The organism is Capnocytophaga haemolytica, assembly GCF_001553545.1.
Classification (GTDB): Bacteria; Bacteroidota; Bacteroidia; order Flavobacteriales; family Flavobacteriaceae; genus Capnocytophaga; species Capnocytophaga haemolytica.
This window is the reverse complement of record NZ_CP014227.1, coordinates 2,081,947-2,139,617: the sequence shown is the minus strand read 5'-3', so window position 1 is coordinate 2,139,617 and position 57,671 is coordinate 2,081,947. Positions and strand designations below refer to the sequence as shown.

The window sequence follows — 57,671 nt, the reverse complement described above, 5'->3', positions numbered from 1 at the left end:
GGGCGTCTATCGTCTATAAGAAAGAGGACTTTGATGCACTGCTCAACCGTGGTTTGGAGGCATCGCCTATCCACGAGGTGCTTATAGACAAAGCATTGCTCGGCTGGAAGGAGTATGAATTGGAGCTATTGCGCGATAAGAACGACAATGTAGCGATCATCTGTACCATAGAGAATATGGACCCGATGGGTATTCACACAGGCGACTCTATCACCGTTGCCCCTGCGATGACGCTCTCTGATCGTACTTTCCAGCGTATGCGAGATATGGCTATCAAGATGATGCGCAGCATTGGCGACTTTGCGGGAGGCTGTAATGTGCAGTTTGCTGTATCGCCTGATGAGAAGGAGGATATCATCGCTATTGAGATCAATCCACGTGTATCGCGCTCCTCAGCGTTGGCGTCAAAGGCTACGGGCTACCCGATTGCTAAGATTGCCACTAAGCTCGCTATCGGCTATCACCTTGATGAACTGAGGAACCAAATCACAGGCTCTACCTCAGCGTTCTTTGAGCCTACGCTCGACTATGTGATTGTGAAGATACCACGCTGGAACTTCGATAAGTTTGAAGGCTCAGACCGCACTATTGGCTTGCAGATGAAGTCGGTAGGAGAGGTGATGGGCATCGGACGTTCGTTCCAAGAGGCGTTACAGAAGGCTACTCAATCGCTGGAAATAAAACGCAATGGCTTAGGGGCTGATGGCAAAGGCTATAAGAACTACGACCAGATTATTGAGAAGCTCGCTAATCCGAGTTGGGATAGGGTCTTTGTAATCTACGATGCCGTGCAGATAGGCATACCGCTGAGCCGTATCCACGAGATCACCAAGATAGATATGTGGTTCTTAAAGCAATATGAAGAACTATACGCCTTAGAAAAAGAAATCTCTACCTACAAGATAGATAGCCTACCCAAAGAGCTGCTTTTAGAGGCAAAACAAAAGGGCTTTGCCGACAGGCAAATAGCCTATATGCTGGGCTGTTGGGAAAGCGAGGTACACAAGAAGCGCGGGGAGCTGAACATACAGCGTGTTTATAAGCTCGTGGATACGTGTGCAGCGGAGTTTAAGGCACAGACGCCTTATTATTACTCCACCTTTGAGGCACCTATCCGCACGGCAGACGGCAAGGAGTACACTGCCAACGATAGCGTAGTGAGCGACCGTAAGAAGATAGTAGTGCTCGGCTCAGGACCCAACCGCATTGGGCAGGGTATTGAGTTTGATTACTGCTGTGTGCACGGGGTGCTGGCGGCAGCAGAATGTGGCTATGAGACCATAATGATCAACTGTAACCCAGAGACGGTATCCACAGACTTTGACACCGCTGATAAACTCTACTTTGAGCCTGTGTTCTGGGAGTATATTTACGACATCATACGTCACGAGAAGCCTGAGGGAGTCATCGTGCAGTTGGGAGGGCAAACAGCCCTAAAGCTCGCGGAGAAACTCCACAAATATGACATTAAGATTATAGGCACCAGCTTTGCGTCTCTTGACTTGGCAGAGGACAGAGGCAGCTTCTCAACCCTGCTTAAGGAGAACAACATCCCTTACCCAGAGTTTGGAGTAGCAGAGACCGCTGAAGAGGCATTGAAGTTGGCTGATGAATTAGACTTTCCGCTCTTGGTGCGCCCTTCGTATGTGTTGGGTGGACAGGGGATGAAGATCGTCATCAACAAAGAAGAGTTGGAGGCACACGTGGTAGACTTGCTGCGCAAGATTCCTAATAACAAGCTGCTCTTAGACCACTACTTGGACGGGGCTATAGAGGCAGAGGCCGATGCGATTTGCGATGGAGAGAACGTTTACATCATCGGGATAATGGAGCATATCGAGCCTTGCGGTATTCACTCGGGGGATAGCAATGCTACGCTGCCGCCATTTAACTTAGGTGAGTTTGTATTGCAGCAAATCAAAGACCATACCCACAAGATAGCCCTTGCGCTGGGCACAGTAGGGCTTATCAACATACAGTTTGCCGTGAAAGATGACAAGGTTTACATCATTGAGGCCAACCCAAGAGCATCAAGGACTGTACCATTTATAGCCAAGGCTTATGGTGAGCCGTATGTGAACTACGCCACCAAGGTGATGCTCGGGGAGAAGAAACTCACCGACTTTGAGTTCCACCCACACTTAGAGGGCTTTGCCATCAAGTGTCCTGTGTTCTCCTTCAACAAGTTCACGAACGTAAACAAGGCGCTGGGACCCGAGATGAAGTCCACAGGAGAGCAAATACTCTTCATCAAGGACTTGCGGGACGATGCTTTCTACGATTTATACACAAGGCGAAAGATGTACCTCAGCAAATAATAGGAGATCAATATACAGCAAATGAAAGCTACCTTATATAAAAAGGGTAGCTTTTTTTGTTTGTTTTATTTGCGAGATTTAAAAGAATGTCGCATCTTTGCAGCACGATTATGAAACGATTATTACACACAATTTTCTCTGTAAAAGTATCAATGTTACTGCTGATGGTGCTGGCAGTAGCGATGGCGGTAGCGACGTTCGTGGAGAGCAGCTACGGAACCCTCGTTGCGCGGGCAGTAGTATACGAAGCGTGGTGGTTTGAAGCCATAATGCTTTGGGCTGCAATCTGTTTTGTAATGCAGATACCGCGTTATCACCTGTTGTCGCGGGGGAAACTACCCATAGGGCTGTTCCACTTGGCATTTGTAATGATGATTGTAGGGGCGGGCATCACACGCTATATCAGTAAAGAGGGGATTGTACATATTCGCGAGGGTGAGAAGGTACAGCATTACCTCACCAACGAGCGGTTTATTCAATTGAAGACGGATAAAACGCTTTTCTACCAAAAGGCACAGCCTATCCCTTACCGATTTAAACCTGAGGAGCTGAATGTAACGCAGGGCGATACAACGTTCCGCTGTGTGCTTACGCAGTACATCTCTAATGCGAGGCTTACCTATGCCGATGGATCGCAGACCTTTGTAAAACTTACACTTTTTGCAGGAAGTAAGAAGGAAGAAACACATTTGTATGCCAATGCTTCCGTAAAAGTAGGCAAAGTAACCCTCCACTTTGCACAGGAGGCACCCGACAAACCTACTGCAACAACTCAGGCAGCGGTATACATACAAAAGCGAGCAGGTAAATGGCAATTGTACACCACTGTGCCACTGCGCTATATCAACGGAAAGGATGAAAAGATGGGCGTTATCGATCCTTGGGAGTGGATCACCTTGCCACAGGAGGGGCTTTACCAGTTTGGTGACGACTCCTTTCGCATTGGAGGGCTCTACGAAGGGAAAAAGATCGTCTACACTTCGATGGAAGGCGACCGTAAGAACCAAACTGATGCCGACCGCGTGAAATTAGAGGTGCGCATCGGTGAGCAGACCCACAGTGAGGGCTATTTTAATCCCAGGACCAACGATCCACAGTGGCAATCTTTTATTTATAAGGGGCGCACTTACGCTTTCACCTATGCACCTCGCCAAATACGTCTGCCATTCGCTCTGGAGCTCACCCGTTTTGAGCTAAAACGTTACCCAGGGAGTGAAAGTGCTGAGAGCTACAAAAGCAGGGTGAAGGTGATCGATGGGCAAATCACCTTCCCCTATGAAATCTATATGAATCACATTTTGGACTACAAGGGTTACCGATTTTATCAGTCGTCGTACGACCCAGATGAGCGCGGCACCCTCTTAGCACTCAATAAAGACCGCTGGGGAACGTGGGTAACTTACGCAGGTTACGCCTTGCTCTTCATAGCGATGGGGTGGACACTGCTTAGCTACGGGAGCAGGTTCCAATTTTTAAGTAGACGGTTAAAGAAGATGAAAGGCGATGAATAGAACGACGAAATATAATGGTAGTAGAGAAAATACCCGCTCTTTTGAAGTATGCGCTCCCTCTTTGAAGGGGGGATGGGGGGTTGTTTGCAGATTGGTAATATTCTTTCTATTAACACATTTTACTTTTGCTCAATCTGTATCGCAGATAGCACCCTATGTTGTGCCACAGGAACAAGCAGCACAGTACGGCAGACTTATCGTACAAGGTTCGGATGGGCGGATGAAGCCTTTGAGCACACTATCCTACGAAATTGTTAGAAAACTCACTGGGAAAACAAGCGCTGTGGTTGCTGGGCAGCGACTCTCGCCCGAACAATTCCTCCTTGCATTGCAATTGAGTCCAGAGGTATTGAGCAGAGAGCCGCTGATCCAAGTCAGCCCCAGCAAGCAAGCCCTCATAGCCCACGAGCTACACCGCAGGGAGCTCCCGCCACAGCTTTCGTTTGACGAGTTGCTCGACGGGAACGGAGTGTATCGCTTGAAGAATGCTGTGGAAGAAGCGAATCAACTTAAGCCTTCCGAGCGGTCGGAATTTCAAAAAGAATTGCTGAAAGTGGATGAGCGTTTTAACATCTTGTACGCTATTTTCACAAAGAGTTTCCTTAGAATTTTTCCCAATAAAAAAGCAGAGAACCACCGTTGGTATTCCACCAAAGAGTTTACCGAGTTCGATGGGGAAGAGGCTGACTTTGTGAAGGATATTCACAACTTTTATTTAGAGGGACTCCTGAAAGGAAACCGTACGCATAGCTATGCGGAAGCCGAGCAAGCCCTCGGATACATCGATACCTTTCAGCGAGAGGCTGGGGCGAGCGTTTACCCCTCAAAGGCGGCTATCAAGGCAGAGTTGTTCTACACAAAAGTACGCCTAAGCAACTATCTCTTTGGGCTGAATATGCTTTTGGGGTCGATTTTACTCGTTTTTGCCATCGCAGCACTTTTTTTCAAACGGCGGTTGATCACTACCGTACTTATAATAGGTGAAAGGCTCTCGTGGGGACTCCTGTTGGTATTCACGTGCGACCTTTTGCTTCGCTGGTACATCGCCAAACACCCGCCGTGGAGCGATGGCTTTGAGATGTTACTCTTCGTCTCGTGGGGCGTATTGCTCTTCGGGCTGTTGTTTGCGCGAAAATCCACCTTTACCTTGCCTTTGGGGCTGCTGTTCTCGGGCATTTTACTCTTGGTGAGCTTTCTCGACTGGCTGAACCCCGAAATCACAACGCTGAAACCCGTCCTGCACTCGTATTGGCTCAAAATTCACGTGGCAGTCATCGTGAGCAGCTACGCACCGCTGGCACTTTCGTGCACAGTAGCGTTATTATCACTATTGTTGCTGATTTTCAAACCCTCAGCACCTACCGAGCGATGGTGGAGAAGTATGCGCGAGATGATTGTCGTGGAAGAAATGAGCATTACCATTGGGCTTTTTCTATTGGTAATGGGCACCTTCTTAGGAGGCGTGTGGGCGAATGAAAGTTGGGGGCGCTATTGGGCGTGGGACCCCAAAGAAACGTGGGCGCTCATCTCTATCCTCGTGTATGCAACGGTAGCGCACCTGAGGTTAGTGCCTTTCTTTAGGAATGCTTACCTCTATCATACGGCTGTACTGTGGGCTTTCTCAGTGATTGTAATGACCTCTTACGGAGTGAATTACTATTTAGTGGGGTTACACTCATACGCTACGGGCGACCCTGTTCCGATACCTTCGTGGGTGTATGCGACGGTAGCGTTCCTCGTGATTGTAAGCGTGTTTGCTTATTTCAAATATCGAGGACTACCCCAAGAAGCACAAAAACGACTTTTTTAGGCAAAAATACGACTAAAATACACAAAAGTACCGCGAAAATATACGAGAGTAACGCGAAGGAACACGAGAGTAACGTGAAAAAATGCAAGAGTAACGCGGAGCAACACAAATGTAACGTGTAGGAACGCGAGTGTAACATGTAGGAACGCGAGTGTAACGTGTAGGAACACAAATGTAACGTGTAGGAAGACGAGTGTAACACAAAAAAAGGCAAAAGTAACACCAAAATGAGTAAAAAACGCGAAAAAAGTACAAAAAATGCTCAAAAATGAAAATGGGGTACCGAAATACGATGCGATGCTCCACTAAAAGGGAAGGTGATGGCTTTTTTTGTGGAGGAGGTTTTTGAGAGGAAAATAAAAAAGTTGATAAAAAGTTTGGCTGTATGATAAAAAAGCTGTACTTTTACCGCCTGAAAAGAAAACTTAACGATCTATAAAAATGACATTTATGCAAAAACTACTATTTTGTGTTCTTGTCGGATTGCTTGCAACACGGCTCTCAGCACAGGATTTTAAGTTCAACATAGATCTCAACTTAAAAGGGATACGCCCCTATATATCGGCACCTCAAGTGAGTAAAAACATAATGCCCGAACCACTTTTTGGTAGGCAGTTTCGCTTGGGGAGTAGGTTTGAGTCGCGTGGGTTTTCCCTTCGATTGCCTCAATAGCGAATTGTAAAGTGGAGCGATGTAGGGTTGCGCTCTTTTGAACAGCCGACCGTTATCGGAGGATATGAAAAATGGGGAAAGATGCGCCTGAACGAAGGTTGGAGTGCTAAAGTGGGGCGTGCGGTGCTATCGTACAACCAGCAGCTACTTTTAGGAAATGCCGAGGGGGTAAAGTTCACAGGTGGGCAACCTTCGGGAATGCCTCAGTATGCGGCGCCACCCGAAGATAATATACTAAACTACAAAACGATGCAGTTCATCGGGCTGAACAAAACGTGGGCGAGTGATAATTGGAGTGGGAACAACGTGTTGAGTTTCTTGTTTACCAATAGCGGCTATCAGTACACGGCTGGCGGAGCGGCGTCGAATATGCAGACGACAGGGATCCACGGCTGGTTCCCAATGGGTGACCTGACAATGGAAGCGAGCGCTTATTATCAGTTCGGGGCTTATTATACGATGCAAGTGCAAGCCTATCAACTACACCTGAAAGCCGAATATTTGATCAATGACGATGCGCTGGTAGGGGCGGGAGTGGAAATGATCGGCGGTTCAAAGGCAGAGGACTATGCGCAATACACCACGAGGAGCTTCATCGCACAATACGGTACCAATCAACGTTTCAATGGCTTTATGGAGTCTTTTTATGTAGGGTCGCTTTACGCTTACACAGGTTTGAACGATTATTTTGGCAAGCTACACCTGCAACTGACCAACGATTCCGGCCTTTTGCTGATGCCGCACGTTTTCACCAAGAATGTGGCTTACACTACGGGCGATCCGCGCTACTTAGGCACTGAGATTGATTGCATTTACAACTGCAATCTCTCGGAGGATGTCACCCTGACTTGGGATACTCACATCTGCTACCTTCAAAGGCGTATACGACGAGCCTTACAGGGGTGCAGAACTGAGCTTATGCAGGGCTGTACTTGCGCCCGAGTTTATTTGTTCGTAAGAAAAACACTGAGAAAATAACAACAGAATTAAAGTAATCAATTAAAAAGGAACGAGTATGAAAAAATTAGTTTTGAGTGCATTGTTTGTTGCGGCAGCAACGACTTTGTCAGCACAAGATTTTAGCATTGATGCTAATTTGAAGTCGCGTGCGGAGTATCGCCACGGTCAGGGGGCAGTGTTTCCTTCGGGGGCAGAGCCTGCATTCTTTGTGGGGCAACGCGTACGTTTGGGCGGCACCTTTGAAAAGGATTGGCTAACGCTGCGTCTTTCAGGGCAACAAATCTTCACGTGGGGGAGTGCAGGGCAACCTGTGGGCGAACAGCCTACACAGTTCGGTGTTTACGAAGCGTGGGCTGGCTTGCGATTGGGTGATAGCTGGGGCTTGAAGTTAGGGCGTCAGGTGTTCTCGTACGATGATGAGCGCGTATTGGGCGAGCTCGATTGGTCGCACTACGGGCGTTTCCACGATGGGGCACTTGTGAGGTACAACAGCAACGGCTGGGATGCAGACTTGGCACTGGCTTTTAATCAACAAGGGCAGCCTACCGTAGGAAATGATTATCTAATTGTTAAAGGAACGAGCTATAAGGCGATGCAGTTCTTGCATTTGAACAAGAAGTGGGACGGTAATACGGTGAGCTTCTTGTTTATGAACACAGGGTTCCAGAATGTAGCAAGCCCGACAGGTGCTGATGGGGTATCGCAGATGCAAACCACAGGGCTGTACGGCAAATTCCCTATAAATGCACTGACTTTGGAAGCGAGTGCTTATTACCAATTTGGAAAGTACAACAAAACGGATGTATCGGCTTATCAGTGGCGTTTAGAAGCTACCTATCAGCTACCAAAGGTGTTAGTGGGCTTAGGCGCTGAAATGCTCAGCGGCAAAAAGGATGGCGATAAGATCAAGAAGTTCAAGCCACTTTTTGGTACGAACCACAAGTTTAATGGCTTTATGGATTTGTATTATGTAGGTAGCACCGAAGGAGATACTGGTCTCAATGATTATTATGCAAAGGCAAATGTGAAGTTTAATGAGAAATCGAGTTTATTGTTTATGCCACACGTTTTCACACGTAATGTCACCCCAAGTGGGGCGAAGAGTTACTTAGGCACCGAGTTGGACTTTGTGTACAGCAATAAGTTGATGCAAGATGTAGTATTGAACGTGGGTTATTCACATCATTTTGCTTCAGATGAGTTGGGTATAGGCAAAAGTGGCGTACAGAACTGGGCTTATGCAGAGTTGTTAATTCGTCCGACTTTATTTAGCCATAAAGCACCTAAGCAGGTAGAGGAGGTGATGATTGAGCAAGTAGAAATGCCTACTGAGGCTCCTGCACAAGCGCAATAGTTTTTTAAGAAAATATAAAAAAGAGAGCTAACTTTAAAAGTTGGCTCTTTTTTATTATAAGGAGAGTGATTATTTTTTTCTTGTGGAATAGGTGCTTGAAAGCATTGCTATACCTGACAAAATGGCAGTTTTGAGAAGGAAAAAAGTCTCTTACTTTAAGGCTAAAAATATATGTTTTAAAAATATTTTTACCTAAAAATGTTTGTAGTATTAATTTTTTTTGTAATTTTACCGCCGAAAACTGGAATTGTGGAAACTGACAAAATGTACGGTAGGGCATAAATGGAATGGTTTTTGCGGAGGCTCATACAGTTTTCAAAAAGAAGGAGATTTATTATGAATGACAACTTTTCACCAAGAGTTAAACGAATATTTACATATAGCAAAGACGAGGCAATCCGCTTAGGACAATCGACTGTAGGCACAGAGCATTTTATTTTGGCAATGCTACAGGAAGGCGAGGGGAGAGCCATAGAAATACTCCAGAATTTAGGAGTTGATATAGAAAAACTTCGTCAGCAAATACACACGCTAACTTCAGTGCGAGGGCTCAGCCCCGCAAACTATAATTCAATACATTTTACCATACAAGCTGAGCGTGCGATGCAGACTACTTACTTGGAGGCTAAACGTACACAGAATGATGTTATCAACACAGCACATTTATTGCTGAGCATCCTGCGTAATGAGAATGACCCAACTACTAAGATATTTAATAAAATAGGGGTTAATTATGATTTGGTACGCAATAACTTACAGTCTTCACAGCACGAGGGAGGCTATTTAGTGAATTCAGTAGAGGAGTTTGATAGTTATGAGCGCGATTATCGTTTGCCTCAGAACGACAGAATTAATAGGGTTAATAACGATAAAGATGCCCAAGAGAATGATGCTAATGGACAACGTCAGCGTAAGCTAACGGTGCTTGACAACTTTGGTCGTGACTTGACTACATTGGCTGAACAGGGTAAATTAGATCCAGTAGTGGGGCGTGAAAAGGAGATTGAGCGTGTGTCGCAAATCCTGAGTAGACGTAAGAAAAATAACCCACTGCTCATCGGTGAGCCAGGAGTAGGGAAGAGTGCTATTGCAGAGGGGTTGGCATTGAGAATTTACGAGAAAAAAGTGTCGCGAGTGTTGTTTAACAAACGTGTGGTTACTTTGGATTTAGCTTCATTAGTAGCAGGCACTAAGTATCGCGGGCAGTTTGAGGAGCGGATGAAGGCTATAATGAATGAGTTGGAAAAGAATAACGATATCATTCTTTTTATTGATGAGATTCATACCTTAGTAGGGGCAGGAGGAGCTTCAGGAACTTTGGATGCATCGAATATGTTTAAACCTGCTTTGGCACGTGGAGAAGTACAGTGTATTGGAGCTACAACCTTAGATGAATATCGGCAATCAATTGAAAAAGATGGAGCTTTGGAGCGTCGTTTTCAGAAAGTAATTGTAGAGCCCACTAGTGTAGAGGAGACTATTCAGATACTTCGCAATGTAAAAAGACAATATGAGGAACATCATAATGTAACTTATACTGAGGGGGCAATAGAAGCGTGTGTGAAGCTCACAAATCGCTATATTACTGATCGATATTTACCAGATAAAGCATTAGATGCATTGGATGAGGCAGGAGCACGAATACATATCAATCATTTGAAGATTCCCAAACATATCACTGATATGGAGGAACGTTTGTCGCAAGCGGTAAAGGCTAAAAGTAATGCAGTACAGCACCAACAGTTTGAAGAAGCAGCTCGTTTGCGTGATAATGAACGCGGTCTTGAGCAAGCCTTAGCTGAGATGAATCAGAAATGGCAAGAGGAATCCAAATTACATCGTGATGTGGTCACAGAAGAGCATATTGCAGACGTTGTATCAATGATGAGTGGGGTGCCTGTGAATCGTATTGCACAGACAGAGATGAATAAACTTGGCACATTGGCTCAGACGATGAAAGCTAAGATTATTGGGCAGGATGAGGCTGTTGATAAAGTAGTTAAGGCTATTAAACGCAATCGTACAGGCTTGAAAGATCCTAATAAACCAATAGGTTCATTCATCTTTTTAGGGCAAACGGGAGTAGGAAAAACACAGCTTGCGAAGGTTTTGGCACGAGAATTGTTTGACTCAGAAGAGACGATGGTACGTATTGATATGAGTGAGTATATGGAGAAATTCTCTGTATCGCGCTTGATAGGTGCGCCTCCTGGCTATGTAGGCTATGAAGAGGGGGGGCAGCTCACAGAGAAGATACGACGTAAGCCTTATTCAGTGGTCTTATTGGATGAAATTGAGAAGGCACATCCAGATGTATTTAATATGCTGTTGCAAGTGCTTGATGACGGCTTCCTAACTGATAGTTTGGGGCGTAAGATTGATTTTAGGAATACAATTATCATAATGACTTCAAATATTGGTGCCCGACAAGTGAAAGACTTTGGACAGGGGGTAGGATTCGGGACTTCTGCGAGAGCATCACAATCAGAGGCTAACGAGAAATCAATCATAGAGAATGCTTTGAAGAAAGTGTTTGCTCCTGAGTTTCTGAATCGTGTAGATGATGTGGTAATGTTTAATCCACTTAGCAAGGAAGATATCTTTAGAATCATTGATATTGAGTTAGGTAAGTTATACTCACGTATTCAGGATTTAGGCTATGCAATTAAGCTTAGCGATAAGGCTAAGGAGTTCATTGCTGAAAAGGGATATGATAAGCAATATGGAGCCCGTCCACTTAAGCGGGCTATCCAAAAGTATGTGGAAGATTTGCTTGCTGAAGAGATTGTAACCAGCCAAATCAAACAAGGCGATTACGTACATTTTGATATGGATGAGGCAAATGAACATTTAATGATAAAAGAAAGGACATTTATTTAATATAAGAGCTCAGATTGAATAACTGAGCATTAAGAAATTAGTATGCACATAGTAAAATTTTTAAGATTAGTTACGTTAGTTTTTAGCTTAGTATCATTTGTAGCAATGGGTGCTGAGCGAGGTAATGTTAGTAGTTCAAAGGCTGATGAGGTAATAACAGCCTTAAAGGGAAAACCTAAGAAGAAGTTTGCTCCCCCAAAGAAAAAAAGGTCAGCAAGAACAGTGGCAGCAACTCATAAGAAAAGAGCAAAACTTTCCCCAAAGAGAGCTGTAGCCTCACGAGGAAGTGCTAAGAAAGCATCTGCGCGCAGAGTAGCTGTCGTCTCTAAGAAGGCTAAAGTACATAAGAATATAGCTGATGGTGATAACACAGTGGTGAAGAAACGATATGCTTCAGCGCGCAACACTAAGGAATACGCTGCAAGAATGCAAGAAGACACCGAAGATGACGATACTTTCATTGAGGAACCAGAAGGTCTTGATATGACAGATATAGCAGTGCCAATGTCAAGAAGAAAGGCAGGTACACAACAGCAAAAGGTGTTGTTGGATACAGCCTTCTCTTACTTAGGTACGCCCTATAGACACGCGGGTGTAACACGTAATGGTATGGACTGCTCAGGTTTTGTAAGCACAGCCTTCAAGTCGATTGACATATCGCTGTCACGTTCATCACAAGAGATGGCTACGCAGGGCAGAAAGATTGATTTAGAGGATATTCAGGTAGGCGACTTGTTATTCTTTAAAACAGAGAGAGGTAGAAGTATCTCTCACGTGGGTTTAGTGGTAGATATTGATGGCGACATTAAGTTTATACACTCGTCTTCACGTAGAGGAGTTGTAATTTCTTCACTAAGTGAGGAATACTACCAAAAAACATTCAGATTAGCAAAACGAGTTATGTGAGATTTGTAAATACTGTCATATTAGTTATCCTGATTGGGGTTGCCAGTGGAATTGCTCTCTCTGAGGTAATTCCCATATCTTGGCAAGTTAGTTTATTGGTTTTTATTACCTTTATTGTAACATTGATACTCCATCAGTTATTAGCTCTTAAGCAGTATAAATTCTCTAAGGGATTTGAGTTACATACTTTTGTAGCTTCTTTCTTTTGTGGTATATTATTAGTAAACTTACACAATCCCACTTCTGAAAGATCACATTATACGTACCAACTTTTAGAGAATAAACCTTATATATTGCAGGCTGAGATTATAGAACGTATCTCAAAGCAAGACTATGGCATAACTTATAAAGCCCGACTTCATTCTGCCGATGGCAAAGCGATGTCGGGCAATTTACTTTGCTTCTTTCCGAGTAAAATTGTTAAAAACTGTAGCTTGGATAGTCTCCCACTACAACGAGATACTCAGATTACTTTTATAGGTACGTGTCAGACGATTGCTCCTCCTCAGTATCAGTTTCAATTTAACTACAAGCGCTATATGGAGCACAAATATGTGCATTGGCGGGCGAAAGTGCTTTCTTATTCTGATAAAAATACGGTGGTAACGGTGAGTTCCGTTAGAGGTTTTGCAGATAAGATTCGCAGTAAGTTGAAAACAGTGTTAGAGGATTCTTTTCCTCGAGATACTTCGGCGATTTTGAAAACGCTTTTACTTGGTGATCGTTCTGATTTAGACCAAGAGACTTATCAGAATTACATTAATGCTGGGGCAGTGCATATCTTGGCTATCTCGGGACTACACGTGGGGATCATTACTTGGATATTGCTTTTATTTTTGCGAAAGTTACCTAATATGGGGGGTTACCGATATGTCCGTTACGCCATTTTACTACTTGGATTAGGCTCTTTTGCTTTTATAGCAGGTTTATCGCCCTCAGTTTTAAGAGCCACCATAATGTTTCTCTTCATTGGATGGGCACAATTGCTCAATCGGAGGGTGGGGCGCTTCGATGCGTTGATGATCTCAATGCTTCTGCTATTACTTTGCAACCCTTACAACCTCTACGACGTTGGATTTCAGCTCAGTTACGGCGCTGTATTTTCTATTTTGACGTTTTACCCTTGGCTGAAGCAATTATGGGAACCTAAAAACAAGTTCCTAAACGCAGTATGGTCATTGTTATTGGTAAGTTTCTCCGCCCAGATCATAGTCTTACCGCTGAGCCTCTATTATTTCCACCAGTTCCCTGTGTTGTTCTTTTTGTCAAACCTAATTGTAGTCCCGCTCTTGTATCCAGTGCTTGTAGGAGGTATTTTTGCTCTATTGTTAGGTGTTTTAGGTGTTTTACCTTCTATTTTGGTGTCTTCTTTGAATGAATTAGTACATTTGATGGGTCATTTCACAAGGATAATAGCAAATCAGGAGGAATTTATTGTTAGAAATATTCATTTCAACACAACTTTATTTCTTTTCTCCTTACTAATCGTATTCTCGTTACTTCTTTTCAGGCATTTTGCACATTACAAGACCTTCCTTGTGATGATGATAACCGTTTTTCTCTTCCAAGGAATGCTCTTTTATGATAAATACACCTTAGAAAACTCTGAAGAAATGCTCATCTTAGGCAGAGGTCGACAGAAATCAGTTGTAATTAGGCAAGGAGCTCACATTGAAGTCTTTCAGCAGGACACTTTGTCCCCTGTTGCGGTCAGGAGCTACATCAGGAGTCAAGGATTACAAGATGTCCACCGCCAGCCGATGACCTCCCTACTACATTTCCACAAAAAGAACTACCTACTCCTCGATGTATTAGGTATTTACCCCCAATCAAGGCAGGCAGAGATCGATAGCGTTATCTTCTTACAACGCCCTAAAATCAACTTCCAAAGAATGGAACAGCAATTATTTCTTCAGCAGGGAGAGCACCACATATAAGATGATAATCAGTGGGATAGCAATCATCTTCAGAGCAATTAGCAGCAGTGCGCTCAATCCTAAGAACACGTACTTCACTTTGTTGTTCGCAAATGAGTAGTCCTTGAACTTCAGCGCGAACAATCGGATCTCAGCATTTAAGGCGTAAGTGCTCAGCAGGGTAATGCCGAGTAAAAACCACGTGTTTGTCAGCGCCAGCGCCAAAAAAGGTATCGGTTGATACTCCAATATCAACGGCAGCGAGAGAATGAAGAGCGTATTTGCAGGGGTTGGCAGCCCGATGAAGCCAGAAGTCTGCCGAGAATCGATGTTGAACTTCGCCAGACGATAAGCCGAGCCCAGCGTTATCAAGAAGCCCAAGTAAATGACGATAACGTTCAGCGGCGATGGCATAATCCACACGGCATTACTCATAGAGAGCATCTTACACATCACAATCCCAGGCACTACGCCCGAAGTTACCATATCCGCCAGCGAGTCCAGCTGCAAGCCAATCTCCGATTTCACGTGCAATAACCTCGCGAAGAAGCCATCGAAGAAATCAAAGAAGATACCTAAGGCAACGAAGAGCCCAGTTGCGCCAAACTGCCCCGTAACTGCCATCCCCACAGCCACACAACCGCAAAAAAGATTGCACAACGTGATCAGATTCGGAATGTGCTTTTTCATTTGCTATTGAATTAAGATCTTGTCAATTATTTACACTTAGGATCCAGATAATCTGGCGTCTGCGTGCGCTCATTATCCGCATTGCAGTTCGGGTAAGTGATGATCCCGAACTCATCGCGCTGAATTTCGTTAATAGATGCCTTCCCGTCGTGGTCGTGGTCGGCTCTTTTGGTTTTTCCTAAGCGAATGGTAAATATAAGAGGTGAATACGCAGGTATTTTTGCCTGTCCAGAGCTAAAATAACCCAATCCTGAAGGGATAATAAAGACCCCCACACCGCCATCAGTCGGCATATTGAGCGTTCCATCGCTATTCTGAGTCATTTTGCTTGAAGAATCCTTCAATTTGGCGATTCCCTCACTAAAACCCTTGATAGTTCCGCCAGGTCTTCGCGTTACGACGTTGCCAATCAGGTCAATCCAGTTTGAAGTTGACTGTCCTTCGGTTTGATCGAAGATATTGAGGTTCAGCAATTGCCCCTTGTAGTTCACATACACCGAATCGGCAACCGTAGTTGTCGTCCCCGTACCCTCCTGCAGGATCATATAGTACATTTTATGCCTTACGCGCTGGTTGTTTGCGTCAATTACGTCCAGCTCCAGCGTCTTCAGCCTCACATCCTTAGCAATTGACTGCGAAGTATTGCTCGTTGTGGAGAAAACCACCGTTTCCGAGATCGTAGCTGTGTTGGTAAAGGTCAGCGAATGCGTATTTAAGAATGTTTCTATCGCCGCATTGTTTTCATTACGCACTTCTGTAACATCACGCGGGGGAGTTACGTTGCTCTCGTCCTTTTTACAGGAATAAAACACTGAGAATGCACTGATTACACCGATAATGAATATAAACTTTTTAGTCATAGAAATCTTTTGCTTTATTTTGAGGGCGCAAGTTACGAATAATATTTATATTTGCACCTATTTTCTCAATAAAAATTATAAAAAATTATGCGAATAGATAAATTCTTGTGGTGTATCCGCCTTTATAAAACCCGCAATATCGCCACTGAGGCTTGTAAAAAAGGACACGTGAAGGTCGGGGGCGAAATTGTAAAACCCTCCCGCGAAGTCTACGCAGGTGATAACCTTATTGTGCGTAAGAACCAGATTAACTACCAGCTGAAGGTCCTCGATGTGCCTCCGTCGCGCATTGGTGCTAAGCTCGTGAGCCTTTATGTGGAGGATCACACGCCTTCTGAGGCTTTTGAGCAAGCCGAATTGCAAAAACTTTCACAAGATTACTACCGCCAGAAGGGTGAAGGGCGTCCAACTAAGAAGGATCGACGTGCAATTGACAATCTTTTGAAGGGTTTTCAGGACGAGGAGGTCTAAAAAACGCCATAATGAACGAAAAATCCCATTCCTTTGAGCAAGAAACTGGGATTTTCTATGAATAAATTAGCATTTTTCACTATCGGAGCTTCGGAAACCTCTCAGGATTGGCTTCGTGCATTATGCCGTACACTTTTTCAAAGATAGAATCCGCATTTGGCTTCGAGAAGTAGTCACCGTCGGGCGCATACGCAGGGCGGTGCTCCTCAGCAGATAAAGTTTGAGGCGCGCTGTCGAGATATTTGTACGCTCCTTGCTCTTCCACTATCTTTTGCAGGATATACGCCGAAGTGGCTCCTGGCATATCCTCATCAATCACCAGCAGGCGATTGGTTTTTTGTACGCTCTTTACAATATCGTGGCGAAGGTCGAACGGAGCAAGTGATTGTACATCGATAACTTCGCAATCGATACCCACTTCTGCCAATTCTTCGGCTACTTCTTGCACGATCCTAAGGGTAGAACCGTAAGATACCAGCGTAATATCCTTCCCCTCGCGGAGCGTCTCAACAACTCCGATCGGAGTTTTGAATTCCCCGAGGTTGGCAGGCATTTTTTCCTTCAAACGATAGCCGTTGAGGCATTCTACCACCACAGCTGGCTGCTCACCTTCCATCAATGTGTTGTAAAAACCAGCAGCTTGCACCATATTTCGCGGTGTGAGGATGTAAACCCCACGCATTGCGTTGAGCAATACCCCCATTGGCGAGCCAGCGTGCCAAATACCTTGCAGCCTATGCCCGCGCGTGCGGACAATCATTGGAGCTATCTGCCTACCAAAGGTTCTGTAATGCAGCGTAGCCACATCGTCGCTCATCATTTGCAAGCCGTAGAGGAAATAATCCAAATATTGGATCTCAGCTATCGGCCTGAGCCCGCGCATTGCCATACCCATCGCCTGACCTATGATGGTTGCCTCGCGGATCCCCGTATCGCCTACCTTTATTTCCCCGTATTTCGCTTGAAGACCCTCTAAACCTTGATTAACATCGCCAATATAACCCGTATCTTCGCCAAAAATGAGCATTTTTGGGTACTTCTTCAATAAAGCATCGAAATTATCTCTTAGAATTATCCTCGCATCCACTAATTCTGAAGAAGAATTATATATAGGAGCGACTTCCTTGGCGTCAAGACAGTTTTTCTTGCCCTCAGTATAGACAAAGCGATCGTATTTTGGTTTATTTTCTGCAATATAAGCCTCTACCCACTCTCGTAGCGGTGCTGTTACTGCATTTTCCTCTGAAAGCAGATGGCGGAGCGCTTTTCGGGCAGCACCCAAGAAGCTGCGGCGTTGCAGTGTGGTAAGTTCCTTTACTGATTTTGCAATTTGGCCTACGAGCTCCTTGTTTTGCTCATTTTTTATCGCAGGCAGCAGCTCATTGAAGAGGTTTACCAACTCTTTTTGCTCCTTTTTCAGCGGAGTGAGGTAAGCCTCCCACGCTTTTTTCTTGCCTTCCATCACGCGCTTCTTGGCTTTGTTCTCAATTTCGGTAAGTTCAGCCTCAGTGGCGTATTTGTTGGCGAGGATCCACTCGCGCATCTTCTTATTACAGTCAAATTCGCGTTCCCATTCCAACCTTTCTTTGCTCTTATAGCGTTCGTGCGAGCCAGATGTGGAGTGCCCTTGCGGCTGGGTGAGTTCTTGCACGTGTACCAGTACAGGCACGTGCTCCGTACGAGCAATTTTAGCAGCTTTTTGGTAGATTTCGTACAAAGCGGCGTAATCCCAACCCTTAGCTACGAAGATTTCATACCCTTTCTTGTTTTTGGTACGCTGAAATCCTGATAATATCTCCGAAATGCTCTCTTTTGTGGTCTGATATTTGGCAGGCACCGAGATGCCATAGGCATCATCCCATACGGACATTATCATCGGCACTTGCAGCACGCCAGCTGCGTTGATAGTTTCGAAGAAATGCCCCTCACTTGCGCTGGCATTGCCGATAGTTCCCCAAGCTACCTCGTTACCCTTATTAGAAAAGCCCTTACTTTCCAGTCCTGGCATCTCGCGGTACACTTTTGAGGCCTGTGCTAAGCCCAATAGACGTGGCATTTGCCCTGCTGTGCACGAAATATCACTACTACTGTTCTTCTGTTTCAATAAATCAACCCAGTTTCCCTTCTCATCAAGGCTGTGGGTGGCAAAATGTCCCCCCATCTGTCGCCCTGCGCTCGTCGGCTCGGCATTGATATCTGTATGTGCGTATATTCCAGCGAAAAAGTGCTCAACTGTATAAGCACCTATCGCCATCATAAAAGTTTGATCGCGGTAATAACCGCTGCGGAAGTCCCCGTCCTTAAAAGCACGTGCCATCGCTACTTGGGGCACCTCTTTTCCATCGCCGAAGATGCCGAAGCTCGCCTTTCCAGTGAGTACTTCCTTACGTCCCATCAAGCTACATTCCCTACTGAGGACTGCCGTAGCATAGTCCTCTAAAATCTCCTTTTTATTCATCTGTGATAGAATTACAATTTGTAAATTTATATTAATTTTTTGGTTATTTTTATTTCTACTTCACCTTTTTATTTTATTCTCCAAAGCGCCGACAAAATTACACTTTTTTTCTTAAACAAACAACCTTCTCCTAAGAATTTTTCTTATTAGAAGAAGGCTGACGTCGCGCCATCGTATCCGAGAAGTACTTGCGGCTGTTGTTCACTACCCCCAATGCCTTTGTAAAGAACTCATTGCCTTTTACTTCTGCCATCGCAAGGGTGTAGGTAGCGAATTTTTTGTACAAATCGCCCAATTCCGCACGCAGCTCCTTAATATTATAGCTCTCTTTTTGGAAGCCCTGTACCGAACGCTGGCTGAAAAGTTCCTTAAACTCCTTGTTTGCCTGCTCAAGCTCATCAACAAAGTGGTCAATTTTTAAGCTCGCCAAGTGAGGTGCCAAATCGCTACCCTTTAATTTCGAAACCAGAATGTCAATATCCTTAGTTTCCTGCTCATAAGCCTCGCCTTTAAGCCCTTTGTACTCTTCAAGAACGATACTTATGGCGTGATAAGCCTTCTGCAAGTCGTCTTTCTTCGTTTTTTTGTACGGTAAGATGCTATAATGCAGCGCTTGCACCGCATCATCGCGCAATAAATCCAATTTTGAGAGTGCTTTCGACTCTTCTTTGGTCTTTATCTGCTCCAAAGCCTTGTCGTAAACAGGAATTTTCGATTTTAAAGTTGCAAGCATTGCTTTTAGGCTTTCATCTTCCTCCAGATTGAGCCCCGACTTGTCAAAATCATCTACCAATCGAGTGAAAAACTGACTAAACTCAGAATTGTAAAGCCTTCTGTAATCCAATGATACCAATTTGTTCTTTTTCATAGTAAAAAGATGTTTTTTAGGTTCTTAAATCTGTTTATTAGTTTTGAAATCTCCCATATACTATATAATAGGTGTAGTTTCGATTTCATTTTAATCCGATGCAAAGATACGGATTTTTATAGTAAAAACAAATTTTTACGTAAAAAAATGAAAAATATTTTTTGACTTTCTTTTTGCGAGGATATAACGTACTGAAAGATAGTTTTATCCCGATATGTGATGTTTGAAGATAAAAACGCTCAAGAAGGAAAAAATGCAAAAAGTCGGATTTTTTAGTCTCGGTAGAAGGTCAGAATATTTTATTCTCACCTCTGGCGTGTCGCAAGTCAGAATATTTTATTCCGAGCCTCAAGTGCGCCGCAGCCCAGAATATTTTATTCTGGTGAGAATGTAATTAAAATACGCTCAGAATATTTTATTCTGGTGAGAATTTCATCAAAATACGCTCAGAATATTTTATTCTGGTGAGAATTTCATCAGAATACGATCAGAATATTTTATTCTGACTTAAATCTTACATAAAACACTTCAGATGAGTTTCAATCTTGTTTGTTTCTGTCGAGTTTTTCATAAAATAGGGTTCATTTTCCCGATTTCCTGACCTATTTTCCTAAAAACCTACTAAAAATTCCCTTCCATCGGTATTGGCGCACCCATTTTCCTTCTTCTTCTGTCAATAAATAAGGTTGCTTTTCGCGTTTTGCCTTCCAATATCCTTTGAGGTAATTGCCAAACTGACGAATGCTCTTCTTTTTTAATGCCAACTTCGCCGAGGCAAGCAAGCTCAGTACCCATCCGTAGCGCAGACGATAGAAAACGCTCCCTTGCAGATACTTAGCGCGCTGTCCGTAGCCTGCACCAGTCGGGCGGAGGTGCTTTACGCAGAGGCTGGCATCCGTTTTTACGCGCCATCCGTGGTATCTTGACAGCAGCTCATCGGCAGTATCCCAGCCCATTGCCAATTTCAGCCCCCCGATATCCTCAAAACACTTTTTCCGATACGATTTTACCGCCCCGCGCAGATGATCAGCGTTGGTGAGGTTCTCAATCACCCACTGCCCATCGCGTTCTACGTAGCAAAAGCCTCCACACATCCCCAGCGCAGGGTCGGTGCGGTAATGTGCATCCAAAACGGCGAGATAGTTCTCAGGGAATATCAAATCCGCATCAAATTTGCAGATAATCTCCGTTGATTCACTCAAAAAAGGAAGTCCAACGTTGAAAGTACGTACCACTTTTCCCCCAGGGAGATGCTCACCCTTCTCTTTTTTCTCAATAAGTTGTAAATTTGGATGCGATTTGGCGATTTCAGCTACAATTTCAGCAGTTTTGTCACTCGATCCGTCGTCCACCACGATGATTTGATGTGGTTTTAGGGTCTGATTGAGGAGCGACTCGAGCGTTTTGCCAATGCTTTCTTCCTCATTGTAAGCTGGTATGATGATGGAGAAATTCATAAGTTAAAATTGTTTGCTGCTGATTTCTAACACTACATCTGACTTTCTTTTTTGCTGTCGTCGCTTTCAATCATCCCGTCCTTCAAGCGGATAATGCGCTTGGCGTAGTGGGCGATATCTTCCTCGTGCGTTACGAGGATCACGGTGTTGCCAGCGTTGTAGATGGAGTCAAAAAGATTCATAATCTCGTACGAAGTCTTCGAATCGAGGTTGCCCGTAGGCTCATCGGCGAGGATAATCGACGGATGGTTCACCAACGCACGTGCCACAGCCACCCTTTGCCTTTGTCCGCCCGAGAGTTCGTTTGGTTTGTGCAGCATACGGTCCTCCAAGCCCACCATCTGCAGCACCTCGCGGGCGCGCTCGCGGCGTTTTTCCTTGTTTACCCCCGCATACACCATCGGCAGGGCAACGTTGTCCAGCGCTGTGGTGCGCGGCATCAGGTTGAAGGTTTGGAAGACGAAACCTATCTCGCGGTTGCGGATGTCTGCCAATTCTGAATCCGACATTTTGCTCACATCCTTGCCGTTGAGGATATATTGCCCCGAAGTTGGCGTGTCGAGGCAGCCGAGGATGTTCATCAGGGTTGATTTTCCCGATCCTGAGGGTCCCATCAGGGCGACGTACTCTCCTTTTTCGATGCTCAGGTTGATACCCTTCAAAACGTGGAGTATTTCATTGCCCAACTTGAAGTCGCGCTTGATATCTTTGATTTCTAATAGACTCATATTTCTGTCATTTTTAATATTTTATGTGTAAAATAGGGTGAGTGAGAGCGCTTAGGAGGCATTGCGGGCTCTTTCTTTTAAGAACCTGAGTAGCTGCTCGAAAGTCTTGCCCCGATGGCTGATTCTGTTCTTCTCATCAGCTGAAATTTGGGCAAAAGTTTGGGTGTATCCCTCGGGGAGGAAGGCAGGGTCGTAGCCAAAACCGTTCCCTCCGATGGGCGCCTCGGTGATGCTGCCACGGGCTATCCCTTCGAAGGTGTGGAGGGCGCCGTCCAAGCTAAGGGCTATCACCGTTCGGAACTGTGCCTTGCGATTTTGCACGCCTTTCATATTGCTCAGCAGCAGGGCGAGGTTGTCGGTGTCGCTTTTTTGCTGCCCCGCATAGCGAGCGGAGAAAACCCCAGGCGCACCGTTGAGGGCATCGACCTCTAAGCCTGTGTCGTCAGCAAAAACGTCGTATCCGTATCTCTCAGCGACGTATTTTGCCTTCAGGATGGCGTTCCCTTCGATGGTTGGCGCCGTCTCGGGGATGTCCTCCTCACAACCGATGTCGGTAAGGCTTAAAAGTTGTATATTTTTAGGCAGTAAGGCTTGTATTTCCTTTAATTTATGTTGATTATGGGTTGCAAATACGAGTTTCATATCATATTGAATTAAAAATATGCTGGGAGTGACTTAAAAAAAAGAGGTTACAAGTATTTATAACCTCTCTTTCTCTATGAAATGATAAAAAATTAAACTTTTTCTTCCTCTGCTGCTGTGTTTTCCTCAGCTTGTTGTGATTTTTGTAAGTTTTTGAGTTCGCGCAGCTTGTTTTCCCACGTCAATAGGTTCTCTTTTTGGTTGTTGATGTTTTTCAGAACCTCTTTTATCAGTGGATTCTTCTCGTCGATCTTTCCAAAGAACGATAAGTTGTTCTCCAGCTGCAAAACTTCTGATTTGATTTCCTCAATGCGGCGTTTTACGTATATTACTTCGTTGTTGAGGGAATTCTCGTTATCATCGTTGATCAGGCGCTCGAGTTTGTTGTTGTATTTCATTATCTCGATCTCCTGCTTGTCGAAATCAAGTTTTTTGAAGAGCCCGTCGATAATTTTATGGAATTTGATGTCAATTGACTTCTTTGAATGTGGCGTTCTCCCCAGTTCGTCCCATCTTCGGGCGTACTCTTGCAAGTCGGCGATATTTTTATCCTTATCTGAGCCTAACTGGTAGGCTTTTAGCTCATCTAAGAGTTCTTTTTTCCTATCTAGTGATGAGAACTCCCTATCTTTGTTGGCTTTTACCGCTTCTCCATAGTGATTGAAGTAATTATCGCACGCTTTTTTGAACTCTTTCCAGATTTTCTCACTATTTTTAATAGGTACTGCCCCGATTTCCTTCCATTCCCTCTGGATTTTCTTCATCAATTCGGTGGTTACTTCCCAGTCGGTGCTATCTTGGTTTGCTTTTGCGATCTCCACGAGGGCTAACTTCTTAACTAAGTTCTCTTGTTGCTCCTTCTTGCTTGCTTTATAAAAATGATTTTTCTTTTTATCGAAGATGCGGAAAGCAGCTTTAAAGTTTGTCCACACGGTGTCGGCTTCCTTCTCAGGAACACGTCCTGCATTGAAGTAACTTTCGCGCAGGGTTTGCATTTCTTTGGAAAGTTGCTTCCAACCGTTGTGAGTGGTAGGCTCTTTGGCAGCAAGAGCATTCATTTTTTCAATAATGGACTTTTTCTTGGCTAAGTTTTCCTCGAAAATTTTGTCTAAGTTCTTTAAATACTCTTGTTGTTTATCTCTAATTTGCTTGCTGAGTTGCGTAAATCGCTCCCAGATACTCTCACGATGCTCTTTGTCAACAGGTCCGAGCTCTTCCTTCCACGTACGGTGGAGTTGTTGCAACTCTCGGGCAGCTTTCAGTCCATCAACCTCATCACTGAGCAGCTCTTCAGCCCTTGCAATGAGCTTTTCTTTCTCCTCTAAGTTGCGTTTGAAGTCAATATCACGCAAATCTTTGCTCAGGTGGATATAGTCGTAAAATCTCTCAACGTGATGATGGTAGTTGTTCCACAGATCTTCGTAATCTGCTTTGGAAACAGGTCCTGCATTGCGCCAGCGCTCCTGTAACTCCTTAAATTGTTTGAAGGTAGTGCCTATATTCTCTTCAACATTGATGAGGTTTTTCAGTTCCTCAATTATTTCACGGCGTTGTGTGAGGTTTTCTTTATGTTGCTTCTCCATTTCTTTGTGAAGCTCACTAAATCTCTCGCGATATTCTTTTAAAAGGGCATAAAATTCCTTATGGATAGGGCTTTCGTACTTAAAATCATAGTCTTCACCACCATCAGCCAGATATTCTTCTCGTTTTTCTTCTACGAGCATTTCATATTTGGCATCAAATTCCTTCCTGATAGCATTCACCTCGCCTCTTATGGCTTGAATCCTATCTGTTTCAAGTAATTTTTTAAGTGCTTTGGTTAAATCCTCTAAACTCATTGCCTCGTATGACAATGTATTATCCTCTTCTTGCACTTCTACTGATAAGTCATTTTTCTCGTCTAGCATATCTTTCTGAGATTTAAATATTACGGTAATCCAAAGGTTCTCCAACTAAATGGAGGCACTAAATTACAGCAATTATTTATAACTGCCAAACTTTTTTAAGATAATTTTTAAAGAAAAATTACAATACCTTGGAAATCAACTGTAAAAGGCAGAAACTTTTTTATGAAAGCTCTATTTCCTTAAGCATTTTTATGGTGAAATCTACCTCTTCCTGAGTGTTGAAAGTTGACAAGGAAAAGCGCAAAGAAGGGTATTTTAGCTGTTCCTCAGGTAGAATGGTTTTTAGTACGTGTGAAGTTTGTACGCTACCACTCTGGCACGCACTTCCTTTTGAGCAGGCTACTCCTTTCATATCCAGAAGAAATAATAAAGTGTCATTCTTATCTTTTAGAGAAGGAAATCCCACATTGATAATACAGTACGAACTTCGCTGCATATCTGTACAACGCCCGTTAAAGATTGCCTCGGGGAAATGCACCTTGATTTGGGCTATAAAATACACTTTCAGATCCTGCAAATAAGCTGTGCGTTCATTGAGTTTCTCATAAGCTTGATTAAAAGCCACTTCCATTCCTGCAATATCGTGAACTGACTCAGTGCCAGCTCTTAATCCTTTCTCTTGTTCTCCTCCGTAGAGCGAACTGTGTAGTGCATTTCCTCTTCTAATGTAAGCAAATCCTACCCCTTTCGGTCCGTGGAATTTATGGGCTGAGGCTGTGATGAAGTCCACTTGTATCTCTTCTAAATCCAACGGATAGTGCCCAATGGTCTGTACAGTATCAGAGTGAAAATAAGCACCGTATTGCTTGCATATACGCCCGACACGCTTGATAGATAGGATGTTGCCCACTTCATTATTTACATGCATCAGGCTTACTAATACTTTCTCCTCAGGATATTCTAATAGCAAGTTTCGCAAGTCTTGAAGATCAACCGCACCTGTCTCAGATAGCTTTACATAGCGTATCTCTATTGTGTACTCCTTAGCCAATGCTTCCACTGTATGAAGCACAGCGTGATGCTCAATAGGGGAGGTGATGATCACTCGTACGCCCAAATCGCGCACACATCCCCTGAGTATCAGATTATCAGCTTCTGTTCCTCCAGAGGTGAAAATGATTTCCGAAGGGTGTACATTCAGCCTCTTAGCGATATTCTTACGGCAAAGTTCTATCACTGACTTGGCGCTGCGCCCGAAAGCGTGTGTTGACGACGGATTGCCAAACTGCTTACTGAGCACTTCCGACATCCGAGTTATCACCTCTGGTAGTACAGGGGTCGTGGCTGCATTGTCAAAATATACTTGCCTTAAACTCATTCTTTGATGAACCTACTGAGCCCCAGTTCTTTTTCAGGCTCTTTGGCTTGTCCTTTTTTATTTCTGTTGTTGCGATTTCGCCCGCCTCTGTTATTCTTGCGGTTCTGGTTATTATTGGTATTTACCTTTTTGCGTTTAATTAACGATAGCCCCAATAACAAACCGATGATAGACACCGAGAACCCAACTGTGCAAAAGGTTGTTCTTTGTTCTTCTCCTATGAAAAGAGGAGCTACAATGCTTGCTGTAAATACGTATTTCGATACGTCTAATAAAAACTCTGAAATTTTCTCTCTCATTCTATTTTGTTAAATTTTGGGCAAAAGTACAACAAATAGTTGTAATAGCCAAAACTTTTTTACAATAATTGTATTCAGCAGCTTCCTCCTATAAAATTTCTATCTAAAACGGAAAAAGCATCGGTAACACGAATATCATCACCAAGCCTAAGATGATTTGCAACGGTAAGCCCACTTTTACGTAGTCCATAAAGGTGTAACGCCCCGCCGACATCACCAGTGCGTTCGGTGGGGTTGAAAAAGGTGAGGCGAAGCACATACTCGCTGCCACTGACACAGCAAAAAGAAAGGCGTGCGGCTGTAATCCTAAGGTTTGGGCGGCTTTCATAGCGATGGGCGCCAAAAGCACTGCCGTTGCCGTGTTGCTGATAAACATCGTCATCAGTGAGGTGGTGAAGTACACCCCTGCCAGCAAGATGTACGGACTTTTATCGCCCAGATTCGTTACTAAAGTATTGGCTACCAAGCCTGAAACGCCCGTCTTGTCCAAAGCTACAGCCATCGGCAGCATTCCGGCGATGAGTATCACGCTTTCCCAATTGATGGTCTTATAAGCTGCCTCCACGTTGCGCAATGCGCCGGTGAGCACCATTAGCAGTGAGGCGATGAGCACTGCTGTTACAGGGGCTATCGGTATGAAATCAAACATCATCGCCACTACCATTGCCACCATTATCACTGCGGCTATCGGTGCCTTGTGCGTGAGGGTAACCTTCGAGGCTTCTGCCAGCGGTTGCCCCAACACCACGAGCTGACTGCGTTCATCACCGAGCTTGCTGATCGATTCCCATCGCCCTTGCACCAAAAGAATATCGCCGGCGAAGGTTTTTTCGTCCTTAAGGTTCTGCAAAATATAGCTATCCTTGCGCTGAATGCCGAGGATGTTCAATCCGTAGTGCTCACGCAGCTTACTTTCCTTGATGGGCGTGTTCACGAGTTTCGAGGCGGGCATAATTAGCACCTCAGCAATGCCTATATCGTGAAAACTCAGTCCATTTTCCTCTTTTTCCTCTGCCTGATGGGTATTGAGCAGACTTAAATGCTGCTCGGCTACCATCCGCTCTACGTCCTCGAATGCCCCGCGGAGGTAGAGGATGTCGCCTTCATAAATCACCGTGTCGGCATTGACAACCTCTTGGTTAATTGTCTTAAAGAAGGGGTTATTAGAGGTGGATTTACGCCTAATCTCGAGGATACTGAGGTGATATTGCTGCGATATGTTGATTTCTCGTAGGGTTTTGGATATAAAAGGCGAGTTTTTTTCTATAAGTACGCGGTAAAGATTGCTCGAAAGCTGATATTCCCCTACTAAATCGTGCAGACTCTTGCCTTTGCTACCGTCAGTGGAGTTGCCACTGTCTTTCTTCGATAAAAAATACTTGCTGGCGGGCAAAAGAACTAACAATCCCACTACCAAACATACCAAGCCTACGGGCGTAAAGGAGAAGAAGGTGAGTTTTTGGTAGCCCGCCTTTATCAATTCTCCATCGATCACCAAGTTGGGCGGCGTACCGATGAGCGTCATCATCCCACCGATACTGCTGGCAAAAGCCATCGGCATCAGAAGACGGCTACTGCTCATATTAGCCCCCATTGCGATGCTAACCACTATGGGCATCATCAGTGCCACTGTGCCCGTGTTGCTCACAAAGGCGCCTATGAAGGAAGTAACGAGCATTAGCAGCACAAAAAGCCGCGTTTCGCTATTGCCTGCAAGCCTCAGGATACGGCTACTGATCATCTTCGCCAATCCCGTTTGGAAGATCGCCCCGCCGACTATGAACAGCCCTATCATCATCACGATGACGTTGTTGGAAAATCCCGATAGTGCTTCCTCAGGCGTGAGTATGCCTAAAAGAACTAAGAGCACGAGCGAACACATTGCCACTAAGTCCGAACGCACTTTTCCGCTCATAAAAAATAGGGCAGAGACGAGTAGTATTCCGAGGGTAAGGTAAGTATGTAACGTCATATTTATTTAGAAGTTAGAAAATTAGGAAAGTAGAAAAGTAGAAGTAATTATCCATTTTGCACTATCCATTATCCATTAACTCAAAAATGCTTTATAGTCTCCCTCGTCAAACTCCACAGTGATATGCTCTTGCAGGGAGGTAGAGAGCGAGATGCCCTTAAAGTCCGCCTTGATAGGGTACTGCTTGTGGTTGCGGTTCACCAGCACGGCTGTGGTAAGGCTCCTGAGCGGCACTTCAAGGAAATGCTTAGCCCCATACATCAGCGTGCGGCCTGACTCGAGCACGTCGTCCACTAGCACCACTGCCTTGTCGCGATACGCCTCTGTGGGCAATGAAGCGCTGCTGCCTGCCAAAGGCTCTCGCTTGTTTATGGAGACCTTGCACAACTGGACTTCTAAGGGCGATATCCCCCTGAGCTGCTCGGCAAGCAAAGTGGCAAAAATATACCCATTGCCATCAATCCCTGCAAGGATAAGAGTTTGCTCATCAATATGCGTCTCGTAAATCTGGTAGGCAATACGCCTAATCTTATTGGTAATATCCGTATGGTTTAATATCTGTGTCATAACTATGCTGAAATTTCGCCAAAAGTATAAAAAATAACTCAAAAAACAAAACCACATACATATACTTTTGGTAATATGTATGTGGTTAAACCATTTTGTAAGCTGTATATTAATATCTTATAGAATGAGCATTGCGTCGCCGTACGAGTAGAATTTGTACTTCTCAGCAACAGCCTCGTGATAAGCACGCATCACCAATTCGTGCCCGCCAAAAGCCGAAACCATCATCAGCAAGGTCGATTTCGGCGTGTGGAAGTTCGTAATCATCGCATTGGCAACACTAAAATCGTAAGGCGGGAAGATAAACTTATTCGTCCAGCCATTGTACGGATTCACATTGCCGTTAGGTGCCACCGAGCTTTCCAGCGCACGCATCACCGTAGTGCCCACAGCGCATACACGCTTGCCACTTTCCTTAGCCTTATTGATGATAAGTGTCTGATCCTCTGGAATGATAATCTCCTCACTATCCATCTTGTGCTTAGAGAGATCCTCCACCTCTACCGGGCTGAACGTCCCCAGCCCCACGTGCAAAGTAATCTCTGCAAAGGATATCCCCTTGATCTCCAAGCGCTTCATCAGATGTTTAGAGAAGTGTAACCCTGCCGTTGGTGCAGCTACAGCACCCTCGTATTTAGCGTAAATCGTTTGATAACGCTCCTCATCCTCAGGCTCCACAGGGCGCGAAATATACTTTGGCAGCGGCGTTTGCCCAAGCTCTTTGAGATACTGGCGAAACTCCTCATAGGTGCCATCGTACAAAAAACGAAGCGTACGCCCACGCGAAGTAGTATTGTCAATCACCTCAGCCACCAAGCGCGCATCCTTGCCAAAATAGAGCTTATTCCCGATGCGGATCTTGCGCGCAGGGTCTACAAGCACATCCCATAGGCGTTGCTCAGCACTTAGCTCGCGCAGCAGAAACACCTCAATACGCGCCTTCGTCTTCTCCTTATTGCCAAACAAACGCGCAGGGAACACCTTAGTATTATTAATCACGAACACATCACCATCGTCAAAGTAGTTAATCACATCTTTGAACAACTTGTGTTCAATCTCGCCCGTCTTGCGATGGAGCACCATCAGGCGAGCCTCGTCGCGGTTCTCACTCGGATACTCCGCTAATAATTCCTTAGGAAGATCAAAATTAAAATTCGAAAGTTTCATAATCTAAAAAGAAAGTCGGGATGACTGGACTCGAACCAGCGACCACACGCACCCCATACGTGTACGCTACCAACTGCGCCACATCCCGATTAGTTTTTAATTCAGGCTGCAAAAGTACAACCTTTTTACAAAACAAAAAAATAAATCACAAAAAAAATGTTCCCAACCTCCTTCAAACCCCCTCCCGTATCCCATCGCAATCGCAGCCCCTTTGAGTAAAACCCCCAACAGAAAATTTTTCTTTCGGACTCATCTCGAACACTGCTCGAACACATCTCGAACACATCTCGAACACATCTCCTACATTTTTAGGATCTCCTAAAAACTGCGTATGCAGCTAATTCCAGACAAATACACTAACAATTTTAAAAAATGTAGAAAAACGAAAAATTGTATATTGAGTATTATCCGTTATTCATTAAAAAATCGTACCTTTGCCCAAAAATTGCAAATTATGACAGCAGTAATCATAGGTGCCACAGGAGCCGTAGGTAAGGATTTACTACAATTATTACTAAATGACGACACCTTCACCGAGGTGCGCGCATTGGTGCGAAAACCGCTCTCCTTGCAACACCCCAAGTTGCAAGAACACATCGTCAATTTCAGCGAGCCCCAGCAGTGGAGCCCATTAGTAGTCGCTGATGTAGCCTTTTCCTGCTTAGGCACCACTCTCAAGCAAGCGGGCAGCAAAGAACGTCAGCGCCAGATCGACGTGCAATATAACCTCGATTTTGCCAAAGCAGCTGCTGCTAACGGGGTGAAAACCTTTATGCTCGTCTCCTCAGTTGGGGCGAATAGCCATTCGAGCAACTTCTATCTCCAAATAAAAGGTGAACTGGAGGATGCCGTTAAAAACTTAGCTTTCAGCAGTATGAATATCTTTCAGCCCTCAGTGCTCAAGCGGAAAGACTCTGATAGGGTGGGGGAGAAGCTATCCATTTCAGTACTCAATTTCTTTAACACTATCGGTCTTTTTCGCCGATACCAACCGCTCTCTACCGAGCGCTTAGCCGAGGCGATGCTCACTACTGCTAAAGCCGCCCAACAAGGGGTCAACACATTCACAGGTAACGAAATACACAAGATATGAAAAACCTTTCAACAGAACAATATAGAGAAGAGTTCTTGCACTACCTCAAGCAATCTCTCACAGCAAAGCAGCCCACAAACCTCTATGAGCCAATTGCCTATATCCTCAACCTCGGAGGTAAACGTCTGCGCCCAGTGCTCACAATGATGGCTGCCGATCTCTTTGGCGCCGATTATCACGAGGCACTCCCCGCTGCCACTGCCGTTGAGATGTTCCACAACTTTTCCCTCGTCCACGATGATATTATGGATAAAGCACCGCTGCGACGTGGCTGCCCCACGGTGCATCACAAGTGGAATGTAAACACTGCCATCCTCTCAGGCGATGCGATGCTCATCCTCACCTACCAGCTATTGGAGCACTATCCACCTGCGGTTTTTGGACGTTTAACACAGCTTCTTAGTAGGACGGCTCTCGAAGTGTGCGAGGGGCAGCAATACGATATGGATTTTGAAGTCCGCTCTACCGTCACCACTGAGGAATATCTGCTGATGATTCGTTATAAAACAGCGGTACTTATCGGGGCAGCACTCCAAATGGGCGCTATCGTAGCAGCTACCTCCCCCGACAATCAGCAGCACATTTACAACTTCGGGCTACAGCTTGGGCTTGCCTTTCAGTTGCAGGATGATTACCTCGACGCTTTTGGTGATGACACATTCGGCAAGCAGATCGGCGGCGATATCTTGGAGAACAAAAAGACGATGCTCTACCTCAAAGCCTTAGAACTATCTGATGCAGCGCAACGTACAGCCCTATTGCAGCATTACGCAACTACCGATCAAAGCCCCGAGAAAGTGGCTGCCGTCAAGCAACTTTTCCAGCAGACGGGTGCCGACACAGTAGTCCGCAAGGCGATAGCCCATTACACCGATGAGGCACTCGCATCTCTTGACTCTCTTGCTATTGATGAAGAAAAACGCACCCAGTTGCGTACTTTTGCCATCGACCTAATGGATCGCAAGATATGACAAAAACCAGCATACCCTACTTATTAGTGCTCTTGCGCTTTTTGCTCGCACCTACGATACTCCTTTTGGCTTACGGCTATCGCGATAGCGTGCGAGGGCTACTCATCGTGCTGATCGTTATAGGGTTGCTCTCGGACGTCTTTGATGGCATCATCGCACGCCGATTGGGGGTAAGCACGACAAGGCTTCGTCGTTTGGATAGCCAAACTGATCTCATCTTTTGGCTGTCGGTGGGCGTAAGTGCTTATGTGCTCAATCCTGAGGTTATTAGGGCTCACGGCTATGAGGTGGGGCTACTTTTTGTCTCCGAAGGCTTGTGTTATGCCATTAGCTTTATCAAGTTTGGCAAGGAAACCTGTACTCACGCCTTCCTATCGAAGCTCTGGGGGGTATGTCTGTTCATCGCCTTTATAGCACTCATCGGCTGGGGCTATGCTGGGGTTACCTTTGCACTGGCTATCTATTGGGGGTTCTTCTCCCAAGCGGATGTAATCCTCATTTTGCTGCTTTTGCCCCATTGGCAGAACGATATCCCCAGTGCTTACCACGCTTACCTCATTCGCAAAGGTATTCCATTTAAGAAAAGTAACTGGCTTAATAGTTAATGAGTAGTGAGTAGAAAGTAATGAGTTGCTCCCTATTCTCTTTACAAAAAAATTATACATTATACATTGTTCATTATTCATTAAAAAATTGTACTTTTGCCCCGTGGAATTGAATGACTGTATTTCCCTTTAATATACTTATTAGATCTATGTATATCAAAAGATTCTTAAAATTACTTACAATAGTACTATTACCTTTAGCGGTACAACTTTTTGCATCAACACGGCACAAGATGCGCCCTTTAAAAGAGGTAGTTGTGGATCATCAGAGTGAGGATTTATATGTGACAGAAGAGGCTGTAAAACGCAATTTGTTTAAGGATCCACAAGCAATAACTCCCGTAGGGCTATTGCGTCTGGGAGAAATGGAAAACCTTTTGGACAACAACGTGATGATTGAGAAGTCGCAGGTGTATTGCACAATCGACGGGGTGCTGAATGCTAAGATCAAGCAGCGTCAGCCTATTGCGCGGGTCTATCGCGAGGGGCGGGCTTTCTATATGGACGAACAGGGCAAGGAGATGCCGCTGTCGGCGTCGTTCTCGGCGCGTGTGCCTATCCTCAGAGGCGATATACGCCCCAGCCATTGGCAACCTTCATACGAACTGATGACTTTTATCAAAAACGACCCTTGGATGGCTGAGAACATCACCGAAGTGGCAGTAAAGCCCAATGGGGAGTACGAGTTCTTGATGCGTGTGCCGCATTTTAGGGTACTCTTTGGTACCTTTGAGGAAGCGGCTTTGAAGAAGGCTAATCTCAAAGCCTTCTATAAACAATTAGAGAAGACGGGGAAGTTGGGTGAATACAGTGTTGTAAATCTGAAATATACGAACCAAGTGGTCTGCACGCGATAGCTTTCAACTTATCGCTTTTAGAGAGTAGTATGCTGTTTTTGGAATATAAAAAAAGGAGTTGCCCGATACACAGGCAACTCCTTTTTTTGTCAATTTTAGAATGTATTTAAATTTATATACCAATGTTGTTTTTTACTGCTCTTTATCGTTGTGCAAGATACCAAGCTACGGTTTTGGCAATACCTTCTTCAAATTGCAGTGAGGGTTGCCAGCCGAGTTCGTGGGTGAGTTTAGAGGCATCAATCGCATAGCGGAAGTCGTGGCCTGCGCGGTCGGTAACAAAGGTGATGAGCCCGAGTGATGTGCCTTCGGGGCGACCGAGTTGCTTGTCTACTTCCTTGATGATGACCTTTACCAAGTCGATATTCTTCCACTCGTTGATGCCACCGATGTTGTACGTCTCGCCGTCCTTACCACAATGGAAGATAGTGTCGATAGCGTGGGCGTGGTCCTCAACAAAGAGCCAATCGCGGATGTTCTCCCCCTTGCCGTAGATAGGCAGCGGTTTGTTCTCACATATATTGTGGATACACACAGGAATGAGCTTCTCTGGGTACTGATGACTGCCATAGTTGTTGGAGCAGTTGGAGAGCACCACAGGGAGCTTATAGGTGGTGTGATACGCCCTCACAAAGTGGTCGGACGAGGCTTTAGAGGCTGAGTAAGGCGAGTGGGGGTCGTACTTAGTCTCCTCAGTGAAGAGAGGGTCGCCGTGATGAAGTGCGCCATACACCTCATCGGTAGAGACGTGGTAGAAACGCTTGCCAGCAGTGTCGTTGCCCCATACCTCACGCGCTGCTTGCAGCAGGCTGAGTGTGCCCATCACATTGGTTTTGGCAAAGATGAAAGGGTCTTCGATACTGCGATCGACGTGGCTCTCGGCTGCCAGATGGATGATGCCATCAATATGGTGCTCGGCGATGAGTGCCTTCATAGCCTCAAAGTCGCAGATGTCTGCCTGCACAAAGCGGTAGTTAGGCTTATCGGCAACGTCTTTTACATTGTCTAAGTTGCCTGCGTAGGTGAGTTTGTCTAAGTTGATGATTTCGTAGTCAGGGTATTTGGTAACGAAGAGTCGTACCACGTGCGAGCCGATGAAGCCTGCTCCCCCTGTGATCAATAGGTGTCTTTTCATTTGTTATTTATTAGTCATTTCAAAAGTGAGTTCACCGCCTTTAAGGATAGTCTCGTGGCTGATGTGCCATTCTTTGTAAGGGTTCCCATCGAGACTTACGGATTTGATATACTTATTCTCCTTAGAGACGTTTTTAGCTGTAATGGTAAAAGTTTTACCATTAGGCAGTTTGATAGTTACCTTATCGAAGAGTGGACGACCAAACTCGTACTCGGTAGAGGCGGGGTTCATAGGGTATAAGCCCATTGCACTCCATACGTACCACGCCGACATCTGTCCGCAGTCCTCATTGCCACTGAGTCCGTTAGGGGTGGTGTTGTACTGCGTTTGTAGGATGCGGTCTACCCAATATTGAGTGCGTTTAGGCTGCCCTGCAATGTTGAACATATAGGCGATATGGTGGCTTGGCTCGTTGCCGTGTGCGTATTGTCCGATAAGCCCTGAGATGTCAGGAGAGGTGTTGTCGCCTGTGATCTCTGAACTTTCAGTGAACAGTTTCTCTAAGTGTGCTGTAAAGGCTTCTTTGCTGCCGAAGAGTGCTATGAGCCCTTCTACATCGTGAGGCACAAACCAGCTGTGTTGCCAAGCATTGCCTTCGGTGTAGTCGGTGCCTTGACGGTGGTCAGAGCGTTTAGGATCAAAAGGTGTACGCCACTTACCCTCAGCAGATTTACCACGCATAAAGCCTGTTTCTTTATCAAAGAGGTAAGTGTAAGCCTTAGAGCGTTTGAGGAAGAAGTCTGCATCCTCAGCTTTGCCCAATGCTTTTGCCATCTGAGCTACACACCAATCATCATAAGCGTATTCCAAAGTGATGGTTACTGATTCATCTACGGCGTTGTAGGGTATATAGCCATATTGCTTATAGGCTTTCAGTCCGCGCTTGTCTTGTATCATAGTTGCTTTCATCGCCTCGTAAGCCTTCTCGGCATCAAAGCCACGAATACCTTTCAAATACGCCTCAGCGATCACTGCCACAGAGTGATACCCCGTCATCGTGTCGGTCTCATTGCCATAGAGCGTCCATACGGGCAATACCTTATGCACTTCATAATAAGCCAGCATTGAGTTGATAATCCCTGATACTTCTTGCGGACGTATGAGGTTGAGCAGTGGGTGCTCAGCCCTGAAAGTGTCCCACAGCGATAGGGTAGAGTAGGCGGTGTAATTGCCTTTGGCTATCTTATCATTCTCTAAGCGGAATTGTCCATCTTTGTCGCTAAAAGTTACGGGGGCTATCTGCGTGTGATATAATGCAGTATAGAAGATTGTTTTGAGTGAATCCACAGGGGTTCCCACTACTATACGCGAGAGGGCATCTTCCCACTGTGCTTCGGCTGATAAGCGGGTCTTATCAAAGTCTATCGGTGTACTTATTTCTAAATTCTCTATAGCACTTTGCTCACTTACTGAAGAGACCGCTACTTTTACCAAGAGTGTATCACTATCTTCCTCTTTAAAGAAAAACTGTGCTGAGGTTTCTTCCCCTTTATTCTTTTGGATTACCGCCTTATCAATAGGCTTAGAGAATTGTATTGCATAGTACACTTTCTGGTTCTTTGCCCAGCCAGTACTAAAGCGTTCTCCTGTAATGATACTTGTGGTTGATTGTGTACCCTTATACTCTTTAATAGAAGTCTTTGTAGGGCTATCCCAATTGATTGCATAACCTAAGTTCAATATTACAGACTGCTCAGCACCCTTCTCAAAAGTATAGCGATGTACCCCATAACGCTGTGCCGCAGTGAGCTCTACGTTTACCTTTGGCGTTTCCAAATACACCTCGTAATACCCAGGGCTTGCCTTTTCATTTTTATGGCTGTAAAGCGATTTGTAAGGCACCATATCGCGAAACTCTTGTGCATTAACGGGGTATTGCTCCTTTCTGCCATATTTGAGTGTGGAAAGGTCGTAAGCCTTTGTGGCAGGCATTAGCAAGATGTCGTTTAGGTCGCCGATACCTGTACCACTGAGGCTCAGATGCCCAAAGCCCACTACCAAGCTATCCGAGTAGTGGTAACCCGAGCACCAATCCCAATGGCTAAGTCCGTTTACAGGGCTTACTTGTATCATCCCCATAGGAGTTGTCGCCCCAGGGAAGGTATGCCCGTGTCCCCCTGTACCAATAAACGGATCTACATAGCTGATAAGCGGCTTTTGAGGCTCATCTTTCACCTCTTCTTTTGTTTTCTTCTGTTCACACGCTGCGAGCAATGCTATCCCTGCCACAGCAAGGGCTATATTTCTTAATCTCATAGTTTGGTGATATAATTTATTTAGGCGACAAAGGTAGGGAGAAAATCATAAACTCACAAGTTTTACTATTATTTTTACAACTTTTTTCTAAGGAATATCTTCAGAAAAGCTGCTATAAAACAAAAAAACGGTAGTCTGAGAAAAGACTACCGTTTTTGTAATCATATAAAAAATATAAAATTAACCCCTTCTGAAAAGTCTTGCGATTTCACCAACCCATAGGACGAAGCTTGTCCCTCCAATAATTATTAGCCAATCATCAAGTTGCAAAGGCGTTACGTCAAACATCTCACCACCAAAGGTAGTGATGAATATCTGCCCGATGATAATAGCCATTGCGATAAGAATAAACCCTTGGCATTCACTGAGGTTGTAGAAAGTGCTCTTCCCTGTACGGTAGGCTTTGGCGTTAAACATATTCCAAAATTGCAGCATTACAAAGATAGAAAAGAAGAGTGACAGTTCGTAGGCTGATAACTCTCCTTGAGCTGCTCCAAAATGGAAGAAGTGGCTAAAATAATCTGTGATGGAGAAGCCAGCAAGTGAGGTGATATCTTCGTTCTTGAAGTACTGTAACAGACCGAAGAGCAGTAGAACGAAGAAGCCTCCTACACCAAAAATTCCTTTTACCATTGTACGCGAGATGATATTAGCCCCTTTAGCACGTGGCTTGTCGTTCATCACACTTTTGCTCGGAGGTAAAGAGGCTAAGGCTAAGGCGGCAAACGTATCCATAATGAGATTGACCCATAGCATCTGGGTGACGGTTAGTGGCGACTGCACTCCTAAGAAGGCGCCGATAAGCACGATGATACACGCTGCGACATTGATAGTCATCTGGAAGAGTATAAAGCGCTGAATATTAAGGTGCAGTGAGCGTCCCCACATCACAGCTTTGCCAATGCTGCTGAATGAATTATCGAGGATGGTAATATCGCTTGCCTCTTTGGCTACTGCGGTGCCATCGCCCATTGAGAGCCCTACTTGAGCGGCTTTGAGAGCGGGGGCGTCGTTAGTGCCATCGCCAGTGACAGCTACTACCTCGCCGCGTTGTTGCAAGAGGTTTACCAAGCGGGCTTTATCCAGTGGACGTGCACGCGATACGACCCTGATATCAGCTAAGCGCTCTTTGAGTTCTTCATCGGGCATAGCGGCAAACTCAGTGCCTGTGATCATATTGCGCTCGTCGGTGCAGGTATCGTCCCAGAGGCTGATTTGTCGGGCGATTTCTTTAGCAGTAGCCGAAGTGTCGCCTGTAACTATTTTGATCTGAATGCCTGCGTGTAAGCACTCGCGTATTGCCTCGGGTACATCAGCGCGGACAGGGTCGGAGATGGCAGTGATACCCATAAAGTGCAAGCCATTTACTGCAAGTTTACCATTCTCGAACACGGGAGTGTCAGCCTCGAGTTCTTTATAGGCAAAGCCTATGGTGCGCATCGCTTGATTCTGATACTGCAAGAGTTTTTCTTCAAAAGCTTCTCGGGTTAAGGCTGCATTGAGTTTCCCAGCAGTTTGGCAGAAATTCATTACGATTTCAGGAGCTCCCTTTACGTAGAGCACGCCTTTGCCTGTTTTGGGGTGCTTTACAAAAGTAGCCATATATTTACGTTCGGTGGAGAAGGTCAGCTGGCTGATGATCTCAGCTTTCTCGCGCAGTGGTAGGTAGTTCACGTCTTGCTTGCCAAGCCACAGCAGTAGTGCGCCTTCTGTGGGGTTGCCGAGTACTTTTACCTCAGTGGCATTCGAGGAGAAGTCGAGGTAGGCGGTTGAGTTTACTGCCATTGCCTCGGCTAAGAGCTGCCCAAAGTTATCATCAAATCCTTTGAAGTCAGGGAAGAAAGGCTCGTAGACGGTCATTTGGTTTTGGGTGAGTGTGCCCGTCTTGTCGGTGCAGATTACAGTGGTAGCGCCCATCGTTTCGCAGGCGTGCATTCTACGTACCAAGTTGTTGGTTTTCATCATACTGCGCATACTGTATGCCAACGATAGCGTTACGCTCATCGGTAATCCTTCGGGGACGGCTACCACAATGACCGTGATGGCAATCATTATGGTATTGAGAAGGTAACCACCAAAGGCAATCCAGTCGAATGAGGTGTGTAATCCTTTGAAATAGAGGAGCAGGCGACCGATAACTACCAAGACAGCAATGGCGTAGCTCACCTTAGTGATGATGCTTGCCAGCTTATCGAGTTGCTCATTGAGGGGGGTCTTGACGGTGTTGTCGATCTGTACGCCTTCGAAGACCTTGCCGTACTCGGTGGCGTCGCCTACCTTGGTGACTTCATAGATGCAGTGGCCATCGACGATGGAAGTGCCACGGCAAATGTGGTTGGAGGGGTAGGTGGCTTCCTGATCGAACTTATTGCTCTCGATGGTCTTTTCTACGACAGGCTCGCCAGTGAGGGTGGACTCGTTGACTTGTAGGGAAATAGCCTCTAAGAGATCGCCATCGGCGGGGACTTCTTCGCCTGTTTCGAGGATGATGGTATCGCCCACGACGATATCGTTCTTGAGCACTTGGGTGACGCGCTCGTTGCGGATGACCTTGTAATAAACCTCATCATTGACTTGGTTGAGGAGCTCGAACTGCTTATTGGCTCTTTGTTCGAAGTAAAAGGCTACACCTGTGGCGAGCAGGATGGCGAACAAGATTCCGCAGGGCTCGAGGAAGGTGTGGAAACCGTGGTGGTTTACGAAGTACTCGTAGCTGGAGGCTCCGAAGGAGAAGAGTAGAGCTACCAAGAGGATAATGATGATCGGGTCGGTAAACTTTTCTAAGAATTGCTTCCAGAGGGGTTCACCTTCTTTCTTAGTGAGCTGGTTATTGCCGTATTTTTGGTGGTTTTCGAGTACTTGGGTGTCCGTAAGTCCTTTATAATGATGTTTTTCTGCCATAGATAGGATGTACTTTGTTTAGAGTGCAAAGATACATCTTTTTTTTGACTTGGAGGCTGTTGTGGTGTTATTTTTGTGTTTTTTGTCAGCGATAGGAGGGCGAGGGTGTAGGGCTTTTAAGGGAGGTTTTTCTGTTGGGGTACTGAAAAGATGGGGGACACTTGGGAAGCACTTGGGAGTCACTTGGGAGTCACTTGGGAAACATCTTCTCCCATCTTTAAAATTTGACAGTCTAAAAAATGGGTGTTTTGTGGTGTTTTTATCTTTGAAATATGGTTTTGTTAGTAAATATAATTTTATTGAATAGGGGTGTTTTTCTGAGGGAAAAGGGGGTCGGTTCGTTACGTGTCCGATTGGTGTTCGATTGGGGTATTTAAGAGAAAGGGGTGTTTTTATTTGTGTGTTCGGAATGGTTTTTGTACTTTTGCGGCTTTAAAAGAGAACGCTAATGCAACAGAATGTACCTGAGGGGCACCCAGTTCATACGTATTTGCTTGAAGCAGAGCTTATTCACAGTTTGCTTGACGAGCTAATGGGTGTGGATCCTCACACGGATTATCAAAAGTTTTACAATATTTTTAACCATCTTTCGACGGTGGAGAAGCATTTTGCACGTAAGGAGAACCAGTTGTTTCCGTTTTTGGAGCAGCGTGGTTGGACGGGGCCTTCGCAGAATATGTGGTCGTTTCACGATACGATACGCGATATCTTCCGATTGGTGCGTAAGAACTTGGAGGAGAATGATTTGGATAGTGCACAGGCGAATGCAGTGTATATTGCGGAGAATTTGTCGCGCTTGCTGAATGTGGAGGCTAACATATTGTTTCCGCGTTCGTTAGAGCTTTTGGAGGATGAGGATTGGATCAAGATGCGTGAAGGTGAGGAGGAGATTGGCTGGATGCTTTCGCAGGCGCCTGCTTCGTATCCGAGTGAACAGGGGTATGTGCATCCGTCAATGGATACGCAAGTGCGTGAGGATGTGGAGTTTGACAAAACGGCACAGCATTATGATGAGGGGTATATGACGGTGGAGCAGGTGAATTTGCTGCTGAAGACGCTGCCTGTGGATATTACGTTTGTAGATGAGCACGATAGGGTGATTTTTTACAACCGAGGCGAGGAGCGTGTTTTTCCGCGAAGTGCGGGGATTATTGGTAGGGAGGTGAAGTTTTGTCACCCGCCGAAGAGTGTGGGGACGGTGCTTCGCATTGTGGAGTCGTTCAGGGCAGGGACGCAGAATGAGGCGAACTTTTGGTTTAACTACCGTGGTAGGCTGATTTATGTGCGTTATTTTGCGGTGCGTGATAAGGATAAGAATTACAAGGGTGTGGTTGAGATGTCGCAGGATATTACGGATATTCAGCAGATTAGCGGTGAACGCAGACTCTTGGAGTGGGATTAGGGGGAGTGAATAGTGAACAGTGAACAGAGAACAGTGGTCAGGGAATAGAGATCAGGGGTGAGAAATCAGTGCTTAGTTACTGATTTCTGACCCCTGATTTTTGATTTCTAATTTCTAATTTCTAACCCCTGACTTCTGATCTCTCATTCCTCATCTCTGATCTCTGTTCACTGTTCACTGGAATTTTCGTTGTCTTATGGCTTCGTATAGGAAGAGTGAGCAGGCTACCGATACGTTGAGGGAGCTAATGGTGCCGAGCATTGGGAGTTTAGCTTTGGCATCGGCGATTTTCAGTAGGGCGGGGGCAATGCCTGTGTCCTCAGCGCCCATAATGATGGCTAAGGGGTCGTGCATTGGGGTGTGGTAGAGGAGTGTGTCGGTTTTTTCGGTGGCGGCGAGTACTTTGATGCCGCTGCCTTTTAAATAGTAGAGGGCGTCGATGAGGTTATCGACTTTGCATATCGGTACATTAAAGACGGCACCTGCGGAGGTTTTGACGGTATCGGCGGTGATGGAGGCACTGCCTCGCTTGGGGATGATGATGCCTGAGACGCCTGTGCACTCGGCAGTGCGGATGATGGCGCCGAAGTTGCGCACGTCGGAAAGGTGGTCAAGGACGAGGAAGAGGGGGTTCTTGCCGCTTTCAATGACTGTGATGACTAAGTTTTCGAAGTCGTAATAGGTGATGGGCGAGAGGTTGGCGACTACACCTTGGTGGTTTTTCTTGGTCAGGCGGTTGAGTTTTTCAACAGGGACGTAGGAGGTGGGGATTTGTTGTTCTTTCAATAGGGGTAGTAGCTGGTGGAAGAGTTCGCCCTTGAGCCCTTTTTGGAGGAAAACTTTGTCAATAGTTTTGCCTGCATTGATGGCTTCAATGAGGGCTCTGATGCCGTATATTTGATAGGTTTCTTGCATATAAATTCTTTTTTGCGGCAAAGATACGAATTAATGGATAATGAATAATGGATAATGGATAGTTTTTTATTAGTGAACAGTGAACAGTGAATAGTGAAGAGCAGAGAGTAGAGAAAACATTAATTACTAATTACTGTTCACTATTCACTGTACACTGATCACTGTACACTGATTACTAATCCCTAATCCCTGCTCATTAAAAAAATATTTGGCGGTTTGTAAATATTGTTATACTTTTGCGGCTATGATTGAGACGATAAAAAAATACCGCATTGTCATAGGGCTTATGGTGCTCTCGCTTCTGCTGTGGCAATGTGCCAGAAGGGGCTCACCTACGGGAGGTCCGAAGGATACCACAGCACCTGTGTTGCTACATGCTACGCCAAAGTCGGGTCAGCTGAATTTTAAGGCGAAGAAGATACGCTTGCAGTTCGACGAGTTTGTCGTAACCAAGGATGTGCGCAAGCAGCTCATCATCTCGCCACCGATGGAGACCTTTCCGATTATCACACCTACTTCGGCTTCGAAGTGGTTGGAGATCACTATTGTGGATACGCTAAAGCCCAACACTACCTATGTGATGAACTTCGGCAATAGCATTCAAGATTACAACGAGGGAAATCCTTATAACGACTTTATGTACGTATTCTCCACGGGTTCGTACTTGGATTCGCTGTGGGTAGAGGGCGATGTGGAGGACGCTATTGCCCCCGAAGCAGATCACTTCGTTACGGTGATGCTCTACGACTACAACGAGCAGTACAACGACTCGCTTGTGTACAAGCAAAAACCTAAGTATGTTACCAATACGCTCGACAGCCTCTACGAGTTCGATTTTGACTTTTTAAAGGAAGGCAAGTACAAGCTCATAGCCCTGAAAGACAAGAACGGCAATTACCTTTTCAACCCCAAAGAGGATAAGATCGCTTTCCTCAAAGAGCCGATCACGGTGGCGCATCTCAAGGACAGTATGAGCCCTGTGTATCGCTTGCGGCTTTTCAAGGAGGTGCCCCCTTACAAGGCGCATCGCCCTACGCAGGTGGCGGATAACCGCATTGAGTTTGGCTTTGAAGGCAAGGCGGACAGTGTGGTGATTAAGCCCATCAGCAAGGTGAGTGCCGACTTTAAGTATACCCTTTCCAAAGACCCTAAGAAGGATACGCTAAACCTGTGGTATAGCCCCAAACAGAAAGATTCTGTGCTGTTTACAGTGGCGCATCAGCAGAAGATAGATACCTTTAAAGTGCGGCTGAAGGAACTGAAGAAGCTCGACAGTTTGCAGGTGTCGGCAGCCTACTCAGGCGACCTGCCTATGGAGCGAGATTTTGCCTTTAAGAGCAATATCCCCATTGTGGCAACGGATGCGAGTAAGATAAAGATTTTCAAGGGGAAGGACTCGATACCTATCCCTTTTAAGGCGTCCTTAGAGAAAGAGGGATTAGAGCTGAGGCTCGCCTTTGAGAAGCAGCACGGCGAGAGCTACCGCGTAGAGGCATTGCCCAAGGCACTGACGGATTTCTTTGGCAATACGAACGACACGCTGAAAGTATCGGCATCGACTAAGAAGGAGGAGGATTTGGCGATCTTTAAGCTCAAACTCACGGCTGAGAAAGTGCGTTTCCCTGTGATAGTGCAGCTGACCAATGAGAAGGGCACGGAGGTGGCGCGTGAGCTTTATGCTGAGAAGCCCGAGGTGCTATATCTCTTTAAGGATGTGCTGCCTGCCAAGTACCGACTGCGGCTTATTGAGGATAGGAATGCCAATAAGCAGTGGGATACGGGCGACTTCCTCCAACAGCGACAACCCGAGCGCGTGTGGTACTTTAAGGATTTGGTAGAGCTGCGTGCCAATTGGGAAGTAGAGGAGACCTGGCAGGTGAGCTATACTGAGGGGAGTTAGCACTGTGATACTTACCGAATGATATAAACCAAAATACCAATGAAAACGATGCGGCTATTATTCTTTTTGCTCACAGGGTTACTACTGTGGAGTTGTAAGGCACCTCGCTTTGCAAAGCACCCCGATTGGAGCGTCCTTAACGGGACGTATTACGCTTATGCGGTGAATAAAGACGAACCGCAGCAGCATTATTTTGATTTGTTGCCCCGTAAATACTATAATGAGTCGCCTAACACACAGCGACCTACAGAGTTTAACTTGGCATTGCGAGGCGATTCCCTCTTTGTGAGCTATAAACAGCTGCGCGAAGGGGTGTTGCAGGATACGACAGCTGTGTTTAAAGGAAAGAAAAAACGCAGGTGGTGGAAGTACTACCTCAGCTGTAAGGTATATCCCTTCTATCCCCCTTTTTCTTTATGTGGATATAGATAAATTGAGGATTGGACTTGATGAGAATGGTGATTTATTGGTCAATAATTATTACGATAGGGAAGGAGCTATTCTTATTCTTAGCGATGGACATTCAGGAAATATTATCTCCATATATCAGAAGAAAGATAAGCTGCAAAAGGAGATTACCTATCCTTTTACAGAAGGCGAGCGTTATGGGATTAAGAATGGTCAAGAGGTGGTAGCTCCTCCTAAATATCAGTATATTGGTGCTTTCATAAATGGCTTTGCCCTGATGGAGCAAAATAATAAATGGGGCACTATCAATGAAAAAGGAGAGGTGCTGATACCACCGAGATATGATGCCCTCTATAGCTATAGCGATGAGCACGCCTTTTTAGCCAAGAAAGATAGTTTGTGGGGTGTGATTGATGAAAAGGAACGAGAGAAGCTGCCTTTTGCTTATGAGAAGGTGCAATGGCTATGCGATGGTGGTGTAATTACCCCTATATTTTTAGTGAAGAAGGGTAACAAGTGGGGTATATTAAACAAAGAAGGAGGCGAGATTTTACCTCCGATTTACGATGAGATAACGCAATTAGGTTGGGCTTATTTCTCGCTGAAAAAAGATGGGAAAGAAGGGCGTTACTTTCAGCAAGAGGGGCGGCGCGATGGCTTTATACCAGCAGTGTTTACGCGTTTTGAGCAAAAGGGTGAAAGCTACTATAATCGCGTAGGAGGGCTTAGAAAATATTGGTTGGCATACCAAGGTGAAGAGGCTTGTTTTGTGGATGCTGAAGGCTATCAATACAAAGCGATTGCGACCCCTAAAACCTTCTTTGGCAACCTGATTTTGGAAGATACACATCACAAGAATGCTATATGGTTAAAAGGGATACTCTATGAGCCAGACCTCAGCACAAGGCAAAAGATAAAGGATTAAAGACAATAACCATTTAACTGAAATATAATGAAAACGAGACGATTACTATTACTCTTTTTAGCAGGATTGCTATTGTGGAGTTGTAAGACACCTCAGTTTGCAAAAGACCCTGATTGGAGTGCCTTTAATGGTGTATACACTACTTATGCCAATGATGAGAAGCAAGCGTTGGGAATGCCTTTTTGGGTATTGGATAAGGAGTACAAAGGAGGGTTGTATCCTCCTGCGGAGTTTGCGCTAACCCTTAAAGGCGATTCACTTTACGTTACCTACAAAGAGCCTTCGGATACGGGGATACGTGAACATACGATATTCCTAAAAGGCAAGAAGAAAAAGAATTATTGGCAGTATACCTACCATTGGTCGTTAGTGCCTTTGTTGCCTATTTTCCTGTATTACGACGTAGATAAGGTGCGTATAGGGCTTGATGAGGAGGGCAATCTGTTGGTAAAGCCATTTGTGTACACGACTACTTTCTTTTTGATTGCCCAGATGCAAAGTGCTTACGAGCCTACTTTTGTGCATCCTAAGATGGATAAACTTAGGGCTACGCTGCCCTACCCTTATGTGGAGGGCAATCGCTATGGAGTAAAGAAGGGAGATGAGGTATTGCTATCGCCGATGTACCACTATATCAGTGTGTTTTCTGATGGCGTGGCTTTAGTGGAGAACAATAAACTGTGGGGAGCTGTCAGTGAGGTAGGGCAGGAGGTGATCCCTATAATGTATAACGAGCTGTTTTATGTGGGGGAAGATGGTGTATTTCTCGCAAAGAAAGGCGGGTATTTTGGTCTTTTGGATAAAGCAGGCGATGAGTTAAAACCTTTTGTTTACGATGAGGTACGCAGGCAGCATAAGGGTAAATATGTTTTGAAACGAGGGGGGGAGAAAGAGCATTACAAGATAGGTGAGGAATAAATAGTGGCTTATAGACTTGCAGGCGTAAGTAAATAATCGTAGATTTGCAGTTGTGAATATTTATTTTAGGTATGGATAGAAGGATTATTATAGCAATAATTGCAGTGATAGGCGGCGTGCTGGCTACTTATCTTATTGCCAATGCGGTGATTAATCGCAATGAGGACACTCGTACAATTACTGTTACGGGCTTGGGCAGCAAGGAGTTTACCTCAGATCTTGTGGTGTGGAATGGGCGTTTTGCACGTCAAGATAAAGACTTGAAGCAGGCGTATGAGGCATTGGAACGAGATAGGAAAGTGGTGGAGGGCTACTTGCTATCACAAGGTCTTAAGAAAGAGGAAATCGTTTTTTCGGCGGTGGATATCTCTCGTAATTATCAATCAGAACGTGATGACGAGGGGCATTACTCACAGAGATTTATGGGTTTCGTTTTAGAGCAATCAGTATCATTGGAGAGTAAGGATATTGCCAAAATAGAGGCAGTATCGCGCAATATCAGTGAGATTATCAACCAAGGAATAGAATTTACTTCGCTCTCTCCACGCTATTACTATACTCGGTTAGCAGAACTCAAACACGAGATTATCGCCAAAGCAACCGAAGATGCCCGTATTCGGGCGGAGAAGATTGCACAGAACTCAGGAGGTCGTTTGGGGCGGCTTACCAAAGCCACTACGGGAATCATACAGATTACAGCTCCTTACTCTGATGAGGAATATTCGTATGGAGGTACTTTTAATACATCTTCAAAAGAGAAGGTGGCGAGCATTACCATAAAATTAGAATACAAAGTCAGATAATTTTTAATATGGCAGAGAATAAGAATCGTTTAATGCTATTTATCAAGCATTTTGTGCTGCTTGTAGGGTTATGTTTGCTTATCTTTTTGGTAGGCGTACTGTTAGATACTATGAATAGTGTTCTCATCGGTTATATAGGAGCCATAGCGACATTTATTGCAGGGGTGCTCTATTTAATTCTTGAGGTGGCTTTTCTGTATAAGGAATCCAAAGGTGTGAGGCTATTTGCTTTTATAGTACTATGGGTACTGTCTATAGCATTTTTCTTCCTTTGATTTTTACTCGAAAGAGTTTGCACAGCTCAGTAAATAGTTGTACTTTTGCGCCATCGAATTTTGAATATTTTGAAGATGAAGAGATTATTAACCACAGTACTATTAGGGGCGGCTCTGTGTGGCTTTGCCCAGAGTGAGCAGACTCTTGAAAAGGGTTGGCGTTTTACACGTGAGGATAAGGCAGACTTTGCTGCTGCGACATTTGACGACAGTAGTTGGCAGAGCGTAACAGTGCCCCACGATTGGGCTATTTATGGTCCGTTTGATATTGAGAACGATGTGCAGCGTACGGCTATCAAGCAAGATGGGCAGGTGGCTCCGATTGCGCATTCGGGGCGTACGGGGGGCTTGCCTTTTGTAGGGGTAGGCTGGTATCGCACGCACTTTAAGGTAGACGACTTTGAGGCGGGCTCGGGTAAGAGTGTATTTGTACAGTTTGACGGGGCTATGAGCAACCCCGTGGTATACGTCAATGGGCAGAGGGCTGGCGAGTGGCATAATGGCTACAATACTTTCTTTTTGGAGATTACCCCTTTTATAAAGCAAGGTGATAATACGCTGGCGGTACGCTTGGAGAATCTCACCCAACAATCGCGTTGGTACCCTGGTGCAGGGCTTTACCGCAATGTGCATATCATCGTAAAGAACGATACCTATGTACCGATATGGGGGGTGCAGATTACTACCCCTGAGGTTAATAAAGAGTTTGCTAAGGTGAAGGTAAAGACGGAGGTGGAACTTACGCCTTCTTTTGTAACCAATCCAAAAAATATAAAGAATACGCCTATAAAGGTTCGCACTGAGATTTATGCCCCCGATGGGAAGCGGATAGTCTCTGGGGAGAAATCCCTTGATGAGTATAGCATAGAGGGCGTAGAGCAAGAGCTTATAGTCGATAAGCCTGCGCTTTGGGATGTTGGTAAGCCTAACCTCTACAAGGCAGTGAGCATTATCCTTGAAGAGGATAAGGTGAGGGATAGGGTTACCACTACTTTTGGGATACGTTCCATTGAGCTAAGACCTAATGATGGGTTGTATCTCAATGGGCGAAAGATACAGTTTAAGGGGGTGTGTTTGCACCACGATTTGGGTCCGCTGGGGGCAGCGGTAAACGAGGCTGCAATACGCCGGCAGATAAAGATAATGCAGGATATGGGGGCAAATGCCATACGCACCTCGCACAATATGCCTGCCCCTGAGTATGTACGCATTGCCAACGAGATGGGTATGATGCTTGCTGTGGAGAGCTTTGACGAGTGGGCAATCCCTAAGGTGGATAATGGCTATCACTTGTACTTTAAGGATTGGGCAAAGGAAGACCTGAGAAACCTCGTAAAGCACTACCGTAATGACCCCTCAGTGGTGCTATGGTTTATTGGCAATGAGGTAGAGGAGCAGAGCGTAGAAAGCGGCTCGCAGGTGGCGCGCTACTTGCAGGATATTGTTAAAAAGTATGACACTACGCGCCCTGTGTGCAATGGTATGGACAGACCTGATGATGTGATGAAGAACAATATGGCAGCTACGATGCAGGTAGCAGGCTTTAACTATCGTCCGTTTAAGTATGAAGAGGCGTATAAGCGTTTGCCACAGCAGTTGCTTTTGGGCAGCGAGACCGCCTCAACACTGAGTTCGCGCGGGGTGTATAAGTTTCCTGTGGAGCGCAAGTCGATGCCGAAGTATGACGACCAGCAGACCAGCTCGTACGATGTAGAGCACTGCGGTTGGTCGAACCTACCCGAAGACGACTGGGTGCACCAAGATGACCTCCCCTATATGTTGGGTGAATTTGTGTGGACAGGCTTTGACTACCTCGGCGAGCCTACGCCTTACTATGTGGAGTGGCCAGCACATAGCTCTTATTTTGGTGCGGTGGACTTAGCAGGGCTGCCCAAAGACCGCTTCTATCTATACCGCTCGCGTTGGAATAAGGACAAGGAGACGTTGCATATCCTTCCACATTGGAATTGGGAAGGACGCGAGGGCGAGACTACCCCTGTGTTTGTATACAGCAATTACCCTATGGTAGAGCTGTTTATCAACGGCAAAAGTCAAGGCAAGCGCAGCAAGGATACGAATGTGAAGATAGCAGGCAGCGACAGCGAAGCGGCTAAAAAGAGCTTTGAGCGACAGAAGCGTTATCGCCTGATGTGGATGGATACGAAATATAAGCCAGGTACCGTAAAAGCAGTAGCTTATGACGAGAAAGGCAAGAAGGTAGCCACTACGGAGATACATACCGCAGGCAAGCCTTATGCGCTGCGCCTTACCGCCGATAGAACGCAACTAAAAGCTGATGGTAAGGATTTGGCGTTTATCACTGTGGAGGTGGTGGATAAGAAAGGCAATGTGTGTCCAACCCCTAAGGATTTAGTACATTTTGAGGTAAGCGGGGCAGGTACTTACCGCGCGGGGGCTAATGGCGATGCTACCTGTACGGATGTGTTCCATCTGCCACAGATGCACCTTTTTAGCGGTAAAGCCGTAGCGATAGTGCAGGCAGCTGAGCAGGCAGGTAAGGTAGTGCTCAAAGCCAAGTCAGAAGGGCTAAAAAGTGCGGAGATAGTGATGAATGTACAATAATAAGTAATCAGTAAAAAGAAATAAGAAAAGAGGCTGTCCAAAAGTCGGACAGCCTTTCTTTTGTGTCTTTACCATACAATCACTTCATCTACGATTTGACGTTGTTCGGTAGCGGTGCGGCGGAGATAGATACGGGTGGTCTCAATGCTCTCGTGCCCCATAAGGTCGGCAAGGAGAGCGATGTCGCTAAGGCTCTCTAAGAAGTTTTTAGCAAAGCGATGCCTAAATGAATGAGGATAGACCACCTCGGTGGGTATGCCGTACTTTTGGGCAAAATGCTTGAGCTGGTGAGTAATGCCACGCGGACTAATGCGTTTGCCAAAACGATTGAGGAAGAGATAGCCTGAACTGCGCCCACATTCACTGAGCCACACCTTAGCTTCTTTTTGCAAAGTTACAGGAATATAGAGCCGCCGTACTTTACCCCCTTTGCTATAGATATCGAGGTGCCCCGCGAGGACGTGCTCTACTTTGAGTTGTAATAGCTCACTCACACGCGCCCCTGTAGCAGTTAAGAACCATATCACAAAATGCCAATAGGTGTGTCCATCGGCTTTTAGCTGTGCCTTTAAGAACTCGTAGTCGGCATTGGAGATGACATTTTCTAAAAAGTTCTTTTGCTGCACCTTTACGAACTTGAGTTTTAGGGTGTCTTTCCCTTGAAACTCTAAATACTTGTTGAGTGCTTGCAAGCGCAGATTGACCGTTTGCGGCTTAAAGTGTTCCACCAAATAACCCTTGTAAGCCAAGAGGTTTTTTCGGTTAAGTGCCTTGTAATGTGTCTTAAAATACTGTACTGAAAAGAGGTACGACCGCTGTGTACTCTCAGAGAGCTCCTGCCCTTGCAGGAATTTCTTAAATGAATCTAACATCTTTAAATAATTTTTAAATAAGGCACAAGATAGGAAATTAGAAGTTAGGAATTAGAAAGTAGAAATGCTGTTGATACGTCTCATTATCAGCAGTACCCCCCTTTTGAGCTGCCTAAGGGGTGGGTGTGGTGTAAGTTAGGGGAGGTGTGCGATGTAGAGAACGGATATGCTTTTAAAAGTCAAGATTACAAAGAAAATGGAATTCCTTTAATAAGGATCTCAAATATACAAGAAGGAAAAATATCTCTTACTAATACCATATATATTGATAAAACAGTTAATGAACAGTTTATTGTGAAAAGAGGAGATTTATTAATCGCAATGTCAGGAGCTACGACAGGTAAAATGGGTATATATGAAAATGAAGAGATTGCCTACCTTAATCAACGTGTTGGGAACATAAGGATTAAAAATGAAAAACTTATCAATAATCAATATAGAGACTATTGTCTAATGAGTCAGAAAGATTATATTTTGGAATTAGCATATGGAGGTGCTCAGCCCAATATAAGTAGTGCCATTATTTCTTCTTTAAATATTCCCCTTCCACCTCTTGCTGAACAACAGCGTATTGTCGCAGAAGTTGATAAACTCTTTACCCTTATAGATCAACTTGAAGAAGACAAAACCGCTTTACAGCAATTAATAACCCAGCTTAAAAGTAAGATACTAAGCCTTGCTATACACGGGCAATTAGTGGCACAAGACGCTAATGATACCCCTGCAGAGGAGCTATTAAAGCAGATAAACCCTGAGTATAAAAGTAGTGGTAATTTGCATTATAAGAACTTGCCGAAGGGGTGGGCGATGTGTAAGTTAGGGGAGGTGTGTGAAGCAGAACGAGGTATAACATTTCCTTCAAGTGCCAAAAAATTTCAGTTTGAAGAAGGAACAATAGCCTGTTTACGAACGGCTAATGTACAAGAGCTATTAGACATAGAAGACTTGTGGTATATTGATGAATCTTATTTGAAAGGAAATAAAAGGAAGTATATTCAAATAGGTGATGTTATGATGTCTACTGCTAATTCAAGAGAATTAGTGGGTAAAGTTTCTTTTGTTAGAGAGTTGGATAAACCTATGTCTTTTGGTGGTTTTATAATGGCTTTAAGAGCTAAAGGAATTCATTCTGAATATCTGTATATTGTATTACGTACACTATTTTTAGAAGGATATTTTTCAAAAATAGCTTCTCAAACAACAAATATAGCTAACTTAAATACTCGTAATTTAAATGAAATCGATATATTGCTTCCTCCATTAGCAGAACAACAGCGTATATCAGAGAAAATTACAGAGTTATTCAATATTATTGATACCATTCAAAACGCCTTAAATAGCTAAGGCGTTTTGAATAGCATCTAACTGTTTAAAAAGTTTTTCAACTCGTTCTACAATGCGCTGCTGCTCAACAAAAGGAGGTAAAGGTAATTGTAATTCACCAAATAGTTTCTTATTAAGGTGAGGAATAGCAGACCCTACTTTATTTTCTTTTAATTCTTTCTGGTATGATTTTATAAAATGTAGTATATACGCTCTATCTACAATAGGCTCAATTTCAAGTATCTTCATAGTACTACCTTGGTATCCTTCGGCTGAGGCATAAAATATTTCTCCAGAGTTCTCACCATCAACTAAGATAAGCGTTGTGTTTTTGGGGATATATTTACCATTTTCTTTAATAGTGCTTGTTGCTTTTCCTCTAAAATATTTAACATCAAGATAAGGTAATTTTACATTTTCCTTCTTTTCGCCATCTTTTAATTTGCATACCATTTTGACGGGGATAACTTCCCACCCCTTCGGCAAGTTCTTATAATGCAAATTACCACTACTTTTATACTCAGGGTTTATCTGCTTTAACAGCTCTTCTGCGGGTGTCTCATTAACGTCTTGTGGCACTAATTGCCCACGTATAGCAAGGTTTAGTATTTTACTTTTCAGTTGAGTTACTAACTGCTGTAAAGCGGTTTTGTCCTCTTCAAGTTGGTCTATTAAAGTAAATAAACGATCTACTTCTTGGGTGATACGTCCTTGCTCAGCAAGAGGTGGAAGAGGAAATAAGAAAGAAGTAATATTTGAATTATTAATAGAAGGAGAATTATCCCCTTTCATAAAAGCATTTAAGCCCATTACTACATAATCAGATGTCATTAAATAATAACAATATTTTGAATCCATAGCCAAATTAGGCTTACAGATAAAGAAACCTGTTGAAGCAATGCAATCTTCCTCTTCAACCAAGGCTATATTACGTAAATAAGGACGAACCATAGAGAATAGTATATCTCCAGTTTCAGTGTGCCTTGTGGCACGGCTTGGGGCGTCTTCTATATTAATTATTTTCACCTCATTAATCTTACACTTTTTATTATCAATAGAATTAATGTCAATATACTTAAAAGGATTGGTTTTAGGCTTAGTACTTACCATATTATTAAATACCTCCCCTAACTTACACCACACCCACCCCTTAGGCAGCTCAAAAGGGGGGTACTGCTGATAATGAGACGTATCCTTAGTTATTTTTTGCTTTTTACCTTTTGGGACGTTGGCGGTTTTCTCAGCAGCGATACGTTTGAGTAGCTCGCTGGCAGGCTCATCGGTGGGGTCTTGGGGTACTAACTGTCCACTGATGGCAAGCGACAGTATTTTTTGTTTTAATTGTTTGGTATTCATTCTGTTGCTTCATTGATATTTGTTAATAACCCTTGCAGCTCACCGACTGCCTTTGCGATACGCTCACTACGCTCCCTCAGTTCTGCCATTAGCTCAGAGAGGGGGCGGTTGGCATCCTCATCTTCTTCGCGTATCCAACTGATGTCGAGGCTGGTTTTATCACGCGCTAAGAGTTCTTCTACGGTGAACTTACGCCAACGCCCATTGGGGTTGGTCTCAGGGTGATAGGTTTCGGTGCGTTGAAATCGGTTTTCAGGATTATAGCATTTTACGAAGTCGGCTAAATCTTCTTCTTTTAATGGGTCGCGTTTGAGTGTATGGGTTACATTGGTACGATAGTCATAAAACCAAATCTCCTTTGTGTGATAATTAGGACTTGCTTCTTTATTTTGGAAGAAAAGTACATTTGCCTTTACCCCATTGGCATAGAAAATACCTGTTGGCAACCTCAGTATGGTATGTAAATCAGTTGTTAGCAGTAATTTCTTACGGATAATCTCACCTGCACCACCTTCAAATAGCACGTTGTCGGGCAAGACCACAGCAGCAGTTCCTCCAACTTTTAATAAGGTATGGATATGCTGTACAAAATTTAGCTGTTTATTAGAAGTAGTTGTAAAAAAATCTTGCCTTTTATAGGTGAGTTCTTCTTTTTCAACCTTGCCTTCTTCATTTGTAAAAGTTAGCGCCGATTTTCTACCGAAAGGGGGATTGGTAAGTACATAATCAAAGCGTTCTTTAGGGTCAGAGAGGAGGGCGTCATTACGAACAATGGGTGGTACCCCATTAAAATCGCTAATGTTGTGGAGAAATAAATTCATTAGACACAAACGATAAGTGCTTGGAACGATCTCCCAGCCTCTAAAGGTCTTGAATTTCAAAAACTCTTTCTGGTCACGGTCTAAGTTCTTGCCTTCGTTTTGCTCTATAAAATCCTTAGCAGCAAGTAGGAAACCGCCACTGCCACAACAAGGGTCGGCAATGGTTTTCCCTGCCTTAGGTTGCACACATTTTACAATGGTTTTAATCAGCGCGCGGGGTGTAAAATACTGCCCTGCCCCTGTACGTGTGTCCTCTGCTATTTTGGCTAATAAGCCCTCATAGATATCTCCTTTTACATCAGTGGAGAGCTCTGACCAGTTTTCTTTATCTACCATCTCAATGACCTTAGCAAGCATTGCTGGTGTACTGATCTTGTTTTGCGCCCCTGCATAGATTTGCTGTAAGGTGCCTTTCTGCTGGGCAAGTGTATCAAGTATATAGCGATACTGCTTAAAAAGATCATCTCCACTCCTTGAGGTCAGCGTCTCCCACTTGCAATCATCAGGGATTTCAATTCGCTTATTAGGGTTTTTGCCATACTCATCTGCCATTTTTAAGAATAGCAAATAGGTTAATTGCTCAAGATAATCACTATTTGAGATGCCATCTCCCATTAAATAGGTCGCCATTGACCATATTTTTTGATTTATTGCTCCTATACTCATATTTTTATGCTACTAATGCGTAATTAATATCTGTTAAAATTGTCTTATAGTTATCGCCAAACAATCTATAGAACTTATTCCATCCTCCTTTTTCATCAAAAGGACTTAAATCCAAGTCTTCTTCAGTTATATTCACCGAGTTTTTTATATGTTCTCTTATCATCTGTAACCAAGCAGTTTGTTCTTCAGTAAACTGCCCATACCCTTTATTTTTATCGAATATCCATTTTTTAAATCGCTGATTTACCTCTTCTGCAAAAGGGGTAAGTTTTTTAGTTTGTCCTAACTCAAAGCGCAAAAGTGAAACGATGTCTACTAATTTTCGTTCTACTGATGAAGGTCTAGCTTTTATATCTTTTACAAACTCAAAAGCATTCCACAATTTATTGACACTTAATAAATAAGGAGAATGCTGCATAGCCTCGTGCACTTCTTTTATCATATCAAGGGTAAGGGCTCTTTGCTGATAGGATTGGTTATAAATAATGTTAAGTGCTGTGATTTCATCCTTATTTGCTTCGATAAATTCACGGAAGGTAACAATAGCTTGTTTGGCTGCGTTTTCGTGATCTGTATCAAAGCCAGCAAAGGTTACAGTGTCGAGTGTTGGGTCTATCACTTGGTCGTGTGTTTCACGGAGCTTAATGATATAGTTTCTAAATTCGGCAGGATAAATAGGTTCTAATGCCTTCTCTATTAGCTGATTTTGTGCTATCTCTCTTTGTTTTACTGGAGAAAGGTCTTCTTTATTGGGGATTGTATCCACTACTTCTTCTATCTTATCTTCATCGAAAGCATCTAAGAGATTGGCAGCGATATTTGATAGTGAAACTCCTCCTGTGAGTGCCCTAACTTTCTCTTCTTCTTTGGGGTCAAGTACATTTTGCAATTTAACCAAGCGATTTGCCAAGCTCGTCAGTACATCCTCATCCTTGTTATTAGAAACAGCCATCAAAAGCAACTGTTTTAGCGAAACTCCAAATTTGCGTTCCAATTGCCTTGAAGTTGTTTTTTGAGATCGCGTAACGCCTACAGCATCTACCACTACGTAATGCAATTTTTTCTCTTTGGCTGAAGGTGTTACCTTCATTAAATCCTCTTTGCTGATGGTGCGCGTTGCCCTACCGAGCATTTGTTCAAAATAGTTTTTACTGCGTACATCGCGCATAAAGACGAGGCACTCTAAGGGTTTTACATCTGTGCCCGTTGCGATCATATCCACTGTAACGGCAATCCTCGGATAGAACTCATTGCGGAAGCTGCTCAATACGGTTTTAGGATTATCCTCTGAGCCATAAGTTATCTTCTTGCAAAACTCATTTCCCTCACCAAATTCTTCACGAATAATGGTTATAATATCGTCTGCGTGGCTATCTGTTTTGGCAAACACTAAGGTTTTAGGCACTTCCGCTCTACCAGGGAATAGCAATGGTAAATTTTCTTTAAAAGTACGGATCACATTCCTAATTTGAGAGGGGCTAACCACCTTTTTGTCTAACTCAGAGGCGACATAGTTAAAATCCTCATCTAATTGTAGCCATCGTTTTCTGCGTGACAATCTCTCGCGCACTTCCACTTCTTGCTTTAAGATGCATCCACCATTTTTTGTTTTATCTGTCTCAATCAAAAAAGTACCTTCTCTACCGACATTTACGCCATCTAACACCGCTTGCTCGTGGGTGTATTCACTGACGACGTTTTCATCAAAAAAGGCAAAAGTACGTTGGTCGGGAGTTGCTGTAAGTCCGATGAGGAAAGCATCGAAATAATCTAACACCTGCTGCCATAGATTGTAGATACTACGGTGGCATTCGTCTATTATGATAAAGTCGAAAAACTCGGGAGGGAATTTAGGATTGTACACCACTTCCTTTGCTTTTTCTCGGTTATAGTGTAGCTCATTTTGCGAGATTTCTTCTGCCGCTTCATTGAGTTCTTCGCCCTTAAGGATCGCATACATACGCTGGATAGTGCTGATGCATACCTTGGCATCATTAGGAATAAACGAAGAATTTAATCTATGGACTGTATAAAGCTCTGTAAATAGGCGAGCATCATCATTAGGTTTGTAATTTCTAAACTCTTCCTCCGCTTGTTCTCCTAAGTTTTTAGTATCAACAAGGAAAAGAATTCTTTTAGCATTAGCGTATTTTAACAAGCGATATACACTGGTAATAGCGGTAAAAGTCTTTCCAGCTCCTGTAGCCATTTGCACTAAGGCACGCGGTTTGTTTTGCGCAAATGACTGCTCTAAATTGATAATAGCATTCACTTGGCAAGCTCTGAACCCCTCTTTGTTAAACTCAGGAAAATGCTTTAGATTATTGCGCAGCGTATTGTTTTCTTTTATCAACTTCTGTAAGTATTCTGGGCGATGAAAGGAGAATAACTTACGCGTTCTTGGCTTTTCATCTTTAAAATCACAAAAATGAGTAAGGACATCAGTAGCTTCATAAGTGAAACGCATTGGCTCTTTCTCAACAAAGTATTTTAGCCCTGAGTGGAGATAACTACTTGATTGCTCAGCCGCCTGTATTTTAAGCTTATGTCCATCGTTACTTTTCTTTGCCTCAATGACTCCTACAGGTTTCCCTTCTATAAAAAGAGCGTAATCAGCTTTATCTCCATCATTGGTCATAAACTCTCTCACAGCAACGCCTAAAGACGCTTTGGGGTTGTACTCATCCATATCTTGTAACACCCAGCCAGACGCTTCTAACTTTCTGTCTATCACTAATCTTGCTTTTTCCTCTGGATCCATAATCTGTGTATTTATAAATCGTTTCTATATAGCTTCCGATAACACTACATTATCAGAAGTTGCAAAGGTACGGAATAATTTATAACAGGCAATGGATACAGCTAAAATTTAGGTCAAAAAATTACGTAATAGAATTAAAAAAGTAATATGCGGTAAAGTCCATTCAAGAAGTCTGTTTTTCTGTAAAATTGTGT

General features: G+C 44.4%; 44 protein-coding genes and 1 tRNA gene (1 of these 45 running past the window's edge). 23 read left to right on the top strand and 22 right to left on the bottom strand.

Annotation, left to right across the window (positions count from 1 at the left end; genetic code table 11):
* The 9 genes from carB to AXF12_RS09560 all read left to right on the top strand — a co-directional run.
* Positions 1-2,318 carry the 3' portion of a carbamoyl-phosphate synthase large subunit gene (gene carB / locus AXF12_RS09600; protein ID WP_066430625.1) on the top strand. Its footprint begins 535 nt before the window's first position, so 2,318 of the gene's 2,853 nt are visible here — the last part of the coding sequence; its start codon lies beyond the left edge, outside the window; the stop codon is at positions 2,316-2,318.
* A 110-nt stretch (positions 2,319-2,428) separates the two neighbouring features.
* Positions 2,429-3,829, top strand: coding sequence for a cytochrome c biogenesis ResB family protein (locus AXF12_RS09595; protein ID WP_159429711.1), 1,401 nt, complete (start codon positions 2,429-2,431; stop codon positions 3,827-3,829).
* Positions 3,830-3,989: 160 nt separating this feature from the next.
* Entirely contained in the window at positions 3,990-5,639 is a 1,650-nt protein-coding gene (locus AXF12_RS09590) for a cytochrome c biogenesis protein (RefSeq protein ID WP_066430623.1), read from the top strand.
* A gap of 450 nt (positions 5,640-6,089) precedes the next feature.
* Positions 6,090-6,311 (top strand): hypothetical protein, encoded by a 222-nt coding sequence (locus tag AXF12_RS09585; protein ID WP_143325019.1) that lies wholly within the window; start codon positions 6,090-6,092, stop codon positions 6,309-6,311.
* 81 nt (positions 6,312-6,392) lie between these two features.
* Positions 6,393-7,289 carry a hypothetical protein gene (locus tag AXF12_RS09580; protein WP_143325020.1) on the top strand — a complete coding sequence of 299 codons (897 nt, stop codon included), beginning with the start codon at positions 6,393-6,395 and terminating at the stop codon, positions 7,287-7,289.
* Between the two features lie 37 nt (positions 7,290-7,326).
* Positions 7,327-8,625 carry an alginate export family protein gene (locus AXF12_RS09575; protein ID WP_143325021.1) on the top strand — a complete coding sequence of 433 codons (1,299 nt, stop codon included), beginning with the start codon at positions 7,327-7,329 and terminating at the stop codon, positions 8,623-8,625.
* Between the two features lie 336 nt (positions 8,626-8,961).
* Entirely contained in the window at positions 8,962-11,505 is a 2,544-nt protein-coding gene (locus tag AXF12_RS09570) for an ATP-dependent Clp protease ATP-binding subunit (protein WP_066430617.1), read from the top strand.
* A gap of 42 nt (positions 11,506-11,547) precedes the next feature.
* A complete protein-coding gene (locus AXF12_RS09565) occupies positions 11,548-12,411 on the top strand; it encodes a C40 family peptidase (protein WP_066430615.1) in 864 nt (287 codons plus the stop codon).
* Entirely contained in the window at positions 12,408-14,348 is a 1,941-nt protein-coding gene (locus AXF12_RS09560) for a ComEC/Rec2 family competence protein (protein ID WP_066430612.1), read from the top strand. The genes AXF12_RS09565 and AXF12_RS09560 overlap by 4 nt, the downstream gene beginning before the upstream one ends.
* Here AXF12_RS09560 and AXF12_RS09555 read toward each other — a convergent pair.
* Both AXF12_RS09555 and AXF12_RS09550 read right to left on the bottom strand, forming a co-directional pair.
* Positions 14,316-15,017 (bottom strand): CDP-alcohol phosphatidyltransferase family protein, encoded by a 702-nt coding sequence (locus AXF12_RS09555; RefSeq protein WP_066430611.1) that lies wholly within the window; start codon positions 15,015-15,017, stop codon positions 14,316-14,318. The genes AXF12_RS09560 and AXF12_RS09555 overlap by 33 nt on opposite strands.
* Before the next feature lie 26 nt (positions 15,018-15,043).
* Positions 15,044-15,877: an FKBP-type peptidyl-prolyl cis-trans isomerase gene (locus AXF12_RS09550; protein WP_066430610.1), complete on the bottom strand. Its 834-nt coding sequence runs from the start codon at positions 15,875-15,877 to the stop codon at positions 15,044-15,046.
* An 87-nt stretch (positions 15,878-15,964) separates the two neighbouring features.
* Between AXF12_RS09550 and AXF12_RS09545 the strand changes: the two genes are divergently transcribed.
* Positions 15,965-16,348, top strand: coding sequence for an RNA-binding S4 domain-containing protein (locus AXF12_RS09545; RefSeq protein ID WP_066430609.1), 384 nt, complete (start codon positions 15,965-15,967; stop codon positions 16,346-16,348).
* A 79-nt stretch (positions 16,349-16,427) separates the two neighbouring features.
* Here the strand turns inward: AXF12_RS09545 and AXF12_RS09540 are convergent, their stop codons facing one another.
* The 12 genes from AXF12_RS09540 to AXF12_RS09485 all read right to left on the bottom strand — a co-directional run bounded on the left by AXF12_RS09540 (position 16,428) and on the right by AXF12_RS09485 (position 29,819).
* The gene (locus AXF12_RS09540; RefSeq protein WP_066430607.1) at positions 16,428-18,806 is read right to left on the bottom strand and encodes an alpha-ketoacid dehydrogenase subunit alpha/beta; all 2,379 of its coding nucleotides are present in this window, start codon (positions 18,804-18,806) and stop codon (positions 16,428-16,430) included.
* A 130-nt stretch (positions 18,807-18,936) separates the two neighbouring features.
* A complete protein-coding gene (locus AXF12_RS09535; protein WP_066430605.1) occupies positions 18,937-19,674 on the bottom strand; it encodes a DUF6261 family protein in 738 nt (245 codons plus the stop codon).
* Positions 19,675-20,276: 602 nt separating this feature from the next.
* The gene (locus AXF12_RS09530) at positions 20,277-21,131 is read right to left on the bottom strand and encodes a glycosyltransferase family 2 protein (RefSeq protein WP_066430603.1); all 855 of its coding nucleotides are present in this window, start codon (positions 21,129-21,131) and stop codon (positions 20,277-20,279) included.
* A gap of 32 nt (positions 21,132-21,163) precedes the next feature.
* Positions 21,164-21,859, bottom strand: coding sequence for an ABC transporter ATP-binding protein (locus AXF12_RS09525; protein ID WP_066430601.1), 696 nt, complete (start codon positions 21,857-21,859; stop codon positions 21,164-21,166).
* Between the two features lie 51 nt (positions 21,860-21,910).
* Positions 21,911-22,501, bottom strand: coding sequence for a non-canonical purine NTP diphosphatase (locus AXF12_RS09520; RefSeq protein WP_066430599.1), 591 nt, complete (start codon positions 22,499-22,501; stop codon positions 21,911-21,913).
* Between the two features lie 92 nt (positions 22,502-22,593).
* Entirely contained in the window at positions 22,594-24,408 is a 1,815-nt protein-coding gene (locus AXF12_RS09515) for a DUF349 domain-containing protein (protein WP_066431958.1), read from the bottom strand.
* A 160-nt stretch (positions 24,409-24,568) separates the two neighbouring features.
* Entirely contained in the window at positions 24,569-25,726 is a 1,158-nt protein-coding gene (locus tag AXF12_RS09510) for a cysteine desulfurase family protein (RefSeq protein ID WP_066430598.1), read from the bottom strand.
* Positions 25,723-26,025 (bottom strand): DUF6722 family protein, encoded by a 303-nt coding sequence (locus tag AXF12_RS09505; protein ID WP_074860812.1) that lies wholly within the window; start codon positions 26,023-26,025, stop codon positions 25,723-25,725. Before AXF12_RS09505 ends, AXF12_RS09510 begins: the two co-directional genes overlap by 4 nt.
* A 103-nt stretch (positions 26,026-26,128) precedes the next feature.
* Positions 26,129-27,997, bottom strand: a complete 1,869-nt coding sequence (locus AXF12_RS09500) for an SLC13 family permease (RefSeq protein ID WP_066430596.1) — start codon at positions 27,995-27,997, stop codon at positions 26,129-26,131.
* 75 nt (positions 27,998-28,072) lie between these two features.
* The gene (locus AXF12_RS09495) at positions 28,073-28,564 is read right to left on the bottom strand and encodes a phosphoribosyltransferase family protein (protein ID WP_066430595.1); all 492 of its coding nucleotides are present in this window, start codon (positions 28,562-28,564) and stop codon (positions 28,073-28,075) included.
* Between the two features lie 117 nt (positions 28,565-28,681).
* Positions 28,682-29,731: a tRNA preQ1(34) S-adenosylmethionine ribosyltransferase-isomerase QueA gene (gene queA / locus AXF12_RS09490; protein WP_066430593.1), complete on the bottom strand. Its 1,050-nt coding sequence runs from the start codon at positions 29,729-29,731 to the stop codon at positions 28,682-28,684.
* Between the two features lie 15 nt (positions 29,732-29,746).
* Positions 29,747-29,819: transfer RNA gene (locus AXF12_RS09485), tRNA-Pro, on the bottom strand.
* A 366-nt stretch (positions 29,820-30,185) separates the two neighbouring features.
* Here AXF12_RS09485 and AXF12_RS09480 point away from each other — a divergent pair.
* From AXF12_RS09480 to AXF12_RS09465, 4 genes are all read left to right on the top strand, one after another.
* Positions 30,186-30,824 carry an NAD(P)H-binding protein gene (locus AXF12_RS09480; protein ID WP_066430591.1) on the top strand — a complete coding sequence of 213 codons (639 nt, stop codon included), beginning with the start codon at positions 30,186-30,188 and terminating at the stop codon, positions 30,822-30,824.
* Positions 30,821-31,795: a polyprenyl synthetase family protein gene (locus AXF12_RS09475; protein ID WP_066430589.1), complete on the top strand. Its 975-nt coding sequence runs from the start codon at positions 30,821-30,823 to the stop codon at positions 31,793-31,795. The genes AXF12_RS09480 and AXF12_RS09475 overlap by 4 nt, the downstream gene beginning before the upstream one ends.
* Positions 31,792-32,400, top strand: coding sequence for a CDP-alcohol phosphatidyltransferase family protein (locus tag AXF12_RS09470; RefSeq protein WP_066430587.1), 609 nt, complete (start codon positions 31,792-31,794; stop codon positions 32,398-32,400). Before AXF12_RS09475 ends, AXF12_RS09470 begins: the two co-directional genes overlap by 4 nt.
* A 149-nt stretch (positions 32,401-32,549) precedes the next feature.
* Positions 32,550-33,257, top strand: coding sequence for a cell division protein FtsQ/DivIB (locus tag AXF12_RS09465; protein ID WP_066431956.1), 708 nt, complete (start codon positions 32,550-32,552; stop codon positions 33,255-33,257).
* Between the two features lie 142 nt (positions 33,258-33,399).
* On the opposite strand, the gene rfbB is transcribed toward AXF12_RS09465, so the two are convergent.
* The 3 genes from rfbB to AXF12_RS09450 form a co-directional block, all read right to left on the bottom strand.
* Positions 33,400-34,392: a dTDP-glucose 4,6-dehydratase gene (gene rfbB, locus AXF12_RS09460; protein ID WP_066430582.1), complete on the bottom strand. Its 993-nt coding sequence runs from the start codon at positions 34,390-34,392 to the stop codon at positions 33,400-33,402.
* Between the two features lie 3 nt (positions 34,393-34,395).
* Entirely contained in the window at positions 34,396-36,648 is a 2,253-nt protein-coding gene (locus AXF12_RS09455; RefSeq protein ID WP_066430580.1) for a GH92 family glycosyl hydrolase, read from the bottom strand.
* A 180-nt stretch (positions 36,649-36,828) separates the two neighbouring features.
* Positions 36,829-39,549, bottom strand: a complete 2,721-nt coding sequence (locus AXF12_RS09450; RefSeq protein ID WP_066430579.1) for a calcium-translocating P-type ATPase, PMCA-type — start codon at positions 39,547-39,549, stop codon at positions 36,829-36,831.
* A 448-nt stretch (positions 39,550-39,997) separates the two neighbouring features.
* On the opposite strand from AXF12_RS09450, the gene AXF12_RS09440 reads away from it, so the two are divergent.
* The gene (locus tag AXF12_RS09440; RefSeq protein ID WP_066430576.1) at positions 39,998-40,951 is read left to right on the top strand and encodes a DUF438 domain-containing protein; all 954 of its coding nucleotides are present in this window, start codon (positions 39,998-40,000) and stop codon (positions 40,949-40,951) included.
* Between the two features lie 174 nt (positions 40,952-41,125).
* Here AXF12_RS09440 and rlmB read toward each other — a convergent pair whose 3' ends face one another.
* Positions 41,126-41,866, bottom strand: a complete 741-nt coding sequence (gene rlmB, locus AXF12_RS09435; RefSeq protein ID WP_066430575.1) for a 23S rRNA (guanosine(2251)-2'-O)-methyltransferase RlmB — start codon at positions 41,864-41,866, stop codon at positions 41,126-41,128.
* Between the two features lie 244 nt (positions 41,867-42,110).
* Between rlmB and AXF12_RS09430 the strand changes: the two genes are divergently transcribed.
* The 7 genes from AXF12_RS09430 to AXF12_RS09400 all read left to right on the top strand — a co-directional run bounded on the left by AXF12_RS09430 (position 42,111) and on the right by AXF12_RS09400 (position 49,678).
* Positions 42,111-43,766, top strand: a complete 1,656-nt coding sequence (locus tag AXF12_RS09430) for an Ig-like domain-containing domain (RefSeq protein ID WP_066430572.1) — start codon at positions 42,111-42,113, stop codon at positions 43,764-43,766.
* 39 nt (positions 43,767-43,805) lie between these two features.
* Positions 43,806-44,198 (top strand): hypothetical protein, encoded by a 393-nt coding sequence (locus AXF12_RS12325; RefSeq protein ID WP_066430571.1) that lies wholly within the window; start codon positions 43,806-43,808, stop codon positions 44,196-44,198.
* Positions 44,185-45,099, top strand: coding sequence for a WG repeat-containing protein (locus AXF12_RS09420; protein WP_066430570.1), 915 nt, complete (start codon positions 44,185-44,187; stop codon positions 45,097-45,099). Before AXF12_RS12325 ends, AXF12_RS09420 begins: the two co-directional genes overlap by 14 nt.
* Positions 45,100-45,126: 27 nt before the next feature.
* Positions 45,127-46,017, top strand: a complete 891-nt coding sequence (locus tag AXF12_RS09415) for a WG repeat-containing protein (RefSeq protein ID WP_082752989.1) — start codon at positions 45,127-45,129, stop codon at positions 46,015-46,017.
* Positions 46,018-46,088: 71 nt separating this feature from the next.
* Positions 46,089-46,820 (top strand): SIMPL domain-containing protein, encoded by a 732-nt coding sequence (locus AXF12_RS09410; RefSeq protein WP_066430565.1) that lies wholly within the window; start codon positions 46,089-46,091, stop codon positions 46,818-46,820.
* An 8-nt stretch (positions 46,821-46,828) separates the two neighbouring features.
* Positions 46,829-47,095, top strand: a complete 267-nt coding sequence (locus AXF12_RS09405; protein WP_066430564.1) for a hypothetical protein — start codon at positions 46,829-46,831, stop codon at positions 47,093-47,095.
* Positions 47,096-47,170: 75 nt separating this feature from the next.
* Positions 47,171-49,678 (top strand): DUF4982 domain-containing protein, encoded by a 2,508-nt coding sequence (locus tag AXF12_RS09400; protein WP_066430563.1) that lies wholly within the window; start codon positions 47,171-47,173, stop codon positions 49,676-49,678.
* A gap of 68 nt (positions 49,679-49,746) precedes the next feature.
* Here AXF12_RS09400 and AXF12_RS09395 read toward each other — a convergent pair whose 3' ends face one another.
* Entirely contained in the window at positions 49,747-50,550 is an 804-nt protein-coding gene (locus tag AXF12_RS09395) for a tyrosine-type recombinase/integrase (protein WP_066430562.1), read from the bottom strand.
* A gap of 144 nt (positions 50,551-50,694) precedes the next feature.
* Here AXF12_RS09395 and AXF12_RS09390 point away from each other — a divergent pair, with 144 nt between their 5' ends.
* Positions 50,695-51,894, top strand: a complete 1,200-nt coding sequence (locus tag AXF12_RS09390) for a restriction endonuclease subunit S (protein ID WP_145955117.1) — start codon at positions 50,695-50,697, stop codon at positions 51,892-51,894.
* Here the strand turns inward: AXF12_RS09390 and AXF12_RS11930 are convergent.
* From AXF12_RS11930 to AXF12_RS09375, 3 genes are read right to left on the bottom strand one after another with little or no spacing between them, the layout of a single operon-like run.
* Positions 51,883-53,229, bottom strand: coding sequence for a restriction endonuclease subunit S (locus tag AXF12_RS11930; protein WP_082752988.1), 1,347 nt, complete (start codon positions 53,227-53,229; stop codon positions 51,883-51,885). The genes AXF12_RS09390 and AXF12_RS11930 overlap by 12 nt on opposite strands.
* The gene (locus AXF12_RS09380) at positions 53,226-54,680 is read right to left on the bottom strand and encodes a class I SAM-dependent DNA methyltransferase (protein ID WP_231909909.1); all 1,455 of its coding nucleotides are present in this window, start codon (positions 54,678-54,680) and stop codon (positions 53,226-53,228) included. The genes AXF12_RS11930 and AXF12_RS09380 overlap by 4 nt, the downstream gene beginning before the upstream one ends.
* 40 nt (positions 54,681-54,720) lie before the next feature.
* The gene (locus AXF12_RS09375) at positions 54,721-57,477 is read right to left on the bottom strand and encodes a type I restriction endonuclease subunit R (protein ID WP_066430558.1); all 2,757 of its coding nucleotides are present in this window, start codon (positions 57,475-57,477) and stop codon (positions 54,721-54,723) included.
* Positions 57,478-57,671 lie beyond the last annotated feature (194 nt).

Coding starts and splice junctions, on each gene's coding strand:
- AXF12_RS09595 (WP_159429711.1), top strand. CDS start 2,429: ATGAAACGATTATTACACACAATTTTCTCTGTAAAAGTATCAATGTTA.
- AXF12_RS09585 (WP_143325019.1), top strand. CDS start 6,090: ATGCAAAAACTACTATTTTGTGTTCTTGTCGGATTGCTTGCAACACGG.
- AXF12_RS09580 (WP_143325020.1), top strand. CDS start 6,393: ATGCGCCTGAACGAAGGTTGGAGTGCTAAAGTGGGGCGTGCGGTGCTA.
- AXF12_RS09575 (WP_143325021.1), top strand. CDS start 7,327: ATGAAAAAATTAGTTTTGAGTGCATTGTTTGTTGCGGCAGCAACGACT.
- AXF12_RS09570 (WP_066430617.1), top strand. CDS start 8,962: ATGAATGACAACTTTTCACCAAGAGTTAAACGAATATTTACATATAGC.
- AXF12_RS09565 (WP_066430615.1), top strand. CDS start 11,548: ATGCACATAGTAAAATTTTTAAGATTAGTTACGTTAGTTTTTAGCTTA.
- AXF12_RS09555 (WP_066430611.1), bottom strand. CDS start 15,017: ATGAAAAAGCACATTCCGAATCTGATCACGTTGTGCAATCTTTTTTGC.
- AXF12_RS09550 (WP_066430610.1), bottom strand. CDS start 15,877: ATGACTAAAAAGTTTATATTCATTATCGGTGTAATCAGTGCATTCTCA.
- AXF12_RS09545 (WP_066430609.1), top strand. CDS start 15,965: ATGCGAATAGATAAATTCTTGTGGTGTATCCGCCTTTATAAAACCCGC.
- AXF12_RS09540 (WP_066430607.1), bottom strand. CDS start 18,806: ATGAATAAAAAGGAGATTTTAGAGGACTATGCTACGGCAGTCCTCAGT.
- AXF12_RS09535 (WP_066430605.1), bottom strand. CDS start 19,674: ATGAAAAAGAACAAATTGGTATCATTGGATTACAGAAGGCTTTACAAT.
- AXF12_RS09530 (WP_066430603.1), bottom strand. CDS start 21,131: ATGAATTTCTCCATCATCATACCAGCTTACAATGAGGAAGAAAGCATT.
- AXF12_RS09525 (WP_066430601.1), bottom strand. CDS start 21,859: ATGAGTCTATTAGAAATCAAAGATATCAAGCGCGACTTCAAGTTGGGC.
- AXF12_RS09520 (WP_066430599.1), bottom strand. CDS start 22,501: ATGAAACTCGTATTTGCAACCCATAATCAACATAAATTAAAGGAAATA.
- AXF12_RS09515 (WP_066431958.1), bottom strand. CDS start 24,408: ATGCTAGACGAGAAAAATGACTTATCAGTAGAAGTGCAAGAAGAGGAT.
- AXF12_RS09510 (WP_066430598.1), bottom strand. CDS start 25,726: ATGAGTTTAAGGCAAGTATATTTTGACAATGCAGCCACGACCCCTGTA.
- AXF12_RS09505 (WP_074860812.1), bottom strand. CDS start 26,025: ATGAGAGAGAAAATTTCAGAGTTTTTATTAGACGTATCGAAATACGTA.
- AXF12_RS09500 (WP_066430596.1), bottom strand. CDS start 27,997: ATGACGTTACATACTTACCTTACCCTCGGAATACTACTCGTCTCTGCC.
- AXF12_RS09495 (WP_066430595.1), bottom strand. CDS start 28,564: ATGACACAGATATTAAACCATACGGATATTACCAATAAGATTAGGCGT.
- queA (WP_066430593.1), bottom strand. CDS start 29,731: ATGAAACTTTCGAATTTTAATTTTGATCTTCCTAAGGAATTATTAGCG.
- AXF12_RS09480 (WP_066430591.1), top strand. CDS start 30,186: ATGACAGCAGTAATCATAGGTGCCACAGGAGCCGTAGGTAAGGATTTA.
- AXF12_RS09475 (WP_066430589.1), top strand. CDS start 30,821: ATGAAAAACCTTTCAACAGAACAATATAGAGAAGAGTTCTTGCACTAC.
- AXF12_RS09470 (WP_066430587.1), top strand. CDS start 31,792: ATGACAAAAACCAGCATACCCTACTTATTAGTGCTCTTGCGCTTTTTG.
- AXF12_RS09465 (WP_066431956.1), top strand. CDS start 32,550: ATGTATATCAAAAGATTCTTAAAATTACTTACAATAGTACTATTACCT.
- rfbB (WP_066430582.1), bottom strand. CDS start 34,392: ATGAAAAGACACCTATTGATCACAGGGGGAGCAGGCTTCATCGGCTCG.
- AXF12_RS09455 (WP_066430580.1), bottom strand. CDS start 36,648: ATGAGATTAAGAAATATAGCCCTTGCTGTGGCAGGGATAGCATTGCTC.
- AXF12_RS09450 (WP_066430579.1), bottom strand. CDS start 39,549: ATGGCAGAAAAACATCATTATAAAGGACTTACGGACACCCAAGTACTC.
- AXF12_RS09440 (WP_066430576.1), top strand. CDS start 39,998: ATGCAACAGAATGTACCTGAGGGGCACCCAGTTCATACGTATTTGCTT.
- rlmB (WP_066430575.1), bottom strand. CDS start 41,866: ATGCAAGAAACCTATCAAATATACGGCATCAGAGCCCTCATTGAAGCC.
- AXF12_RS09430 (WP_066430572.1), top strand. CDS start 42,111: ATGATTGAGACGATAAAAAAATACCGCATTGTCATAGGGCTTATGGTG.
- AXF12_RS12325 (WP_066430571.1), top strand. CDS start 43,806: ATGAAAACGATGCGGCTATTATTCTTTTTGCTCACAGGGTTACTACTG.
- AXF12_RS09415 (WP_082752989.1), top strand. CDS start 45,127: ATGAAAACGAGACGATTACTATTACTCTTTTTAGCAGGATTGCTATTG.
- AXF12_RS09410 (WP_066430565.1), top strand. CDS start 46,089: ATGGATAGAAGGATTATTATAGCAATAATTGCAGTGATAGGCGGCGTG.
- AXF12_RS09405 (WP_066430564.1), top strand. CDS start 46,829: ATGGCAGAGAATAAGAATCGTTTAATGCTATTTATCAAGCATTTTGTG.
- AXF12_RS09400 (WP_066430563.1), top strand. CDS start 47,171: ATGAAGAGATTATTAACCACAGTACTATTAGGGGCGGCTCTGTGTGGC.
- AXF12_RS09395 (WP_066430562.1), bottom strand. CDS start 50,550: ATGTTAGATTCATTTAAGAAATTCCTGCAAGGGCAGGAGCTCTCTGAG.
- AXF12_RS11930 (WP_082752988.1), bottom strand. CDS start 53,229: ATGAATACCAAACAATTAAAACAAAAAATACTGTCGCTTGCCATCAGT.
- AXF12_RS09380 (WP_231909909.1), bottom strand. CDS start 54,680: ATGGCGACCTATTTAATGGGAGATGGCATCTCAAATAGTGATTATCTT.
- AXF12_RS09375 (WP_066430558.1), bottom strand. CDS start 57,477: ATGGATCCAGAGGAAAAAGCAAGATTAGTGATAGACAGAAAGTTAGAA.